We start from the raw sequence: 55,980 nt of genomic DNA, 5'->3' as shown, positions 1-55,980 counted from the left end.
ATGCAGAGAAAAACAAACTTCAAATTGTTAACTTATATGACAGTATAAAATAAAAGATGCAGATAGAATCTTGACATACATAGATGCTCTTGGTATGATTAACATACATAGATAATCAAGGTATAAGAGGAGTGATGTAATGAAAATTGATAAGGGTTTAATTGGTGGGAGTACTACGTTGCTTATACTATCCTTGCTCAAGGAAAAGGATCAATATGGGTATGAAATTATTAAAGAGCTTAAGGAGAGATCAGACAGTACTTTTGAGTTTAAAGAAGGCACTTTGTATCCTGTTCTTCATAAATTACAAAACAAAGCATATATCAAATCCTATTTAGCAAAAGGGGAGACAGGGAAAGAACGTAAATATTATAAAATAACAGATAAAGGGTTAAAGCAATTAGTTGAAGAAAAAGAAAAATGGAAAGTCTTTTCATTATCTGTGAATAAAGTAATAGGTGGTGAAAGCCATGCTTTTTCCTAAAAGAGATGCCTTTTTAGATAAAGTGATTACCTATATAAAATTTCCTTTTGATAGAAGTTCTATAAGGTTGGAACTAAAGAATCATATAGATGATAAAATCCAGGAGTATATGAAAGATGGGTACCATAGAGAAAAAGCAGAAGAAACTGCCATCAATGAAATGGGAGATCCAAAAGAAATTGGTGTTCTGTTAAACAAAGAACACAATCCGTTTATTGGTTGGATATGGAAAATTACTAGTATTGGCGTTATTATATTTGGTATTTTTAATTTGATCTATATTATATTTCCAGCTGTTATTGGTTTATTTAATAGTAATTTAATGAATCATATTCCAAAAGATCATATTGTGTATCGTATTAATGTAAATGAAAAAGTTACAATGGATGATAAGGTTATAGTCTTTAATAAAGTGGTATATGACATTAATGATAACTTAACTATTTTTTACAAGCATTATGATAAAATATGGAGTACGTCAGGAAATGTTCTTGGGCTTATTGACGAAATAAGTGATGATTTAGGGAATGTATATTTTTCAGGAGGAGGTACAGTGTATGGGGGCATTGTATCTAAAGGCGCTTTAATCTTTAGAAATTTTTCAAGTGAGGCTAAGATTTTATATTTAAAATATGATAGGTTTAATAGAAAGTATGAGATAGAGATACCGCTAAAAGTAGGTGATTACTATGAATAGAGTCAAAAAAATAGGTATTAACATTATTATATTGGTTTTTTTATCTTTTATTTTTTTAAAAGGGTTTGGACTTTACTTAAGTCCCTTATCTGCTCATAGAGATTTAGAAAGAACAAGAAATTATGGACCTTCAGAGGTAATACATGTGGAAGATTATAATGGGGGGAAGCATATACTAGGACAATATGACAAATGGTTTTCTTGTAATACTGTAAAGAGGTACTTATTTATTTTTTGGCGTTATGGAGGTAATTCTATTGGTATTGAAATGGATCCTACTAAAAAAATTAACTATTCTTATCGTGGTGGCACCAACGACCAGTTTGTGGTTTTTGGGATGGTAAATGATGAGAGAATCAAAAAAGTTGAAGTTATACTAGGCAATGGAGAAATTTTAACACAAACAGAGTTTTATGAGGATATGTTTTTGTTAGCTTGGGATACAACGGACAAAGAAAATGAAAAGTTCTTTCAAAACATTTATGGGTATGATGAAGAGAATGTATTGGTTTTTCAAGGAAGGTCAATGGATTAATGGAATTATGGAGCATTAGATAAAAAAATAACTAAGTTGACAGTGTTTTGCCTTAGGCGTATAATGAAGACAATTGAATATGGTAATTTTTAGCTAGGGGGGCCTGTTGGCTGAGAGAAGATTTTTTCTTCGACCCTTTGAACCTGATGTGGGTTATCCCACCGTAGGGAAGCATTAGATATTGAATGTTGATATTTTTAGCTTGCCTTTTGTGGTAAGCTTTTTTTGTTGGAATTTATAGTATATGTCAATAGGGACAACTACCAAGTATTATATTATCAATAGGGACGACTACCAAGTATTATATATAAGATTCATCGACCCGTTAGCCATCCGTGGCTAAAAGGGTCGAGCTACGCCATCCTTGGCTCCGCTGTTTAATCTTATATATAATACTTGCTAGTCTGCGAGTGGTTGTTTTAGGTGTGTTGAAGTAAAAAAATTAATACATAAAGCATAAAAAACAAATGATTTAAGATAAAGTATTAATAAAAATATATAGTGTATTGGAGGGAAAGTTTTGAAGATTAAGGTGAATGGGAAAGAAGAGATTATTGAAGGGTCAATGAGCCTTATGACCTTTGTTTTAGAAAAGGAATTGAACCCTGAGCGAATTGTTATTGAGTATAATCTTGATATTCTTTCTAAAGAGCAATGGGAGAGTACTGTTTTGAAGGATGAAGATAAGCTGGAAATTTTATGTTTTATGGGAGGCGGCTGTTAAGATGAGTGATATTTTTAGAATTGGTGATAAAGCGTTAAACAGTAGGTTGTTTATTGGAACGGGTAAGTTCCCTAGAAAGCCTATGATTCAAGAGGTTATTGAAAGTTCAAAGTCTGAGGTTGTTACTGTTGCTCTTAGACGTATTGATTTTGATGTTAAGGAAGAGAATGTTTTAACCTATATACCTGAAAGTTGTGTTTTAATGCCGAATACTTCAGGGGCACGTAATGCAGATGAGGCAGTTCGTATTGCTAAGCTGGCTAGAGCTGCTGGTTGTGGCAATTGGATTAAGATTGAGGTTATAGCAGATAACAAATATTTGCTACCAGATAATCTTGAAACGTTAAAGGCTACAGAGATATTGGTAAAAGAAGGTTTTGTGGTTCTGCCTTATATGAGTCCTGATCTTGCTATGGCTAAGAGAATGGAAGATGTGGGGGCAGCGGCAGTGATGCCTTTAGGAGCACCTATTGGTAGCAATCGTGGTATTAAAACAAAAGAGTTAGTAAGAATTTTAATTGATGAGATAAAAGTACCTATTATAGTAGATGCAGGTATTGGTAAACCATCAGAGGCAGCAGAAGCTATGGAAATGGGTTGTGACGCTGTACTGGTTAATACGGCAATTGCAACAGCAGCTAATCCAGTTCAAATGGGTAGGGCATTTGCTCTAGCAGTAGAGGCAGGAAGACAGGCATACTTAGCAGGAACTGCAGTAGAAACACAATATGCAAACGCATCGTCACCGTTAACAGGTTTTCTAGACTAATTAAAAGAAGGTTATAAAATGAGTTTTTATGAAGTGTATAATCAATATAAGAACATGGATTTTGAAGGGTACTTTAGTAAATTAACAGAAAATGATATTCATAGAATTATAAACAAAGATAAAATAAGTGCATTAGAGTTTTTGGCTCTATTATCCCCAGTTGCTAAAGGCTCGTTAGAACTTATGGCAAGGAAGGCCAATGTCCTTACAAAACAAAACTTTGGCAAAGCAATGATTTTATACACCCCTTTATATCTTGGGAATTATTGTGTCAATCAATGTGCTTATTGCGGCTTCAATGTGAATAACCCTATTCCAAGAAAAAAATTAGCATTAGATGAAGTTGAATTAGAAGCAAAGGCAATTGCAGATACAGGACTTCGCCATATTCTTATTCTAACGGGAGAATCAAGAAAAGGTACTTCAGTTGACTATATAGAAGAATGTGTAAAAGTCATTAACAAATATGCAACAGTATCTATTGAAATATATCCTTTAGAACAAGAGGAATATGAAAGATTAATAAAAGCAGGAGTAGATGGTCTTACATTGTATCAAGAAGTCTACAATGAACAAATCTATGATGAAATACATATCAGAGGCCCTAAAAAAGATTACCTTAATAGATTAAATGCACCAGAAAGAGCATGTAAAGCAAAAATGAGAAATGTGAATATTGGTGCATTACTAGGATTAGATGATTGGGAAAAAGAGGCTTTCTTTACTGGTTTACACGGACAATACTTACAAGACAAATATGCAGATACAGAGATAAGCGTCTCTTTACCAAGGATGCGTCCCCACGCAGGTGCATTTACACCAAAAGTAAATGTAGATGATAAAAGTTTTGTTCAAATTATGTTGGCTCTAAGACTCTTTATGCCAAGAGCAGGCATTACCATATCAACAAGGGAAGAGCCTGAGTTTAGAGAAAATGTATTGCCACTAGGGGTAACAAAAATGTCAGCAGGCACAACAACAGCAGTTGGTGGCAGAACTCAAAAAGAAGATACGGTTCAATTTGACACATCGGATAAAAGAACAGTAGATGAAATTAAGGAAATGCTATTATCAAAAGGCTATCAACCTGTATTTAAAGATTGGCAGTTGCTGTGAGGTGGACATATGAATGGCTTTGAAGAAAAGTTATGTGGGTATATTGGAAAAGATAACTTAAATAAAATACAAGAAGTGACCATAGGAATAGCAGGAGCAGGGGGATTAGGGTCTAATTGTGCCTTTAACCTTGTAAGAAGTGGGTTTAATAAATTGATCATTGTAGATTTTGATCATATAGAAGCATCCAACTTAAATAGACAATTTTATTTTTATGATCAATTAGGAAAACCAAAAGTAGAAGCACTTGAGAAGAACCTAAAAAGAATTAATCCAGATATAAACATAACAGCTATTCATACAAAACTAGAAAAAGAGAACATTAAGGACATTTTCAAGACTTGTGATATTGTGGTAGAAGCTTTTGATAAAGCAGAATACAAAGCCCTAATCATACAAGAGCTAATCAAAGAAAAAGAATTTATCGTAGCCGCATCAGGTCTAGCAGGATGGGGCAATAGTGATGAGATTAAAACCCATTATATAAGACAGAATCTAGTGATTATTGGAGATTTAAAAACAGAAGTGGGAGAAGATACACCACCCATATCACCAAAAGTTAATATAGCAGCAGCAAAACAAGCAGATGCGATTTTAGAATATGTTCTAGGGAGGTAAGAATAAATGACGAAAGCAGAAAAACTGAGACTATTTGATTCAGGCATCTATGGCATTACAGCAGAAGAACATTCAAAAGGCAGAGACAATATAGAAGTGGTACAGGAAATGTTAGAAGCGGGTATTAATATCATCCAATACAGAGAAAAAGACAAAGAAATTGGAGAAAAATATCAGCAATGCTTAAAAATCCGTGAGCTAACAAAAGAAGCAGGAGCCATATTTATTGTTAATGACCATATAGACATTGCTATAATGGTTGGGGCAGATGGTGTACATATCGGTCAAGATGATATACCAATAGAAGTGGTAAGAAAATTAGTTGGAGAAGATATGATTATTGGACTATCCACCCACTCACCAGCACAAGGTCAAGAAGCCATTGAAAGAGGTGCAGACTACATTGGTGTAGGCCCAATATTTAAAACATTTACTAAGAAAAATGTATGCGATCCTGTTGGCTTAGAGTATTTAGACTATGTGGTAAAAAACCTAGATATCCCTTATGTGGCTATTGGGGGCATCAAAGAACATAACATAAAAGACGTTCACGACCAAGGGGCAAAATGTATCTGTTTAGTAACAGAAATTGTAGGTGCAGACAATATCAAAGAAAAAGTACAAAGCATTAGAGAACTTTTAAAATAGAAAGGGAGATACAATATGACTTATAAAACTCAAATGGAAGCAGCAAGAAAAGGAATTGTAACACCACAAATGGAAATCGTAGCAAAAAAAGAACATATGCCAATAGAAACACTTATGGAAAGATTAGCAAAAGGAACAGTTATCATTCCAGCTAATATTAATCACAAATCATTAGACCCAGAAGGTGTAGGAGAAGGCACAAGAACAAAAATCAATGTAAACTTAGGAATCTCAAAAGACTGTAACAACTTTGATGTTGAGATGGAAAAAGTAAACAAAGCAATAGAAATGAAAGCAGAAGCTATCATGGACCTTAGTTCCTATGGTAAAACAAGAGAATTCCGTCAAACATTAGTAGAAAAATCTACAGCAATGATAGGAACAGTACCAATTTACGATGCTGTTGGATTCTATGATAAAGAATTAAAAGACATTACAAAAGACGAATTCTTAAAAGTGGTTAGAACGCACGCAGAAGACGGTGTAGACTTTATGACAATCCATGCAGGACTGAATAGAGCTACAGCAGAAAGATTTAAGAAAAACAGTAGATTAACAAACATCGTATCAAGAGGTGGCTCATTATTATATGCTTGGATGGAGCTTAACAACAAAGAAAATCCATTCTACGAATACTATGATGAATTATTAGACATCTGTAGAGAATATGATGTAACCCTAAGTTTAGGAGATGCTTGTCGTCCAGGTTCTATTGCAGACTCAACAGATGCAAGTCAAATTGAAGAATTAATCGTTCTTGGTGAATTAACAAAAAGAGCTTGGGAAAAAGACGTTCAAGTAATGATAGAAGGACCAGGCCACATGGCAATCAACGAAATTGCTGCCAATATGATTCTTGAAAAAAGACTTTGCCACGGTGCACCATTCTATGTGTTAGGGCCAATCGTAACAGACGTAGCACCAGGATACGACCACATAACAAGTGCAATCGGTGGCGCAATTGCAGCATCTAACGGTGCAGACTTCTTATGCTATGTAACACCAGCAGAACATTTAAGATTACCAAACTTAGACGATATGAAAGAAGGCATCATTGCATCTAAAATAGCAGCACACGCAGGAGATATCGCAAAAGGTATCCCTAATGCAAGAGACTGGGATAACAAAATGAGTAAAGCAAGACAAGAGTTAAACTGGGAAGGCATGTTCCAATTGGCAATGGACCCAGAAAAAGCAAGAAGATACAGAGCTGAATCTATGCCAGAAAATGAAGACAGTTGTACAATGTGTGGTAAAATGTGTTCTATGAGAAATATGAACAAGATTATGGAAGGTAAAGACTTAAACATATTAAGAGATTAACAAAAATAAAAGATATCATATTAAATCTGCTTAAGAGTAGAAGATATGGTATTTTTTTTTGTGTATTTTAGGATATATTTTTTACCATTAAAAGATGGGGTATCTCTTCTTCTATAAATGCTTCGGAGGATTTAAATATAACCTAATTTCTCATAAGTTCAGGCGGATTTGTAATAGGTTTTATAATTATTTTAATCAGTCCTTTAATTTATGTACAGATTTATAATAAAGATATTATTATAATTTGTAATTGCTAAAACAAGAAAAGATATAAATCATTTAAAATAAAAGTATAAACAAAAAGTTGAATAAAACTTTTGACTAAAGAGCTTTCAAAGGGTAAAATATTAATTAAATCGTTAAAAAAATAAAATTGTGATACAATTTTATAAAGTAGGAGAATAGTGTCTATAATAATTAGCGACTTGAGGGACATTTATTTGTATCTCAATAACAATTAATTCTGTTTTTAGTGGAGCAGGAATTTGCTAGAACAGTTGAGAACAACTAATAATGAGAGTATAAGGGGATAGGTAAAATGAACAATAAGAATTATAAAAAAACTTATAAACCATTGATTGCTTGGATAATTGCATTTCTAGTTATAACAATTATAATTGCCCTAACATTGTCTGATGTATCTAGAAAAGTGTCTGTATTAGGGTTTTTGATTAGTATGGTTATTAGTTTGTATATATTATTCTTTATAATATATAAGGGTGAATATGTATATTGGATTAATGGTGGTCCTGATTATGAAGAAGCAAAAGAAGCAACTAGTGAAAAAAGAAAAAAATATGCAAAAGCACATTTAGATAAATTTTTAAAAATGATGTTGATATCATTTTTATATAGCATTATAAGTTTATTATTCAATTTTTCAACATGGATTGATTTTTTGCTTATTATTATGTTAATTATCATAACAGGGATTTCAACAATCTCAATAAAATATGACAAATAAAATACACTGAGCAATACTATTAGGCCATATGAGAGAAGGAGAGAACTCATTGAAAATATATAAACATAAGGGCTTTCAATATATGTCTTTAATCACATTCTACATACTCGCAATAATTAACTATATTTACCCAGTAATTAGATTTGATAGTCGGCTATTAAATAACGTATTTGGGATGTTTGTTTTACTTATACCAATTATTCTGATAATAAAGGGTTTTGGATTTAGGAGTAGAGCTGCCAAGATAATAAACACACTCATATGGGTGATCCCCAGTTTGCTAGGAGTATTGATATCGATTATGATTATACCCTTATTATCAGCAAATTCCTTTGAGCCAATTAAGAGTTTGAGCTTGAATCATTCTAATATTGTTGCATATAGAACAAATGGAGGTGGGGCTACCAGCTTTGGGATTAAAGTAAGACAAGAAAAGAATATAATTCCTGGAATAAAGTTGGTGAAAACGGTATATTCACAATATCCTAAGGATAATGTCGATATGATAAAGACCGGTGAGAATTCCTTTGAGATAGAAGGAAACCACAAAACAGTCAAAAGGAATGTGTATTTCCATTAGTGATAGCCGTACGCGTCACATTACAATATTATTCCCGTTCGCTAACGCACATTATACTTCACTGGGTGCAAGCACCGCCTAAGGAGAAGGGCTCTGTTGGTCCAGTTCAGGAACGTCGGGAATAACAGAACGTTAGGCAACATTGAAACAATCATTTCGGAGCTAAAGCTTAGGTCATTTAAATAAGTTGTTGGATAATTGAAATAGGGGGCAACATTTTGATTGAAATAAGAAAACTAATGAAATACACTATGGAAAATGAAAAGTCTTTCGGCTTACATGGATTTACAACAAAAAAGATTTATGAAGTTGAAAAGAAAGAAAAGTATGACCAAATTGAATTTCTAGTAAGATTATTAGAGTTAGGAAAGCCATTGACTAAAATTTGGCCATACATTGAAGAAGATATTTCTTGGTATAACAAGATTATAAGTCAAGAGTTGTCCTTTGGTGCATATGATGAAAATAAATTAGTTGGAGTAATAATAGTTGACGAAGTAAAATGGAATAACTCATTCAGTATTGCAAACCTACTTGTTTCTGATAAATATAGAGGTAAAGGCGTAGGTTCTTTACTTATAGACAAAATAACTTGTATCGCAAAAAAGAAAGGAGTTAGAGTCTTATCCTTGGAAACACAGAGTACAAATGTACCTGCAATTACATTCTATATGAAGAATGGATTTGTATTAGATGCACTGGATCTTTCATTGTATACAAATGAAGATATAAAGAAGAATGAAATAGCTTTTTTTATGAAGAAGAAGTTATAAATAAAGAAAAAGATGTGATTGAGTCATCATCGCCTAACAAGATTATTCCCGTTCGCGTTGCACATTCCTTCACTGGGTGCAAGCATCGCCTACGAAGAAGGGTTTTGGGGGGGGGCCAGTTCAGGAACGTCGGCAACAACAGAACGTTAAACGAAATTATTAGTATAATCAAAGGAGGAAAATTATGTTTATATCTTTAACAGAATTATTTTTATTTCTATTAGCATTTGTAATGACACTATTCCTTATTTTTATTCTTCAAAAGAAAGCTGGTGTAAATGGACAAGTACTCCACTTTTCATTTGGCGAAAAAGAGCACCTTAGGAATCTGCAATCTAAAATATTTATCTTTGCGATCCCTTTATTTATAGGGTTCTTAACAGAAGCAATTTCAGAAGTTATGTCCGTAGATAGTAATATCTTTATTATTTCAGTAATTCCAACAGGGCTCGCGTTTATGTTTACAATTTCTACATTGTTCTTTGTTCCTCATTTACTAATAAAGCCATTACAAGAAAGATTACTTCAAACAAGAGTCTTATACTTATTTATTGTTATAATATATTCTATATTCAGTGGTGTTGGGGCATTAATTTTCAGCGCATTTTCTAAGAATAGCGTTTCGAATGATTTTGTGTATTCACTACTACAAAACTTACTCTTTGCTTTTATTTTATGGGTAATTGGTTTTACCGTGTTTCTAATATCTCAACGTACTTATCGTGGTATTAATGTTTCTTATGAGAAGAAAATGCAAGAAGAATTCAAGCAAAAAAACGATGATGCTGATAAGGAATATATTATCATGCAAGAACTCAGTAGGATATTAAAAGAAACTGTTATTAGTGCATATGCATCAATCCAAGAAGAAGTTGCAGCTACAAAAGTTGATTCTGAGGAGAAAAGATTACATATTCTAAATAGTTCATTAATGAAAAGAGTAAAAGATTTAGAATATATGTTGGAAATTGCCGAGAAAAATTCTGATATAAAGAAATTTAAAGAATCATTTAATTATATAGGGTATTTACCTAAACGTCTAAAAAGTTCAAGAGTAGATTTTTACAATAATGATTATGTAAAAAGGAGCGGTTATTTTGGATAAGTTTATTCAGCATATTGATATGATAGATTCTGAGTATAGAAAGCTTCTCATCAAAGGAATTTATATGATAGAAACACATTACAGACCTATGTGGTTCAGAATAGTTGAGTACTTTTGGTTTGCATTTAATGTAACTAGTCACGTACTATTCAAAAACCCAATAAAAAATTTGACAATAGGAAGATTCCAAGTTGGTATAATAAATATATTAAGATACCGTGGTAGAAAATTTACATATAATAATTCTGATTATATTGAATCTCTGAGTTTAAGCGAGTACTTTTATGTTTTAAGAGCATGCCATTCTGATTTATCTGTTAAGGTTATTGATTGGTTAATATGTGAGCTTTTGAAAGATAAAGAATTCTATAGTTTTAATACACAGGCTAGATTTATCGGATTAGCATATAATGGCTCATATGAGTATGCTATAGAATTGGAGGACTGGGTAATAAGGCACCAGGGTTTCCATAACTTCGCTTAACAAGCTTGTTCCCGTTCGCTAACGCACATTCCTTCACTGGGTGCAAGCACCGCCTAAGGAGGAGGGTTCTGAGGGTCCAGTTCAGGAACGTCAGCAACAACAGAACGTTAGATGACAAGAACATAAATTTTGATTAGACTTAGCAGGTCTTTGAAGTGTCGGGGAGGAAAGAAAATGAGATTAACTGAAATAGAGGAATTTATAGTAAATTTATTTGATAGCAAATATAATGAATTTTTTCATAAAGAAAGTGGCATTACTGTACGTGGGAAAGAGGATGTAAGAAAAATTGGATATTGCACTAACCTTACACTTGATACAATTGAAGAAGCAAGAAAGAACAATGTTGATTTAATTATAACTCACCATGATGCATGGGATTTTATCTTTGGATTGAAAGATGCTTGTCATAACAAATTGATGGAATACAACATGTCACATTATTTTAATCACTTACCATTAGATGACTGTCACTTTGGTACAAATGATTCATTAATTGAGAAACTAGGCTTACATATTATTGAGAGAACCCATATAGAAAATGGTTTCTATTGCGGAAGGATAGCTGAATTTAAAGAGGAAATAGAATTTGAAGAACTAGTAAAAAGGATAGAAGTTATTCTAGAAGAACCAGTAAAGGCTTGGAAGTTTAAAGTTGGAAAGGTTAAAAGAATCGGTTTAGTTTGTGGAGGTGGAGGTTTAACCTCAGATGTAAGAGAAGCATTTGAGAAGAACTGTGATGTCTATATTACAGGAGAAAAAACATTATACACCATTGAATATGCTAAATTTGTTGAAATAAGCTTAATAATAGGTAGTCATACTTTTACTGAATTATTTGGGATTGAGAGTCTAGCTAGACAAATAGCTGATAAGTATAAAGATATTGAAATTATTAGATTAGTTGAAGAACATCTTGAGGTATAAGGGGTATAAGAAAGGTTACTGTTATGTTCACATCATCTAACAATGCAATTGCATAAAGGTGCTTGAAGCACGTATCAAGAGCAGGGTCAGCACCACACCTTCTCACTGGGAGAGAAGCTCCGCTATGGGGGATTCCTGTGGGGTTCAGTTCGAAGGTGTCGCAAATGCGAGGACGTTATACGTAACTTTATAAAAAATTATATACGATGATGATATTTAATTATGAAACTGAGCAATTAATTTATGTGGATAGGGGGATTATTTTTTATGAGAAAAGTAGTTTTTACTGTGTTATTAATAGTAACTATATTAACGATATGTGCGTGTGCATCTAAAATGAAACCTACTTTAAAAGGTTTTTATCAGACTGAAAAAGATGTTAACGGATATTATATTCAAATTTCTATTAATCATCATGATAATAGTTTTATTCAATATATCGATAATAGAGAGGTAGACAGAGGAATCTATGAAAACCTTCAAAATAATGTATATAGAATAAAAAGTGATAAACAAAACTTTGAAATTAACTTGAATGAGGATAACTCCTTTGAGATATATATTTTAAAAATTAATAATGAAAATCCGATTCTGATGAAAAATATTTCTCATACTCCAACAACGTTTTTAACAGAATTTGATGATATTGAAGAATATAAAACCCTAGTAGATTGATTGTATGTAATACACAAGGAAACAAGTTTTGGGTCAAAAAAAAGATGACGATTAGCCATCTTAATGTTAAAGTAAATTCAAAAAATCATCTAATTCCAAATCAGCTTGTTGTAAAATACTTTTTAAAGTACCTCTTGCAATTTCTGAATGCATAGGTATAATAACAACTTTTTGTGGAGTGGTATCATTTTTATATTTAGAATGGCTTCCTCTTTGAGAAACTTTTACAAAACCTAGTTTACTTAATGCTTTAATAATTTCATTGGGTTTTAGAATTGGATATTTAGAACCCATTATAATTTAATATCCATTGTTGTAATAAAAGTTTGAGGAAATTCGTCACTAGGTTTTTCATCCTCGTAAAATAATTCAACAGCTTCTTTAAGATTAGCTAAAGCTTCTTCAATAGTTTTACCTTGAGATGCAATATTATTTTCAAGACATTTAGCAACATACCAATCATCTTCTTTTTGAACAAAGACAGTAAATTTAAAACTCATTATAATCACTCCCATCGAAAAATGTACTATATTTTATATTATATCATATATTTATTAAATTTAACTAGGGTCATTTTATTGGAACATCATATAACGAGATTATTTCCATTCACTACCGAAGTATTATTGATTCAGTTGTTATTGAAGATGATGAATTGAAAAAGATGAAGCAGATACTTATATCAGAAGTGAAGAAACTCTCTGAGAAATATAAAGTGAATGTTACATTAAGTATTTAGTCAGTTCACTTTCTTTAACTGGGAAGTATGTGAAAGTGAGTAGAATTTTAAGGCGCCACGTCTATGCGGCTCTAGCTTCGTGGAGCATGGGACTGCAACACAGCTACTCAGCGCAAGGGGCACAGCAGGCAGCAAGGCTAAAAAATGGAGGAGTAATAATGAGTTCATATCAATTTCTTGCAAGTAATAAACCTTTAAAAGAGGTAACAAATTCATTTGTTAAATTATTATCTATTAATGATATGATTGCAAATAATATGGAAATCCCAGATTTTTTACTAAAAACCACAAAAGATAGGGATGAAAAGATAGTTCTTCAATGTGATTCGGAGGAACATTTAGACGAAATTGAAATAATGAATGAAAATAGCATTCAAGTAGGATATCTCAAAAAGTATACTAATAAGAAATATATATCATCTTTGACATGGCGGTATACAGATAAGCGTGCAGAGGAGCTATTGCAATATATTAAAGATCAATTGAAGGATGTTGATGAAATAGAATTATGGGACACATGGATGGATGAGAAGATTGAAGAACCAATTATTAGAGAGTTGAATATTCAAGATTTGACTGTTCAATTGATAAAAGAATCAGTGGGCAAAGGATGTTACGGAAAACCCTCTTGTTTAAAAATTACTATTAAAAATCTGTTATATGATTTTCAAGAATAAACTCTTTAATTAAAATTAAAGGCACATAGTTATGTGTTGTTGCCACAACTCTTAACAAAATGTCTCCATTCGCTACGCACGCCTCTTCACTGGGTGCAAGCACCGTCAGGGAGAAGGGCTTCGAGGGTCCAGTTCAGAGGCATCGGAGACACGAACCGTTATACGTAACTTTATAAAAAATTATATACGATGGTGATATTTAATTATGAAACTAAGCAATTAATCTATGTTGATAGGGGGATTATTTTTTATGAGAAAAGTAGTTTTTACTGTGTTATTAATAGTAAAACCCGATTCTGATGAAAAATATTTCCGATACTCCAACAACTATTTTAACAGAATTTGATGATATTGAAGAATATAAAACTCTAGTAGATTAATTCTATGAATACTATAAAGTGTAATGATATGTTTAATTAACTGAAAGGAAGTTAATATAATGCTAATAAGAAAAGTAAAGAACCGTAGTAAAAAAAAAGTGTTGCTAATTTTACTAGGAGTTATTTTGTTAATGATTCTAATGGTTGGGTTAATATTCAGAAATGAGATTTTGACCTTAGCATCTCTTAACAAAATAAGCGATCGACCCGTTTATGAGATGACATACTATGGTGGTTATTCTTTCGATAAATATTTACAAACGGGTTCTAAAACACAAGAGGAATTTGAGAATTTTTTAAGAAAGAATCTTGCTCAAGGCATCTCTAGTATATTTAAGATTGGTGAGAATAGTCCAGCCTGTTCTTCATTTATTGCAACAACGCCAGATGGAGATGTTATCTTTGCAAGAAATCTTGATACAACAGTTGCAATCCCTTGCCTAATCAAAACAAATCCTAAAACAGGATATAAGTCATATGGGATGGTTAATTTGGCTCTTACAAATGGGCGTGCTTATTTAGAGGCTACTTCAAATGGAACAAATACATATGATTTAAATTTAGAATCTAAGTTTCTAGCACTTACAGCACCCTATTTGGTAACAGATGGCGTAAATGAAAAAGGGTTATCAGTAGCTCGTCATACACTGATTGGCTCCAGAGCGCCTATAGATGATGATAAAATTACACTTTCTGAGATGACAATACCTAAACTGCTATTAGATAAAGCAGGAACAGTTGAAGAAGCCTTAGAGATTTTAGATCAATACAACATAGCACTTAATAATCCATATCCCTCTCATTTTATGATAGTTGATGCTGAAGGTAATTCCGCAGTGGTTGAATTTCTTTATGGTCAAAAGCATGTTATACATAAAGAAGGAGATTATCAAATATTAGCTAATTTTAGACTTTACAACAATCCAAATCTACATGGATTCGGTTCTGATCGTTACTTGGCCTATGAAGAAGTATTATCAGAATCAAATGGAATCATTACAACAGAGGATGCACTAAAGCTACTTCAAGAGAATACCATTCCAGGGCAAGAGCATTGGTCTGTTGTATATAATCTAACTCAGAAAACAGTAACACTTACAATTTTTGATGATTATGAGACTACGTATACTTATGAAATCAAATAAATTGGATTAGTAAAGTAGTGGATAGGGGAATGTGAAATAGACTTTTTATCTAAAGGAGGCATCAAAATGAAAGAGAATATCAAAAGTGCTCGAATAGCACTAATTATTGCCGTATTTGCCCTTATTATTTCTTCAATAAACCTCATATATTCAAATGTTAACGGAAATTCAATTTGGAGTTCCATTACAATATTTTGTGCTACAATTGCTATTTTCTGTGCTAATATAGCAAACCATAAATCAAAGAAAAATAATGACGACAATTCTTCCAATCGCACATAATCCATCTTATTCCGGGGTAATGCTTTTGAGTATTTTATAGTAAGGGAGGGTTTTTGTTCCACAGCCTAAGCGCGTCTCGACAGTCTTCGCATTAGCCGTTCGCAGGCTCACAGGCATAAGCAAATACTTCTAAGGCTCTGTCGGAGATACAAAACGTTAGATACAATTCCATGCGGAATTATAGCCGCGACATCGTGTCGCTAAGAAAAGTTATTTGGGGTTGAATTAAGTTAAGTAATGAATTTAAGAATATTAATATATTTTTGTTTAGGAGATTTTAACGATGAGTAATGAATTTGTAAATTTAACCACAGACAATATTGCAAGTGAACACTTGTGTTGTGCTATTGCCGATAAAAAACATCAACGTGGTGTTGATGTTAAAAGGACATGGCTTATTGACAGGGTTGCAGATGGTCATGTATTTAGAAAGTTAAATGAAAAAGGCAAGGTTTTTATTGAATATGCACCACTTGAAAAAGCATGGGTGCCGATTGTTGGCGATAATTACATTTATATTTACTGTCTTTGGGTTTCAGGAAGCTTTAAAGGAAAGGGGTATGGTAAAGAGTTACTCGATTATTGCATAACAGATGCAAGGAAACAAAATAAGGCAGGTGTTTGCATAATCAGCTCAAAAAAGAAAAAACCTTTTCTTTCAGACAAAAAGTTTATGCAAAAATTCGGGTTTGAAACGGTCGCTATGATTGATGGTGAGTATGAACTTATGGCATTATCTTTTGATGGCTCAAAGCCGGGGTTTACATCCAATGCAAAAAAACAAAATATAGATAGTGAAGAGCTAACTATTTATTATAGTTTGCAATGCCCATATATTCCAAACTTTATAGAACAAATTGAAACCTACTGTAATGCAAACGATATTCCCGTTAAACTAATAAAAGTTGATACATTAGAAAAAGCGAAGGAACTTCCTTGCGTGTTCAATAACTGGGCTGTTTTTTATAGAGGTAAGTTTGAAACAGTACATTTGCTCAATGAGGGTTATTTAAAGAAAATGTTTGATAAATAAAGATATTATCATAAAGGCTTCGTCAATGCGGAACGTTAGTTGAAACTACAATATCGGGGCAAGGCTTTGGAGTCAATGTTCTTAATAAAAGTTTGAGGAGAATGAATGATGATTAACGGAATTAACCATATTACATTTGCTGTATCAGATTTAGAAAAGTCGTTGAATTTTTATGTAAATCTATTGGGTCTGAGGTTGGTTGGAAAATGGGATAAAGGTGCATATTTATTAGCAGGAAACCAATGGGTTGCACTAAATGTTGATAATGCGGTAGTTTTAGAGAAGAAATCAGATTATACGCATATATCGTTCAATGTTTTATCTATAGATTTTAAAAAAATGAAATGTAAACTTGAAGGAGCAGGGGTAAAGTCATTCAAAGAAAATTTATCAGAAGGAGAATCATTTTATTTTCTTGATCCAGATGGACACAAATTAGAATTACATTACAATAATATAGAAGATAGGTTGAAGTGGGCTATAGAAAATAATTGGTCAACATTTGAACTTTATTAGATAAGAAATCATGAGATGATTCACAATCTTTTAGTGTTAATTAAGTAAGTATGATAAGTTGCGGCATCAACTAACAATACATTACTGGCTCCGCTACGCTCCGACCCAAACCTTTTCGCTGGGAGCGAAGTCCGCTAAGAAGCATTTTCTAATTAACACTACTGAAAAAAAACCTGAAGAGATTGCGGATGTTTTTTGTAGTTGTATATTTAAAATTACTTCGGAGGAATGTTTAATATGAAAGGTTTTATTGATTTAAGTTGCACTATAGAGAATGGAATGCCGGTACATCCGTTTGATAGTGAGGTAAAGCTATATCAGGATAGATTTTTAGAAAAGAATAAATATAACAACTCAAGATTAGAAACTGGAATGCATGCAGGCACACATATTGATATTCCAAGACATTTGTTTGCATTTTGCAATAAGAATCGGTGAGATTGATTTAATCACTCCATTTAATCGATAGCTACTGGTAACTTCCATTGATTCCTTCACATAACACGACAATTCCCATCATGCCCCCGAACTTAATCGGAAGTTAAACATTTTGGGCACAACGGGAACTTCGGGAACGTTATGTGATAGATAGTGCTAGATTATTGATTAAAAAGCGTTACAAAAAATTGGAGAGATTTTAATGAAAAGTAAATTATTAAGTATTAAAGGAACATGGAGAGAAGTAGCTGATTCGGCTAGAACAACAATAAACAAAGAGGGTGGTACTGGGGAACCAACTTCAAATTGGAAAAGAAGAATGCTTTTATCAGAGCATTCGCCTATTAGACAACTTTTAATCAATGCTAAATGGTATGAACTTAAGTATTGGGTATCTGTTCATCTTGTGAGACATAAATACGGAATAGAACATTGGGTAAGGACACAAAGGACAGATAGAACAGGATTATGTAGAAATGAATTACCTCAAGGGAATACTGTGGAACACGAAATTTTGGCTTCGGCTCAAGCTATGATTAATATCTCCCGCAAGAGATTATGTATGCAAGCATCAAAAGAAACAAGAGAAGCATGGGAAATGTTATTGGAGACAGTGAAGGAAAGAGAACCAGAGTTATATGGAGCATGTGTTCCTGATTGCATATATCGTGGATGGTGCTATGAATATAATTCATGTGGATACCATAAAAGCAAGAAATATGAAAAAATATTGATGGAATATAGAGAAGGAATTAATCAATAAATTTTTAGGAAACTGGCTATTTCCGCAACGATCCATTACATAACAAGATCATTCACGTTTGCTCCGCCCATTCCTTCACTGTATGAAGGCATCGCCTACGAAGAAGGCCTCTGAGGGTCCAGTTCAGGAATGTCGGAAATAACAGTCAATCTTTTTGTATTATATGTACATTATCTAATTAGCTTTGCTTATGAACATGTTTATAAATTAAAATTTAGTGAAGGAGGTAGCAAATGCCCAAATTTGAAGAAACTCAGCGAATATGTAGCAATTTTAGAATAATATTGTTTATATTATTTGTCGTTTTCTTGACATTAACTATATTTTTAAATGTAGATTTTATTGTAGGAACTATTATGTGCCTTGTATTTTTAATAATATTTTATATTCTCAAGCTAAATCTCACTGTTTACGATGATAGAATTGAATATAAGCTATTTCCATTTCATAAATCCAATAGAGTAATAATGCTTAATTCGATAGTAAAAATTGATACTATACGCCCAAGTAAATTAGGTATATTTGGGTTTAAGATAAAGAATACACCGAGTGGTACATTTTATTATTTTGGAGGAAACACCATTATGCGTATAAGAACAATCGATGGTAAGGTTCTATTGATTGGAACCCGAAAAATAGAAAAAATGGAACATGCTTTAAAATAGTAAAGTGTTTTGAATAAGCAAGATTGACAAAATCATATAACACGCCAGTTTCCTACATTCCTTTCGATGTCACAAGTCTTGCAAGGCAAGCCTTGCGCCACTTTTTCCGCTAGGCGTTAAAAGGAAGGAACGTCGGAAATTGCGGGAACGTTATCTAACATTGCAAATATGAGAAAGGCTTGTGAAAAATTTTAGGTCTAGAATTGGTTGGTATAGTATAAGGAAGTGATATAAAGTGTTTAAGAAATTAGGCTTAACAATATTATGTATTGTATTTTTGTGTAGTTGTACACCAATAATTTCTATGAAATCAGATGATATTTTAAGTTATAAAGAAGATTTGATTTCCAGTAAAAAGGTTCTACATAATCTAGAAGTAGAACTAATTCGACCAAACTTGTATTGGAAATTATATGTCAATAAAGATAGTGAAGATAGTGATATAGCAGAACTTTTTAATAGTGTATTAGATTTTATGAAGTTGGACGATAGGCATAAAGAGTGGAGAAAGAATCATTATTTTATAGAAACTAATATCATATTTTACGATATTAATAATAATGAAATTATCAGAGAATATAAGGGGTCATATTATAAGAATGGTACTACTATATATCAAGATGATAAGAAAAATGAAATAGATGATTATACTACATGGCATGTTAATGATTATGAAACTGATGAAAGTAGAATTTACAATTATAGTAAATAAGTATTTTCTATAGTGGTATTGCAACGGCAGATAACAAGATTATTCCTGTTCGCTAACGCACATTCCTTCACTGGGTGCAAGCCCGCCTGCGAGGAAGGGCTCTGCGGGTCGACATCCCCCCTCTAGTAAAAAGAGCAGTATCACATATGGAACATTAATTGTTAATGTATAGAGAGCTACTAGGTCGAAGTAGTTTCTAAGTGTGAATTGGAAATTGTTTATATTAGGAGGTGTATCATGAAAACGTTAGAAACCGAAAGACTGACAATGAGAGATTGGAAAGTATCAGATATATTTGACTTTTATGAGTATGCCAGTGTTGAAGGTATTAGCGAAATGACTGGCTGGCCGCATCATGAGAATATTGAAGTTACTAAAACAATATTAAAAGACTTTATTGATAGTGGCATAGAGTATGCTTTGGTTTTAAAAGAAAAAAACAAAGTAATTGGTTCTTTAGGTTTTCATAATAGAACTGTTGACACAAGTTATAGAGCTGATATACAAAGAGAGATTGGGTATGTTTTAAGCAAAGCATACTGGGGCAGAGGTCTTATGACTGAAGCTGTACGAGAAGCAATCCAATATGCTTTTGATGAGATTAAAGTAGATGTTTTGTGGTGTGGCCATAAATCATTTAATCTACAATCGAAAAGAGTAATCGAAAAAAGCGGGTTTAGATATTATTGCGATGGTACATATGAATCCTTTGATAAAACTTATGATGTAAAAAAATATATTTTGACTAAAGATGACTATCATCTATTGTTCCCAAAATAAAGAATAATAAGAAGTTATCTTACTTCCCTTTATTTATTAAGGATGTATTATTCTAATGTCAAGAGATTAATATTATTTGATTACTGGCAACTTCCAAGGGGGGGACATCATCTAACAATGAACTCAAGTTCGCTTTGCCTATTTTGGGTCATCCCTTCGACCACCGGGTGGAAGTACTGCCTACGAAGAAGGACTACGGGGGTGCGGTTCAGAGGCGTCGGAGATAAGAAACGTCAGATGAAATTAACACTAGTTATTTGGAGAAAATATGATAAATAATAAAAATTATAAAATAGGTGAACTAAATAATAAGGTAGATAAAGAATGTAACTATTCGAATTTATGGTGTGTTGAAGAATACTTAATTCTAAATATAACGAATCATATTTAAAATATTTAAAGCAAGAAAATACTGGTGCAAGTAAATCAATTGTATTTAATTTTTCCGTCGATGATTTGAATGAAGAATATGAAAGAGTTAAAAATTTAGCTATTGGTAGCATATCCGAGATTATGTATGTAAATATAAGTATGCCATATTATTTCTTTGTAGTGAATGATCCTGATGGCAATGAAATAGAAATTACCGGAAAATATTGCTCAACTAATTAAGAAGAATTTTGACAAACTGATTGTTTTATGTATATATTTTCTATATAAATATTTTGGTTGGTAGAGAGTTGAAGTGAAGTGGAGACGGACTACGCCTACAAGATTATTTCCGTTCGTTGCAAGTGTAGCTCCAAATCCAATTGTTCGAAAACCCTAAATAAATTTTAAAGGATGTTATAGATGAAAAAGCTAAGTGATTATGTCAACGAATATAAGGAACAACTCAAAAAAGGAGACATTCAACAAGCATATGATGGACTTGTAAAGTATGTAATGAGATTAAGAACGAATTTATCTAAAAATTTGTCAGACAGCTATTCCTTTGGTAATCTTTTTCAAGGCTATATGGATTATACGTACTTCTATTATTCCAACGACTTTTTAAAAAAGCGAAAACTGAAATTAGCACTTGTATTAAACCACATAAATATGCAATTTGAAATATGGCTTTTAGGCCAAACAGCACCAATACAAGAAAAATATTGGCAGTCTTTTAAAACAACTAAATGGAATAAAGACAGAGACACTAAACCTAAATACTCAGTTCTTGAAACCGTGTTAATTGAAAATCCGAATTTTAATGATTTGGATTTTCTTTCCCAACGAATCGAGGAAAAGTTAATAATCGTTTCAAGCGAAATCATTGACGACATAAAAGAAATCAAATTGACATAACTAAAATATAAAACCTGCACCTAACAAGGTAATACCAAGATAGCGATTGAAATACTTATTTACATATTTGAGGTATGTGGAATTAAAGAACGTCATACAGTTTCGACTAACTCATCCAAAGATGCTACTATTGATATTAGATGTACTGCTTAGTAAGGGGGTATTTAAATGGAAAGTATCAAATTAACTGACAGGTTAAAAAGGGTTTTTTCTTTGGCAGAGGAAGATGTAGAAGATATACTTTATCCTATACATATATTAATTGGGGTATTAAAAGAAAAGACGGGGATATTAGGAGAGTTAAGTCTAAAGATTCCTGTGAAGATAGAAGATTTAAAGATCGTAGCAAGTAATATAGATATTGGTATTTCTGAAATTAAACATGATTTCTTTAATTCCCTAATTTCTAAGGAGCTATTGGAAGTAATTAAAAGAGCAGAAATTTTGATGAAGAAATATGGACAAATTTATTTGAATGAAGGACATGTTATTAAAGCAATATTTTCTTTAGATAATGAAGTTAATAGGTTTTTTAGTAAAGAAGTAAAAGATTTAGTTCAAGACATTACAACAACTGCTCGGGATCTAATAGTAAACTTAAGAGATTATGAAAAGCCAGATCAAAAATCCAATAAAGTTTGTATTCGAAGAGTTAAAGAAACTGATAAAGATTCACTTTATACATTAATTAGAGATAAATTTAGTGAGGAATGGGCTAGAAATATAATAAGTGGATTTCATTTAAATAAACCAACTGTTTTTATAGCTGAACTAAAAAATGAGATAGTTGGGTTTGGAGCATATGACGTAGTAAGAGGGAAAAAAGGACTGTTTGGTCCTATGGGAATAATAAGAAACAAAAGAGTTCACGGCATAGGATATGATATTTTACATTATTGTTTAATGGATATGAAAAAAACAGGATATGAATATGCTGTAATCAGTGAAGCAGGTCCAATAGAATTTTATGAAAAAGCCTGTGGAGCTGTTGTAATACATAAAAACTGAGTAGGACTACATCCTATAACAAGATTATTCCCATTCACTACGTACATTCCTTCACTGCTGCAAGCACCGCTTGCGAAGAAGGGATCTGAGGGTTCAGTTCAGGAAGGTTGGGAATAACAAAACGGCGATTTATGAAAATCTTCATTTAAAGATACAGATTAAAGGATAATATGCTTTTACTAGGGTTTTACCACACAGATACAAAGTTACTAAATGAAAGAAGGGATTATTTATGAAGGTTATAACATTATGTGGTTCTACAAAATTCAAGGAACAATTTGAACAAACAAATGCATATCTTACTCTTCAAGGAAATATTGTAATTAGTTTAGCTTTTTTTGAACAAAGCGAAGGATTTGAAATTACGCAAGATCAAGCTGAATTGCTAGGGAACATACATTTCAGAAAAATTGATATATCTGATGAAATATTCGTTATTAACGTTGATGGGTACATAGGTAGCAGCACAAGAAAAGAAATTGAATATGCAAAAGAGAAAGGAAAAGCAGTCAGTTATTATACTGATACAGAGATACCTTCTCAATTTTTGGTAGAAGAATATGAGAAGTATTAAAAACTAGTGGTTTGAAAGCCTGTTATTGAAGTATGGCTTGAAGAGCTAAGAAAAATGGGGAAGACATATGATAGAAGAAGTAAATAAAGAAGAAACATATAAACCAAATCAAAAAATGGAAACTCAACACTTTATAATTGTTTATAATGAAATAGATAATGCTTGCATAGGAAAGGTTTCAGATGTTCTTGAAGGTAGCTATAGTGAAATTACCAATAAATTAAAGCAACAACTCGAAGAGAAGCTAATAGTTGAGATTTACACAGATCTTAATCAATTACATACAGCTTTAGGTTTAACGGATGCACCTGATTGGATAAGAGGAGGACTAGCTGATGGTAAAATTATTATTGCTTCTCCGTTAAACCCCCCATTAGGATCAACATTTGACAATGTGGTTAAGACTGCTGTTCATGAATTTGTACATATTTTAACAAAGAAAATTAATTCTAATATTCCTAGGTGGTTAGATGAGGGAATTGCTTGCTATGAAGCAAAAGATAACAATGAAAAGTGGATAATAAGTACTCTAAGGAAAGGATTAGAAAATAATACAATACCGTTATTTGATGATTTAGACACTAGAGAAGACTTCCAAACATTTTTTGAGAAAGATGGATATCAATATTCATACACTATAGTGGAAACAATAGTTAACGTCTTTGGATATGATAAGTTGCATAGTCTAGTAAAGTCGCCTGGAAAATTTGTAGATGTTTTTGGTATAACAAAGCATGAATTGCAAAATGAATGGGTGGAATATATTAAGAACAACTATTTGTAGAATGTGCATGGATTTCTACTTAGATTTAGCAGTCACAACAGAGTAAAATAATAAAGTGTTGCCACGTCCTACAACAAAATGTTCAAGTTCGCTTTGCCTGAGAAGACTGCAAAGCACACCTGCCATTGATCCCATGGGATAAACACGACAATTCCTGTCATTCCCAGGATACTTGTCTCAATGTAAAATTTAATATTATACTTGGAGGTAAAAATGAAAAAAACAAAATTAAGATGGGTTGGTTCGTTTATAGTGGTATTGTTTATCGTAGTAGCTATAGGTGCAATCATACTATATAACCATTTCTTTCCCATGGCTGAGTCTATACAGTACCCTAGTATAGAAACAATTTCTGCAATAGAAATAACAAATAATAATTTGGAGAAAAAATATACTGATAATGAAACCATTGAAACCATTTCCCAATATTTTTTAAATGCCAAAGCAACAAGAACATTATCAATAAGTGATAATCCTACCAAAGAAGAATATTACATTGTTAATATCATAGCAGAAGATGACAGTAGGCTTTATAAATCGTATATTTATAAAGAAAACTCAAAGTGGTATATAGAACAACCATATTGGGGGGTGTATAGAATTGACAAAGATATGCTTCCTTTTTTAGAGAACGACAACTAATTATTATGAGAATCTTTAGGTCCCATCAGTATTAAATTGTATAAAGGCGCTGAAGCGAAGGGCCTATAAGAAGTATTCTACCTTTTGGTATTATTCATTGAATATTATATAGTCTAGAGGTGAAAGAATTAATGGATAAGAAATGTGAGAAGTGTGAAAGCAGTAGAATAATTAAGGGTAAACTTATTGGGTATTCTGGAGTAGTTTTCATCCCAGAAAATCAAAAGGGCATTATAAAAAAATCATCTGCTGTAATGGCTTATGCTTGTAAAGACTGTGGATCTGTATTTGATATAACATTAGAACATCCGGATAAAATTTAATCAGAAATATTAAGTGAGTAATTTTTTATATAATACTATTTATCCGGAGGCAACTAAGACTGATGTAAAAGGGGGGAATTCCTAGTGATGAAAATAAATAAATCTGCATTACCAAGTTTGATTTTTGCAGTTGTATTTCTTATGATTTGTGTCTTAAGGTTCAATGCTAATAATTGGATTGATACTGGATTTTATATTTTAGCAGTTATTGGCTTTATGATAATGTTCTTTAGTTCAAATAGAAAAATTAAATAGTATTCCTTTGGGATCTAGTTCGTAAAAAGTTATGACACTGTCATGAGATAATGTCATAACTTAACAATGGAGGTAAAAATGAAATATCATTGGATTGAAGAATACATATTGTCAAAGGTTGGAATAAACAAAGATTTTAAGAAAGAGTGGAATTGGAATAGATATTTATTAAAAGATAAGATGGTTGCAGCCATATGTAAGGATAAGGAAGGTAAGAATATAATAACTCTAAAGTGTGAGCCTATATTTGGAGAAGAACTAAGGACACGATATGAAGATATAGTAGAAGGCTACTATATGAATAAGGTTCATTGGAATTCTGTTAACTTAGATGGAGAAGTCCCTGATGAAATATTGAAAGTGATGATTGACCAATCCTATGAGTTGATATTTCGCAGCCTAAGTAAAAAAGTACAAAGAGAAATAGGAGAATACAAATGAAAAGCAAAAAGCTAATTACCATATTATTTTTAGCCATTGTAATTAGTATTGGTGGGTTCATTTGGTGGAATTTTTCAAGTTCAATTATCAATATTTCACCATCTCATATTTCAAAAATTGAAATTTTTAATGGTAATACAGGAAAAACAACTGTAATTACAGACGAAACGGATATTGAATATATTATTGAAAACTTAAATGCTGTGTCAATAAAAAAAGATAAAATTTCATTAGGATATATGGGATATTCTTTTAGAATAACAATCTATAAAACGAATGGTAATGTGTATAAGAAATTTACAATTAACTCAAGTAATACTATCAGAAAAGACCCTTTCTTTTATAGGGACAGTTCAGATAGTATTGATTATAATTATATTCAACAATTGGTTAAATAAAGCTAAATTAAATGAAGCAAAGAAAACTTATTAGTATTAAGTTAGGGACAGAATATAAGATTAGAATGGAATATTTTAAAATACAAGATATTGTAGGGTTATCTTTTTTTATTAAGATAACTCCTTTATCATTACAAGATGAGGTATCCCTTCTTCTAAAAATTCTTCCGATGCTTTAATATAGCCTAGTTTTTCATAAAAAGAAAGTGCATGTGTTTGACCATGTAGCTTTGATTTTTTTATACCTTTTTCTTTAGCAAGATTTTCAAGGCAATGAACAATAGTTCTGCCGATGCCATATTTTCGGTGAGATTCTAAAACACATATTCTTTCTAATTTAGCAATATCATCTATTGTTCTAAGTCTACCAGCCCCAACTGCCTCATTATTATAGTAGGCAAGTACGTGGGTAGTAGTAGCCTCATATTCATCAAATTCATTTTCAGCTGGCACGCCTTGCTCTTCAACAAAGACTTTTTTTCGAATTTTAAAAGCTATTTCAAGTTCATCTTGATTTGTAATTGGTTTTGCAATCATCTTAATCACCCTTTTATTTAAGTATAGGTATAGCACAACAAGTTAATTATATCAATTAGTAATTTCTTATTCAAGAAGAGTTATATGTTATGAAATACAATAATAACAATGGAGGGGGTAATACTAAGATGGAATATTTAACGCATTATTACAAGGCAGGAACTATACCTTTAAAAGTTTATCTTCGTTACCAGAACAGGAAGCAATCCAAGTCATGAAAGACTTATATGTTGAAAATGCAATATGGGGCCGTTTTAATAATCCAGAAGCGTACTTACAGTCAAGAAAAGAGACAGAAAAGTGGTTACGACAAGCATTTATAGCAAAAGGAGGGTGTCCTCAGGAAGAATACCCGTTATACATGGTTGCCGGAACATCTAATATGTTAAATAATACACCATATGAGGAACTTTCTAAAATTCAAGTACCAATTTCATATTTTAATGAAGAAGATATAAGCTTTACCTACATAGATAGTATGTTTTCATATCAACTAGGCAAGGATAAGTCTTCTAAGTATTATCAACCCAAATATCATAGAAAAGTATTTCTATTATCCGAAATACGCTCAATATTCAAAGAACAAGGCGAGCCAGTTGAAGGTTGGTGGGGAAAACTTCCAAGTGATTTTCTTCCTTATATTGAAGCTCAAGTTTGGAATCATAAGTTAATCAGAGGGTATTTAGAAAGGAATAGTTATGAGTGAAATATTTGATATCTTTATAGGAACAAAAGAAAATTATAATATACCTTTAATACAAAGGGAAGCTGTTAGAGGTATTATCCTTAATAACGATAAAATATTGATGATGGTCAGCAGTAAAAATGATCATAAATTACCAGGTGGTGGGATAGAAAGTGGAGAAACCCATTATGAAGCTTTAACACGTGAGATAAAAGAAGAAACAGGATTTGATTGTATTGGTATTAGTAAGCAAGTAGGAAAGGTATTTGAAAGAAAAATAGACTTTTTTGATAGTAACTATATGTTCGAGATGGTTTCTTATTATTATATTTGTAAATTAGATAAGAAGAAAGGTAAATTAGAATTAACAGAATCAGAAAAGGCCTTAGGATTTAAACCTGTATACATAGGGATAGAGGAGGCCATACAAGCTAATAATGAGTTCATTTTAAAATACCCAGAAGGGGTAATATGGACAAAGAGAGAAAACTTGGTATTGGAAAAAATATTACTGAATTTAGATGAAATAAAAAATATATCTGTTAGATTATAAGCCATTCTATTAAATAGGTGTTAAAATATGGTATTATAGATATATGCAAATAACACATCCTAATATCAAAGGTGAGTAAATGGGTAAAGATAGCGATACCACTAAAAAGAAATTAGCTAATGCTTTAAAAATTTTAATGGGTGAAAGACCATTTGAAAAAATAAAGATTCAAGATATTGTTGATTTATGTGATATGAATAGACGTACTTTCTATTATCATTTTCAAGACATTTATGAGTTATTAGAGTGGTTTTATCATGAGGAAGCATTAAAACAATTTGAAATCAATAGCACATATGAGTCTTGGCCAAAAGAAGTACTTTATTTATTTAATTACATAGAATCCAATAAAGAAATAACACTTTGTGCATTCAAATCTCTTGGTAGAGCGTATTTAGAAGATTTTATGTATAAGATAGTTTTTCGTGTAGTGAAAAATATAACTTACGAGATGGCAGAAGGATTAGATGTAAAAGAGATGCAAAAAGACTTTTTAGCACACTTCTATACAGTTACTTTAGTAGGATTGATAACCCATTGGATTCAAGCTGATTGTAAAGAAAATCCAGTTGAAATAACAAATATGACAAAGGTTATCGTTAAAGGGACAATGGTAAATGCACTGAACCAGTTTGCACAAAATGACTAATTTGTGTATATACTTATGAAATCAATAGATGATATAATACCCTTGAAATCAATTACGGGGGTATTCATTATGCAAAATTATATAATTGCAACAGATGCAACTTGCGATTTACCACTAGAAATAATTCAAAAGTTAGGCATTGTCGTTATGCCTATGGAATTTATAATAGAAGAGAATACATATAACCATTACCCTGATGAAAGAGAAATGCGTATAAAAGATTTTTACAATCAATTGGCACTGGGTAAAATATCAACAACAACTCAGATCAATTTGTATGCTTATGATTCTGTCTTTAGTGAGATTCTAGATCAAGGGAAAGACATATTATATATTTCATTTTCATCTGGTTTAAGTGGGACATTTAATGCGTCATTACTTGCTGTGAATGAGTTAAAAGAGAATTATAGTGATAGAAAAATAATAAGTGTAGACTCCTTATGTGCTTCGATAGGAGAAGGCTTATTGGTTTATTTAGCAGCATTAAAGAAAGAAGAGGGTTATTCTATTGAACAATTAAAAGAATGGATAGAAAACAATCGATCTAATATAAATCATTGGTTTGTCGTTAATGATCTAGAAAATTTAAAACGTGGTGGTAGAATTAATGCTATTCAAGCGTCTGTTGGAAATGTGTTAAATTTAAAACCTATTTTAAGTGTTGATGAAGAAGGAAAGCTTATATCTGTTGCAAAAGTTAGAGGCAAGAAAAAAAGTTACCAATATCTTTTAGAAAAACTAGAGGAAGGTAACAATGATAAAGAAAATCACACTGTTTTAGTTGGACATGCGGATAATGAAGAAGATGCAAATTATGTAAAAGCGAGTATTTTAGAAAAAAAACTGGCAAAAGAAGTTATAGAATGTAATATTGGACCTATTATTGGTTCTCATACAGGAAGAGGAATGATCGCATTGACTTTCTTAAACCAATAATGTTCATATTGACTAAATTGAAGAAGATACTATTTGTATCTTCTTTTTTTGTTATAAACATATAATAGTATAAATGTTTTGACTTTTATTGTATGGAATATTAGAATAGTATATAGATTGAGAACAATTGGTTTAAAAGTCTTATAAAAAATGGGAGTACAAATATAATTATAATAAGCTCCTAATGTATTAAAGAGGTAATGAATCTTGAAAAGACAAATGACATTTAATGAAGATGTAAAGAATTATGATCGATTTAGACCGACATATACCAAAGAATTATTTGATAACATAATCCATTATTCAAGTCTTGATAAAACAAAAGAGGCACTTGAAATCGGAATAGGTACAGGGCAAGCTACAACACCTATCTTACAAACAGGTTGTTCTCTTACAGCAATAGAGCTGGGGGATAATTTAGCTAGCTATTGTGAGAATAAATTTAGGGAATATGATAACTTTACAATACATAACACTTCTTTCGAAGACTATCATTATGCACCTAACAGTGTGGGTTTGATATATTCAGGAACTGCGTTTCATTGGATACCTGAAGAAATAGGGTATACAAAAGTTTTTGATATGCTTAAAAGGGGTGGCACTTTAGCTTTGTTTTGGAATAGACCATCAATAAAGAAAGATAGTACCATCTATAATGAAATTCAGTTAATTTATAAAAAATATAGCCCTACATATGAGCCGCCAGTTGAAGACAAACAAGATAAATACAATAGGATAATGGAGTCCATTAGAAAATACGGATTTGTTGACTTACAGTTTAAACTTATCCATCAAACAAGGTCTTTTAATGCAGAGGATTATATCTCACTACTAAATACATATTCAGATCATAGGGTAATGCCAAAAGATATAAGATTGGCATTTGAAGAAGAAATGAGAGCTACAATTAATAAGCATGGAGGAGTTTTAACAATATACGATACTATGGATTTGTATTTAGCTAAAAAACCTTAAGTATTATTTGTTCGGAGAGAACAAAAGGTTAAGCAATGAAGTGAGTCCTTTATAAAATATATATTTATGGAATAGTGATAAGAGGAGAGTAGTAATGAAAAATAAAATAATCCTTGTGTTCATTGCAGTATTAATATTTACATTCACAGCTTGTACAATAGACAGTGAGGAAAAGGATAATGCTGAAAACAAAATAGAACAAAATCAACCTATAGATAGTCAAGTTAAAGTAGATAACTCAGCAACAAAAATAGAAGGAAGAAGAAAAGAATTTCTAGATTTATTAACAATATACAAATAGAACTTGATGCCTTGCCAGTGAGAAAAGACTCAGATGCTGGCATTACAAATGCTATGCGAAGCTATTATGGAATATCATATGATATGTATGACGAAGCATTAAATGAAATTTATAGCTTGCTTAAAAATCAGTTATCAGAAGAGACAATGAAAGAATTGCAAAAGGAACAAATTAAATGGATAGAAGAAAAAGAAACACGAGCATATAATGAAGCTGCTCAATATAAGGGGGGCACATTTGAATTTGTTGCATATAATGTATCTTTGTATGAATCAACAAAAGGAAGATGTTATCAATTGGTCAATGAGTATATGACAGATTAAGTAGAAAACCACTTTTGTGAAAGGGAAAATTTTTCAATAAAGGGAATGAGTGATGATAATATGAGGGGATTACTTAAATTAATAGTATTAAGTATATGTATAGTCATTACCCTATATTTATTTGTAGGGTGTACAGAAGAAAATGTGTTATTTAGTGGGGAAGAAAATCTAACCGTTTCAACTAATGAAAGTAAAGAAAAACGATATAATCAAGCAATAGAGTACATATTTAAGAACCAATACCCTCAAGCGATGGGTGTTTTAATGGACTTAGGAAGTTATAAAAACTCAGATCATCTGTTAGAACAAATACGTTATTTAATAGAAGGCACATATATTGGTAATGGAATTTGGGCAGTGGGCGCTATCACCGATGAGGGTAAAGTGAAGGTAGCTTACGATGGGGAATATGCAAATAATTATTATATTACCGAGTCATGGGCAAATATAAAATCTTTATCTTTTAGAAGTGGAGATTCTATTGAAGGGCTAACAATAGACGGTCGTATTGTTACTACCAATACGGTTACAAAAGAGGAGTTACTGAATTCTAAGAATGTCTGGACATATGCAATGGCAGATGTTGTAGAAGCCGTATCGAAGTGGAGTGATATAAAGGCTTTTCAAGGGTCATATCCTCTATCAGTAGTAGGCGTTACTAATGAAGGATTTGTATATGCAGCTTATGCTTATGAAGATGGCTCAGTAAAACTTGAGGGATGGGAAAATATTGTATCAGTTGCCGATGGAAGAAGCTATGTCATTGGATTAAAGGTAGATGGCACAGTAAAAAGTAAAGTATATGATTATCTAGGAGAAATAGATACGTCAGAGTGGACGGATATTGTAGCAATATCGGCGGGCAACTCTATTATTGGGTTGAAAAAAGATGGCACAGTCCTTTCAACTGGTGCAAACAAATTTGGGGAAGGAAATGTATCTGAATGGACAGATATCATTGCAATATCTACTCGTGGAAGTTGTACATTAGGTTTGAAAAGTGATGGTACGGTTATTGCTACAGGACGAAATACTTTTGGACAAATGGATGTAGAAGACTGGACTGATATTGTGGCTATTGCAGCAGGAGAATATTTTTCTATAGGTTTAAAATCAGACGGTTCATTAGTATTATCAGGGGACTCTAGTTTAAGTGGGGCTAAAACACCTGATGTATCTAAAATGACAGGGTTGTATGTACCAAAAGTTATTATTGATACTGTAGAAACTAGCGAACTTGAAGGCGTATGGATAGAAACAGAATATGAAATATACCCAACGGGGACAATGAGTGTTAAAGCTAAGTGGTTTAATACAACAGACGATGAAATGATGTTTGGTGAACCTTTTACATTAGAAAAGAAAGTAAATGATGATTGGGAGAAAGTAACTAAAGAGACCGTAAACATGTACTTTTTTCATATGATAGGCTACCCTTTACAATCCAATCAATCCAGATGGCATACTTACAATTTGCATTTTTATACAGAGGGACTAACAGAAGGGGAATATCGAATCAATACTGATTTTTCACGAATGACTTTAGATGGAGTAGATTATGGTTCAGGTAATTATCCAAGGTATCCAATATATGGTTATTTTAGTGTAAGGGATGATAGACACAATAGTAAAGAATAAAGGATAAAGAATAATATGAGTGAAAGGGGTAAAGTCACAAAATACTGGATTAAATGGGAAAAGGGGAATGATATGACTTTAAAAGAAGTTGAAAAACTAACTGGAGTTAAGGGAGCTAACATACGATTTTATGAAAGAGAGGGGGTTATTACACCAAGACGAATGGATAATGGAGATAGACATTATTCAGAGGATGATTTGCAGAATTTACTTCGTATTAAATTGCTATGGAGACTAGGGGTTTCATTGGATGAAATTAAGGAACTTAAAAACGGAAGCAAGGAGTTAGCAGATGTTCTCTCTAAGAAAATCGAGATACTTGAAAAGCAAGGCAATTCGTATACCCAAAATCTTTGTCGTGCAATGCAGGAAGATAGGGTGACTTTTACACAGTTAGATGCCTATAGATATCTTGATAATATCAACTTAACAAAAGAAAAAGAAGGTAGTGAATATAGTTCAGGCAATAATAAAGAACGTATAAAGGCATCTCATCCTTGGCGCAGATTCTTAGCCAGAATGCTAGACATCTTGATATACAACATACTATGGTCAGGGGTTATTGCATTTGTATTTCAGCTAAATTTGTTAAGAAGGGGCAATATAGGCAACTTATTTGATACTTATATGGCAATTACTATTATGTTGTTTTTGGAGCCACTGTGGCTTTATTTGCTCAAGACTACGCCAGGGAAGGCAATCTTTGGACTTAGGATAGAAAATATTGATGGAAGGCGTCTTTCCTATGGCGAGGGATTAGAACGAACGTGGGGCGTTATAGGTGCAGGGATGGGGTACAATCTTCCCATCTACAACCTTATTCGTCTTTGGAAAAGTTATAGTAAGTCTAGTGAGAAAAAAAGCCAGCCATGGGATGAATCAATAGCTTACACCCTTAAGGACAGGAAAATATACCGAGTTGCCCTTTATATTGGTGCACATATAGCTGTATTTGCTATCTTTTTTACAATGGTGTCCGCACAGCAACTTCCTCCAAACAAAGGCAATCTGACTGTAGCAGAATTTGTTGAGAACTACAATTATTATGCGAATTTTTTAGGTGTTGACTTTGGAAATGAATACTTGGACGAAAACGGGGAAATGGGTAGAGAAGGAATTTGGCGGAACCGTATATATTAATTTGGGTAACACTAAAAAACCAACCTATCATTTTACAACAGAAAATGGATATGTGACAGAGGTTTACATGGCTATAGAAATCAAGAATAATAAAGACTGGCTCCATTCATATAACTCCCATTTGATCCTAGGGTCCCTTGCATTTGCTGGTGCACAGGATGAAATGAGTTTGTTTTCAAAGCTGCCAAGTCGAATAATTGAGCAAATTCATAATAATACTTTTAAGAGTTTTCATTTTAGAGAGGCTGGTATCACATTTTCTTGTGAAATTGAGTATTCTGGATATAGAGATATGCAATCTTTTTTATTGATACCAATGGAAAATGCAGTGGAAACCTATTTCAGTTTGAATTTTTCTATGAACAAGCAAAAATAATTAAAAGGCTAATGATGTAAAAGGAGGAGAAAAGTGGAGAATATATTTTATTTCTTATTAGGAAGTTTGTATTTGTTTGCAATAGTATATTTGGCAGTTCGATTTGCAATAAAACCAACAACTCCAGATATAGAGTCATCTATAGAAGAAAAAACGATTATAGGTTTAAGAGATTTAGGTTTATTTGATACGGATGAAACATATGAAATATTAAAGATATTTGAATTAAAGAGTGTTAAGAAAAAGGAAGATGTAAAGTTTGAAAGTTATCTTAATGTATTAACTGAATTAAAAAACCTTGAATATATAGATAGTGAGCAGCTTCAAGAAAAAATCAAGCATCTTAAAGGTGCGTTGGGAAACTAAAAAATATTAGGAGAGTTATTATGAAAAAATTTATTGTTGGAATAACATTTTTAAGTTTGTCAGTTATATTGTACTGTACAATACATGTAATAGCTGTAATGCATATGCCTAGAATTACGAGTTGGTCAGGAAGTAGATATTATCTTGCTATAAAAGCAACAAATGGTACATTGCCATTTTATATAAGTATAATAATGGGGATTGTAGGACTATTATTAATTAGTTCTGAAATCTACAATGAATATGCAATAAAGAATAGAATATAGAAAGGAAAATACAAATGATTATTTCCCATATAGTAGCTATAGCAAAAAACTATGTAATCGGTAAAGATAACGATATCCCATGGAGAGTACCTGGGGAACAATTAAGATTTAAAGAATTAACTATGGGAAAAACAGTAATAATGGGGAGAAAAACATATGAGTCATTAGGAAACAAGTTAAAAGGAAGAAATATAATAGTTGTTTCTAATACAATGGATGACAATAGTGATTTGTATAAGGTTGTAAAGTCAATACATGAAGCATTAGAAATGGTTGACGGAGAAGAAGTATTCATTGCAGGTGGGGGGCAATTGTACAAGGATACCATTGATATAGCGGATAGGATATACATAACAATATTAGATGAAGAGATAGATGGAACAATTTTTTATCCTAAGTTGGATAGCAACAAATATCATACCACTTACAAGAAACACGTACCAGAAGGAATTATACCTTATACCTATTATACATATGAAAGAAAATAGTAATTCCTGCATTCCATCACAGCACATCAATTTTATATAAGAAAGGGATATAACTATAAAGATAATATAAAAAAATCAGATAATGAAGGACTTTATCGTTTAGAGAAAATTAAAGGGGTTACAGATTTATTCTAATTAAAAAGAGGAGTGTAATATGAGAGGGAAATTAGGGATTGTATTAATATTTTCCATTTATTTAATCAGTGGTTGTACTAAAGTAGAAAAAGATGCCCTTCCTTTAAAGTTTGAAGATGTGAGTAAAATTATCATTAATGAGTTACAATCAAATAGTATTAAAGAGGTTATTTTAGAAAGACAGATTGACGAGGATACTAGGGTATTTCTTTATAGGCATCAAGAGGGTGAGCATATTAACGGTGGTATTAGCGTAAATAACAATTATTATGATTTTGGAGAAGTATCAATGGATGGTACACCAGAAGAATTATTAAGAATAGAAGAAATTCAGGTATTGGGAAAAAAGGCAGTAAAGATTAAAGGAATTCTAGGTGGAAATTATGCGCAGTCATTTTATTGGTTTTTTGAAGAGGAGTTACAAAATTCACTTATACAAGTGGATGGAAATGCTACTGAGGTAGACTTAGATAATGATGGTAAATCAGAGATTATTGCTAGTTGGGGTACAATTCCCGAAACTAGAATATATAAGCTAGAGCAAGAGGAAATAGTTGTTTCTGATATTAATAAATCCATAGGTGCACAAGCAGTACTTATGATAGATAATAAAAATTTATTTGAAGTATATTTTGAGCCAAATCAACCAGAGCAATATGAATACTATAAAGATTCATTCAAAAAATCAAATCACTAAACTAATTGTTTTAACTATATTTCCCTTAGGTAAATATTATATTGAGGCATAAAGCATAGGGATGAAGAAGAGCTTTAATAATGAAAAATAAATCAATAGCACCAATACCAATGATGTTAGCTATTTTGTAGGTTAAGCTCAAATAAAACCCATCGTGTAAGAATATATCATTAAATTATAAGATAATCGATAGGAAGTATACAGCCTATGAAGAATAGTAAGGGAGCTTTTTATATGAAGAAGATAGATTACATATGTTTTCTAATAGTTATATTAACATTAGTCATTGCAGGTATAGGTATTTTTTATTCAACAGGGGGAGAACGCTTTATTGTTGAAAATATCTACGGAGAGAGTGTTGAGATATTTGGAGATGGTATTTATAAGTATAATTCTGTTCTAGCAGCTGGAGCCAATAAAGGAACTGATTTTATAATGATTATAGTAGCACTTCTATTTGCTTTTGTTACTATCATAAGAAAAAAGGCTGCTAAATATAGATATTTACATGTGGGATTATTGTCAGGATTGCTTTATTACTCTCTATGCTTAGTTTTTGGCGTGACTTTTAACGAATTATTCTTGATATATGTACTGCTTTTCTCCTGTGCTTTGTTTGCAATGATCTTCTTATTAAGTGAGTTGATTAATGAAGATAATTTATCCGAAGAATTAAAGAAAGAAAGCTTAATAGGCACTGCAATATTTATCATTATATGTGCTTTTTCAGTTCTAGTATGGTTACCTTATATTATACCAGCTCTTATTGCGGGGCAGTCTTTTGAGATATATACCACAGAGCCAACATTTGTAATAGATTTTGGCATTATACTTCCAGTGTTTTTAGGTTGCGGCATTGGCATCTTAAGAAAAGAAAGCCTTGGTTACAAATTAGCACCGATCCCATTAACGCTAATGCCCATAATTGGTTTCGTTGTGATTGGTCAATCTATATTTCAAACTGCAATGGGAATTGATATTCCAATTAAAGAATTAATTGGCTTGGTTATTTCGTTTATTGTATTAGGTGCTGTAGCTATATATTTAAATAGGAGATTTCTAAAACATGTTAAATAGTTAAACAGGTAAACTTGACTAGCTATTACATATACAAAGAATTAAATACTTAAGATACAAGTTGTAAGTGTAGCCATATTATAATAGTTATTAAAAAAGCAAATTCAAATGAAATTGATAGTATAATGGTCAAATTAATTTTAAAGATAATATATCATTTAAGGAGGAAAAGTTTATGTGGATTGGTTGGTTATTTGTAATTTTATTTGCAGTTATATCGATTGCTTTACTTATGGGAAAAGGTAGTTTTCTTATAGCTGGGTACAATACAGCTAGTAAAAAAGAAAAAGAAAAATATAATGTTAGACGTTTATGTCGTGTGGTCGGAGGCGGTTTTAGCATCATAACCATTATACTAGCTATTTTTACTTATTATGAGGGGGAAATGCCAGAGTATCTACAATGGGTTATGCCTTGGGGATTTTTAATTACGATAGCTTTAATACTAATTTTATCAAACACCATCTGTAAGAAAAAATGAATCAAGAAGCAGTCTATAAATAGGTTGATTATTGTTAGGAGTATATAAAAATATGAAATATGCAAAATTAAAAACTCTATTGTTAATAGGAATTTTTATTATTATAAGTATCGGTTGTGAAAACAAAAGCTCTGAATCCAGTATTGTAATACAAAATTACCATGAAAGAATCGGAAAAGGAACAGATTCTCAATTTTATAAAAATGGATTTGAGTACAGCTACTACTATTATATAGATAAAGACCATGAAGTGACGTTAGAAATGGTTATTAAACACGAAGGTAAAGAGTTTGATAACATAGTATTAACAGATATAAAAAGGAACATAGGAGATATTGATGGTGCTTTTGGGTTATCAGCTAAAATAGATGAAAAAAATGACAGCATTATCTGGGCATTAAGACTTGATGAGAATGTGGAATATATTATATCTCCAGATTTCTTAAAAAATTCTAATGGTTCTCATGGTTCTCTATCTGATTATGGGAGTATAGAAGGAAGTACTGTATTTTCTAGTGGATATAATCAAAAAAACAGTAATTATACAGAATATGAATGAGAAGTACAGGTGCTTATTAAGGGTAATGAGCTGTAATGATAAAAGCTGAAAGGGGTATCATATGGTCAATATTAAAAAAAGATACGTAAGTATTCTGCTAATAAGTATTTTAGTAATAGCATTTTTTTATCATAATTATATTTCAAGTGAATTTACCATGGTATCTACTGCTGCTTTTAAAAAAGATAGTATTAAATTAAATGAAGAATACTACTTGGGGTATAGTTTAAAGTGGGAAGGAATTGTAAAGCCCACGATAAATTATATTGAACTACGAATGAGTGATGGAACTATTCTATCAGATAATGATAAGTATTTAAGTGTGAATGTTTTTATTGATGAATCCAATAATACAGGAGCATTAAAATCTGAATCTGTTGCTAAATATTTACCCAAATACTCAAATCCTGAGAATTTTAGAGTGAAAAATAATCGAATAACAATTGTATTAAATATCAATAGAAAAAAGGAAGATTATATGGATGTAAGAAAAATCATGATATCCTATAATTTATTTGGCTTAGAAAAGAAGCAAACATTTGACATATATACAATAGTGCCATAATATTGCTGCAAGATAAATAAAAAATGAAAAGACGAAGAGGATTTTCTAAATGAAAAATACCAAATTAATGAACATGTGTATGATTATTGATAAAGAAAAGAATAGAGTTATTGTTCAAGATAAAGTGAATTGTGACTGGGGAGGTATTACTTTCCCAGGAGGAAAAGTTGAGAATGGTGAGAGTATTATTGAATCAACTATTCGAGAGGTAAAAGAAGAAACAAATCTTGATATAAAAGATTTAAAGTTTAGTGGTTTAATAGATTGGTATAACAATATTACTCATGAGCGATGGTTGATCTTTCTTTTTAAGACAGATACATATTCTGGAGAACTTATAGATGAAACGAATGAAGGTAAAGTGTTTTGGACGGATAGAGATAAATTATTAAGTATGAACTTAGCAAGTGGAATGGAAGATTATTTGAAACTGTATAATAACGACAGTTTGAATGAAGCCTTTGCTATATGGAATGATAAGGTAACAGGAGAGTTTAAGTTGTTATAGTCTAAGTCTTGGAGGGTGAGGAATGAAATGAAAAATAAGGCTTTAAAAATGATTGCAATGATTCTTATATTGGCTACATTAAATACCCTATTAGTCCTTGGGTGTTGGCCATATTTTTCAAGTGAAGAACTTATTGAAAAATCAGAGGTTATTCTTATAGGGCGACTAAATGGGAATATTTCAGAAGAACAAGTAAAGTATGAATCAACAATAGAAATATGGATCACTAAATGGGAAATAGAAGTAGAACAAGTAATTAAAGGGAATGTAGAGGAAAGTTCAATTAATATTGTTACAACAGGTGCTGAAAATAAAGGCATTACATTATCAACAAGTTATAGGTTAGACACAACTCAAGAGTATGTGCTTCTTTTTCTAATAAGTTATGGAGAAGATTATCAACCTATTACCCCTCAAGGCGTAAAGTATATAACAGTAGGTGATAAAGACAATAGGGAAGACTTATATAAAAGATATAATATATTTCCAGAGGAACTTCAAGAGGAATTAGAAGATTATATTCTTGAAAATGAGATCGCTTTTGATCTTGATAAAGAAGAGGAAGATAAGGAAGATAATAAATTATTGTATGGAGTAACAAGTGTGTCATTAATTGGTAGCTACTTACTAATAAAAAAGAGGAAAAAATAATGTCAAAAACCAAAACGAAATTCCTTCAATTAGAAGATATCAATATAGCATATAAACAAGAAGGTACAGGACCAGCTCTAATTTTACTCCATGGAAATTCCCAAGACAAAAGGATATTCAAACAGTTTCAAAAAAAATATTTTACATCCTTTACAACCTATGCAATAGATAGTAGAGGCCATGGTAAAAGTAAGTCTTATGATAATACATATACAATCAAACAATTAAGTGATGATATCATTCATTTTTGTAAAGCGAAAAAAATTGATCAAGCTTATGTTGTTGGATATAGTGACGGTGGTAATATAGCTTTATTTCTAGCTAAGAATGCACCAAACATATTTAATAAAATTGTAGCAATATCTCCAAATTACCTTGTTGGTGGAATAGGCAATAAAACTTTAAAATTATTTATAATTATGTTACAAATAATGAAAGTCTTTAAAAGAGTAGGCATTAGAACGGATAAAAGCATAATGAAATTGAATTTAATGCTTAGGGACATAGGCATAACAGAGGAAGAATTAAGCACTATCAATTGTAATATCAAAATATTATACGCAGAGAAGGACATTATTAAGGAAGATCATATTAAAAAATTAGCAGGATTACTTCCTAATGCAAAGATAGAAAAAATCTGTAAATCAAATCATTTTAATATTATTTATAAAAAACAGATGATAAAAGGTATTGATGAATTTTTTAAGAGTACTTCTTAAGGGGGAAAAAACTTTGGAATGCCCGAAATGTAATGAAAAACTAAGTATGAATTCAAGAAACTGCAAATATTGCGGAGAGTTTATTGCAAAAACCAATACGGAGTATAAATATCAGAGTGATGAGAAATTTGAAGTTAAAAATACAAGTGCTCGATTAGATGGTTCAATTAAGATATGTTATGACTGTGGAGAAGTAAATAAAAAGACGGATTATAGATGTTATAACTGTAACAGTAATTTAGAAGAAACCTATAAAAGGTATATGAATGAAGTGAAGGAAAAAACAAAGAGAGAAGAGCAACGAAAGCACATATTTATTAAGTTCGTCGTAATTAGCCAAATTATTTTATACCTTGCATCACTAATATTATCAACAATTAAACCAAGTAACGAGATACCTTTTGAGATAATATTTATTACGATGATTATTGCAACGGTCATTTCAGGTTTAGGAATCGTGGCTATGTTATATCCTGATATGTTAATATTAGCTAAGTCTTCAAGAAGATGGTATTTAAGAGAAATGTTAATACCTACAGAGGACGCAATGAAAAGAGAAGTGTTTTCTGGGGTACTAATGGGGTCTTTATGTGTGGGATATAGTTTTTTCGTGTTTATTAGTTTGTTAATGATGAGTTTTAGGTAGAAAATTTTGACTTTTATTATGGATAAGATTAAGATGGTTATAGGTATTAAAAATGGAGGGATTTTGTATGTTAAATGATTTATTAGAATTTGGCAAGATGGATTTAAAAAGGATAATAAAAAACTATTTTTTGTTGGGGTGTATTCTTAATCTGTTTATCTCTATTGTATTGGGGGTAGTTGTAATTAGAATTCTTGGTAATACAATGATGAAAGAGGATTATATCACTTTAGCATTGTTTGTAGGGATAATATTTTTCATTGTTATGTCATTGATATGGAAGGTAGTTTGTGAATTGCTTTATATTATTTTTAATAGGATACAGATGAAACAAGAGGAAATAAAATAAGTTGGTGAGTGGGACAAAAGATAAGTATTAAAGTATAAATAAACTGGTTAAAAGAAAGGAAAATTTGCAAATGGATATATTTTTTACAATCTTTAATATAATACTACTAGCAATAATTATATCAACACTTTTATCAAAAAAAGTGTCTGTACAAAATGTTGTTTTTGAAACAAAAACCACTTTAATGTATAAGCTTATGGTGGTTTTAGGTGTTTTAGCTATTATTACACTAATTGTTTTTGGTATTAGAATTATTCAAGGTACTGAGCAGTTTGGGTCTTACTATATAACATTGGTGGCAATTGTATTATTACAATGTCTAACATACCCTAGAAAAATAGTTGCTAATGAAGAAGGGTTTTATTATATGACTACTTTCGGTGGATCAAGACCAATAGGCACATTTAAAGAAGTAACAGATTATAATATTTCTATAAAAGGCCGTCTTAGTTTTAGTATTAAAAATGCTCAAGAGAAGGTTTCCCAAGTATGGGTGATTGGAAAGTTAAATGAGGATGAAATAAAGGCAGTAAAAAAATTAATGAAAGAAAAGATTAAGACTAATAAAAAATAAAGAAAGATAGCATAAAAGGTGACAGTTTATGAGCTGGATTAAAGGGATTGAAGGGTTTAGACCATATAATGAACAAGAGAAAAAAGACAAAGAACTCATACTTCAGTATATTCATCAATTTAATGATATTCTGACGAGAGATAATCAATTGGTACATATAACCAGTTCTGGTTTTGTGTTAAATAAAGAAAAAGACAAAGTATTAATGGTTCATCATAATATATTCAATGCTTGGTCATTGCCAGGTGGACATGCAGATGGGGAAGAAGATTTATTGAATGTCGCCATTAAGGAAGTACAGGAAGAAACAGGGGTAATGAATGTAGCACCTATTACTATAGATATAATAGCTTTGGATATTTTACCTGTTTTAGGACATATGAAAAAAGGACAGTATAATTCTGCTCATTTACATTTGTCAGTAGTATATCTTTTAGAAGTAGATGAAGATGAGCCTCTTACAGTAAAAAAGGATGAAAATAGCGATGTGAAATGGATTCCAATAGATGAGGTAGTTAAATGCTCTAATGAACCTCATATGCAGAAGGTATATAATAAAATAATATCAAAAATAAACTTCCAGTTATAGTAATAAGCACTATACAATCAATTATAATGTGAAGGTATAGGATAGGACTTAAGTAAATTCAATTGTGTAGGGGGATTTCTGATCTATGAAAAAAGCAATTGTAATTGGCGCTTCGTCAGGTATAGGAAAAGAACTTTCAATAATATTGGATCAAAACAATTATCGGGTAGGTCTTGTTGGAAGAAGAAAAGAATTATTAATTAATCTTCAGAAAGAATTAAAAAACACATCATATATAAAATGTCTTGATGTTTCTTCCACAGAGGAATCCATTTGTAAATTACAAGAGTTAATTCAAGAAATGGAAGGTGTAGATTTAATTATTATTAGTGCAGGTTGTGGTTACATTAATCCAAAACTTGATTTTGAATTTGAGAAGAAAACAATTGAAGTTAATGTATTAGGTTTTACAGCTATGATTAATGCTGCCTATAATTATTTTAATGTTAAAGGAAAAGGTCATATTGTGGGTATTTCATCTATTGCAGCATTTAGAGGTAGTTACGGTGAACCTGCTTATAATGCCTCAAAAGCTTATGTATCTAATTATATGGAAGGTCTAAGTATAAAAGCAAAAAAAGATAAATTGCCAATCATTGTTACAGATATAAAGCCAGGATTTGTAGATACGGATATGGCTCAAGGAGAAGGCCTTTTTTGGGTAGCGCCTCCAAGGAAAGCTGCATTGCAGATATATAAAGCTATAAAAAAAGAGAAAGAACATCTTTATGTAACAAAAAGATGGCGATTGGTTGCCTGGTTACTTAAAATATTACCAAAGAAAATTTATAGTAAACTTTAGAATTGTTTAATAATAGGGGGATTAGAAGATGAAGGATTTTTGTAAGGCTTTAGCGTTGGTAGTAGCAATAGTTGGCGTATTAAGTTGTTTATATACTTTGCTAAACTATATATCTTTTTTAGCAGTTGGGTTACAGCTTTTAAGTACAATTACATTAGCTACCATATTATATTGTATTGGAGAAATACTAGATTTATTAGAAGTTAATAATAGTCGAGTTTATAAAATAGAAGGACAATTAGACTCTAAAAATAGTATACTATTAAATTCATCCAATACAAAAGCAAATTTAGCTGTACCTAATAGCGATACAGTTTGGTGTGTGGTAAATGTGGTGTGCAAAAGGATTAGGGTAATATAAGTGGTAAAGTTTGTGGGGAATACAAATAAATTATTATTTTAGGGGAGGATATTGAAATGAATCAAAAAGTAAGTAGAATTACTGGAATAATTGCAGGGATTATTGCTATTACCACAGGTGCTTTAACTATATTTGGTAAAATTATGATACCTGGATTAGGGCCATTTTCTTTAGCAGTTACAATGGTTACATTAGTATATTCTATAAGATATCAATATAAAGAAGGAAAAGAAAAAAGAGTATTCCTTGGAATTGCAATAGTAGCTGTTATATTAAATATTATGGCAGGGATAGCTCAGATTGTGGCTAGTAGATAATGAATTGAGCCATATAAACTAGCACTTTTTTAAAGCTGTAGAGCTGGTGCTTTTGAATATGCAGTAGAAAAGATACCTATTAGAGAGCATTGTAGAGGTGAGAAAATTAATGACAAGGAAAAAGAAAATATTACTTGGCGTAATAGCATTTTTTATATTGATCATAACCTATAACTTTATTCCTAAAAGCTTAACTTGGATTATATATTCAAATCAAGCAAATATAAAAAACATTATTGTAAAGGATGGTTCTTCAGGATATGAATTCACCTTAGATGATGATGCCAAGGAACAGGTGTTAAATTATTTGTATAGTGTACGTTATAGAAGAAAGATAGATCTTAAAGCTAGTGGAGGTTGGTCCTATAGGTTAGAGTTAAGTTCTTTTTTTGGAAAAAGAACAATTACATTAGAAGGGGATGATGCCCTTAGAATAGGAAGAAAAGCTTTTATAACATTAGATGCAGAAGCTATTAAAAATTTAAGAGATTATTTAGATGAAATTAATGAATTTATACCCTTTTAATGTAACTGAAATGGCGTTAACTTATTAGTATTATAAAATTATTTTGAGGAGTGGCCATTATGTCAAAATCAAAAGTTATGCCTTTTTTAATGTTTCAAGGAAATGCAGAAGAAGCTATGAATTATTACACGTCATTAGTAGCAGAGTCAAAAATCATTAATATTGCTCGATATGGCCCAAATGAATTAGGTAGAGAAAATAGTGTGAAGCAAGGCGTGTTTTCTTTAAAGGGTCAAGAATTTATGTGCGTTGACAGTAATGGACAACAAGAGATCTTTAAACCATCTTTCTCATTATATTTAGAGTGTGAGTCTGAAGAAGAAATTGATCGGCTATATGATCAATTAATTATTGGTGGAGAAATCATTATGCCACTAGGGAATTATAATTCTAGCAAAATGTTTACTTGGGTAATTGATAAATTCGGCATCTCATGGCAACTTAATTTACAAAATGATATTTATAATATTGTATAAGTAGGTGATAAATTTGAAATTTATTATTGAAAGTGAAAGACTTGGGTTAAGAGAAATAACATACGATGACTTTAGAGAAATTAGGAAAATACTTCAAGATGGAGAAGTTATGTATGCTTGGGAAGAAGGTTTTTCTGATGAAGAAATTGTAAAGTGGATCAATGAAAATATTAGACGATATGAAAAAGATGGTTTTAGTTATTACGCTGCCATTGAGAAGAACACAGGTCAATTGATTGGTGTAATGGGACCTTTAATTGAAAATATAAAAGGTAAAAAGCATATTGGTGTTGCTTATATATTGCATAAAGATTATTGGAATAAAGGTTATGCCAGTGAGGGTGTAAAAGAGAGTATTAACTATGCCTTTAGCACTCTTAATGCACAAAAAGTTATAGCCCAAATAAGACCTAATAATTTAAGTTCAAGAAAAGTTGTTGAAAAGTTAGGTATGAATATTGAAGGGGAATATATAAAGGTATACAAAGGAAAAGAAATGCCCCATTTGATTTATAGTATTGAAAAGTAGCGTTGTTAAAAAGAGTATAGCACTTTGTTTTGCTAATATTATTGGTTAGTCCGTACGGTTATTAAGAAAGTTGACAGATTCAAGAAAATAAAAGGGGTTAAATATGAGAAATAAAATTATTTTATTATTAGTTATAGTGTTATTAACAGGATGTAATAGAATTGAAGGGACTTCTTCGTATATAAGAGGAGCAAATCTAACAGAAGATCAAAAAGAAATAGTAAAATTAATAGGTGAGCAAATTTATATATTTGAGTACCAACTTAAAGAAGAGTATGCAAGATTAGATACTTGGTGGGAACTTTATAAAAAAGGTGAATATATAGGTAAGCAATTGGATATGTCATCAATAATAAATGGAAAAAAGGGGTATATTGCTGAAGTAAGAAACAATAAAAGTTGGCAAATCTCACATAAAACTGGTGATTCAGTTGCAAGAATGATTGCTGATAATTTAGATGTAATTGATGGTCACGAAACTTCTGGTAAAGCAACTAGCACATTAAATGATTCTGTAACAATAAGCAAGGATCAAGAAATTGTATTAATGGTATTAATGATGAGTGAAGATGGAAGAATGTCTGTGTATGATCCACACTATTATGTAGAAAATCCAGAAGTTATAGAAGAGTATGATTATATATATTTGTTAAAATGTGCATTTAGTAATAAAGGAATGAGAGAAGATTAAAAGGCGGATAATATCCGCCTTAAATTATTAATTATCAATACAACATTTTTTGAATTTTTTCCCACTGCCACAAGGACAAGGGTCATTTCTATTGATTTTAGTATCTTTTACTACAGTTTGTGTTTTGTTGTATTCTTTTTTGATTTCTTTTCTTTTTTCTTCAGTAAGTATAGTGTCCCAAGACTCTAGATTAAATAACCAGCTTGCTTTAGCATCAAGCATATTAAAGTACAGCTTTTCAAAATCAATAGTAAGGTTTAAAGCACTATCTTCTGTTAATGAATCTAAATCTACAGCCTCTGTAAGACTTGTGTTAATACCATCTAAGAAACCAATAAAAGTAATATGATCCATATCATATTTTTTTGCTAATTCTGCCAATGTTCCCTCTAATGTAGAAATATTGTTTTGTAATAAATTGTCATAAACTGCTTGCTCCTGAGAAAAATATGCTTCCCAAAACTCATTATATTCTTCTTCCGAACGTTCAGCACCAGCATAATCTTGCCATTCTGTATACAAACTCATAATCGTATATCCTTTCTCATAAGTAATTCATATTTTTATCAAAGGTATTATAGCATAGTTTGCCATTAATGCAAAGATTCTATTACATAAAAATTATAATAGAGCAGTATAAACCACTAAATCCAGTAGCAAATTCCAATTCATTTTATATCCTTGTAATAATCCGTCTTTATAAGTTGTATACTTAATAGGAGCTATTGGTATTTTGAGGATTTTTCCTCTTAGGAAAGGTATAGATATTTGCTTTTAATTATATTCACATAGAGTTGTGTTTCATAAATGGTTTTTAAAATAAATTAAATGGTTATTATTTCCTGTTTTTAAAAAGGAATTTTATAATTTGTGTCGTATAATAAGTATATGTGTATTATTGGAAAAAGGAGGATAGATAAAGTATGAATCTTAGACAACAAAGAGAAGATATAGAAGAGCAAATTCTTAGTCCCTATGCCTGTTTAAATAAAAATTCAAAGGGAAGAACTATACAGGAAGAACCTTGCGATATTAGAACGAACTTTCAGAGAGACAGAGACAGGGTTATACATTCTAAAGCATTTCGTCGATTAAAACATAAAACCCAAGTTTTTATCTCACCAGAAGGAGATCACTATAGAACAAGACTTACCCATACCTTAGAAGTCGCTCAAATAGCAAGGACTATAGCTAGAGCGTTAAGACTTAATGAAGATTTAACAGAGGCCATAGCATTAGCCCATGATTTAGGCCATACGCCCTTTGGTCATGCAGGTGAACATGCCCTAGAGAAAGTTTGTCCATTAGGATTTAAACATTATGAGCAAAGTTTACGTGTTGTAGAAAAACTAGAAAATAAAGGCAAAGGTCTTAATCTTTCTTGGGAAGTAAAAGATGGCATACTGAATCATCCAACGGCTGGTCAACCAATAACCTTAGAAGGTAAGATTGTTAGATTATCAGATAAGATCGCTTATATAAATCATGATATTGACGATGCCATAAGAGGGAAAATTTTAAAAAGTGAAGAATTACCTGATGAATATACCAAAGTATTAGGAAAAACTTCAGGAGAAAGAATTGATAATATTATACATAATATTGTTAATAATAGTATAAATAACAATGATATTACTATGAGTCCAGATTTTGAAGAAGCGACTAAAAACATTAGAAAATATATGTTTATGAACGTTTATGTAGGATCCACTGCAAAAAAACACGAAAGAAAAGCGCAAAATATAATCATAGAATTATACAATCATTTTGTAAAAAACTATCAAGAACTTCCTATCGAATACCAACAGCTAATTGAGAGAAATGAAGAGCCTGTAGAGCGAATAGTATGTGATTATATTGCAGGAATGACAGATAGATTTGCCATCAAAAAATTTGCAGAAATATTTGTTCCAACATCTTGGGATATCTATTAACCATATAAAACAAACAAGCAAGAATGTGATTTTAACTACAAAATTAGTCAAATCTTACAAACTTTTATAAAATTAAAGGAAAATATGTATTTCTGTCGAAACTGTAAAAGGGAAATTTATAAATACAATCTTTGAAGTGTAAGTAGATATTTTCTTAGAAGGAGCTTTCTAATGTATTATCCAGAAGAATTAATAGAAGAGATTCGTATGAATAATGATATTGTTGATATTGTTTCTAGTTATGTGAATCTTAAAAAAAAGGGTAATTCTTTTTTTGGATTATGTCCTTTTCATAACGAAAGAACACCTTCTTTTTCAGTATCTCCTGAAAGGCAAATGTACCATTGTTTTGGTTGTGGTGTAGGAGGCAATGTATACACTTTTGTTATGGAATACGAGAATTTCTCGTTTTTAGAAGCAGTTAAACAATTAGCTGATAGAGCCAATATAAGACTTCCATCACCAGAAATTACAGAGGAAGCTAAAAAGCAATTAGATGAAAAGCAGCAATTCCTTGATATTAATAAAGCAGCAGCAAGATATTTTTATTATCAATTAAAAGGTGAAAGAGGAAAAAAGGCCTTAGAATATTTTAATAATAGAGAAATTACAAATGATATTATTAAAAAGTTTGGTTTAGGGTATTCTAATTTCTATGGAGATGACTTATACAAATACCTAAAAAAAATGGGTTACTCTGATTCAGCATTAGTAGATGTTGGATTAGTGGTAAAAGATAAAAACAATGCTTATACAGATCGTTTTTGGAATCGTGTTATGTTTCCTATCTTTGATGTTCATAATAGAGTTATTGCTTTTGGTGGAAGAGTATTAGGTGATGGAAATCCTAAATATTTAAATTCTCCAGAAACAAAGCTTTTTGATAAAAGTAAGAACCTTTATGGTCTAAATCTTGCAAGAATGGCACGAAAAGACCACCTTTTAATAGTAGAAGGCTATATGGATGTTATATCTTTACACCAAGCTGGGTATAATCAAACAGTAGCGTCATTAGGTACAGCATTTACCAGTGGTCAAGCACGCTTATTAAAACGTTATACAGATGATGTGTATATCGCTTATGACAATGACGACGCAGGTACCAATGCAACCCTTCGAGCAATTCCAATTTTAAAAGATGCTGGACTAACTGTCAAGGTTCTAAATTTAAATCCTTACAAAGATCCAGATGAATTTATAAAAAAACTTGGACCAGAAGCCTTTGAAGACCGCATAGATACAGCAAAAAACGGATTTTTATATGAATTAGAAATTACCGAAAAAAGTTATAATCTAAAAGATCCAGATGCAAAAACAAAATTCATTAATAAAATAGCTGAGAAAATATTAGAAATTGAAAATCCTATTGAAAAAGAAAATTATATTGAAGCCATTGCAACAAATTATAAAATGAACAAAGAAAACTTAGTTAATCTTGTGAATCAACTTGGTTCAAAAGTTGGTTTGGTTGAGAAGAGACCTTCTTCAGTGTTTTTTAATAATAAAAAAGAAAAAAAGGAAGAAGGAATCGTACAAGCTCAAAAATTACTATTAGTGTATTTGATAAAAGAAAAAAAATTATATGATAAGATCTCAAAATACATTTCGCCAATGGATTTTAAAGATGAAATATATCATAAAATAGCTAAAAATATTTATGAATTATATGAAGAAGAAAAAGAAATTCAAGCCGCTAAAATAATCAACCAATTTACAACGGTAGAAGAACAAAAGACAGTTGCTAACTTATTTAATATGCAAGTTAGTGATTTAAATATAAAAGATAAAGAAAAGTTAATTAATGAAACAGCTTATAAATTAAAACGATTTAGTTTAGATTATGCAAGTAGAAACGCTAAAGATGTTCAAGAGTTACAACAAATAATATTAGAGCAAAGTCAATTGCAAAAAATGCATATTTTACTTTCGGATTAAAAATCCTTAACGATAGATTGAACTTAAAAGACATGGAAGGATGAAAACTTATGAAGGCAAATGAAGAGAATATCTTAAGGTTTAATGAAAAACTTAAAGAGCTCCTAATAATAGCTAAAAAGAAAAAAAATGTATTGGAATACAAAGAAATAATGGAGTATTTTAGTGAGTTTGAATTAGAACCTGATCAAATAGAAAAAATCTATGAATACTTAGAAGCTAATAATGTAGATGTATTAGGTATGATAGAAGAAGAAGAAGAAGAGGAAGAAGAACTAGACTTATCTTTACCAGAAGGTTTAAGTATTGATGACCCTGTTCGAATGTACCTTAAAGAAATTGGTAAAGTACCTCTTTTATCAGCAGAAGAAGAAATTGACTTAGCTCAAAGAATGGAAACAGGAGATCAAGAAGCAAAACGAAGATTGGCAGAAGCAAACTTAAGACTAGTTGTTAGTATTGCAAAAAGATATGTGGGTAGAGGGATGTTATTCTTAGACCTTATTCAAGAAGGTAATCTAGGACTTATAAAAGCTGTTGAGAAATTTGATTATAGAAAAGGGTACAAGTTCAGTACTTATGCTACTTGGTGGATTAGACAAGCTATTACAAGAGCTATAGCAGATCAAGCAAGAACCATAAGAATACCTGTTCATATGGTAGAAACCATTAACAAGCTTATAAGAGTATCAAGACAATTATTACAAGAACTTGGCAGAGAGCCATCTCCAGAAGAAATTGCAGAAGAATTGGATATGCAAGTAGAAAAAGTAAGGGAGATATTAAAAATATCTCAAGAGCCTGTGTCTTTAGAAACACCAATCGGTGAAGAAGAGGACAGTCATTTAGGAGACTTTATTCAAGATGAAAATGTACCTGTTCCTGCGGATGCAGCTGCCTTTACATTGTTAAAAGAACAATTAGTGGAGGTATTAGAAACTCTAACAGATAGAGAACAAAAAGTATTAAGATTACGTTTTGGTCTAGATGATGGAAGAGCTAGAACACTTGAAGAAGTAGGAAAAGAATTTAATGTAACAAGAGAAAGAATTAGACAGATAGAAGCGAAGGCATTAAGAAAACTAAGACATCCAAGTAGAAGTAGAAAATTAAAAGATTACCTAGAGTAATACTTATTGAAGTTGAGCAATCAACTTCATTTTTATAGGAAGAAGTGGAAAATATGAATTTATCTAAAAGAATGACAGCAGTTGCTAATAGTGTAATCAAAGGCTCCAGTATAGCAGATATTGGAACAGACCACGGGTATATTCCTATTGAATTGGCTAAAAACAATATGATTACAAAAGCAATTGCCATGGATATAAACAAAGGGCCATTAGAAAAAGCAAGAAAAAATATTGAGAGCAATAACTTATTAGGTGTTATTGAAACAAGATTGTCTAATGGACTAGAGAAATTAGAAGAAAATGAAGTTGATATAGTGATCATTGCTGGCATGGGTGGAGAATTAATCAATCAAATTCTTCAAGAGGGTGAGAAAAAAATTACCCATCTAAAAAGATTGATTGTACAACCTCAAACGGAAATCTATAAAGTAAGAAAAAGACTGCATCACATAGGATATCAAATCATTGATGAAATCATGGTGGAAGAAGAAGGAAAGTATTATTTTATTATCCTATCAGAAAAAGGCAATGAAATTTATGAAAATCCAACATATTATTATTATGGAAAACATTTAATAGAAAAAAAGGATCCTATATTTAAAGAGTACGTAGAAAAAGGTCTAGAGAAAAACAATCAGCTTTTACATAGGCTAATAGATCAATCCCCTAGTGCAGTAGACAGAATCGAAGCAATAAAAGAAGAAATAAAAGTAATGAAGGAGGTATTAATTTGCCTTTAAAGACAAAAAAAATTATTGATTTTATTGAAGAATTAACACCACCCAAATACGCTTATGAATGGGATAATGTTGGCTTACTCATTGGAGAAAAAGACCAAGAAGTTAAAAAAATAATGGTAGCATTGGATGCCACTGAAAATGTTGTGGATGAAGCAGTGAAAAACAAAGTAGATTTATTGATAACCCATCATCCAATGGTTTTTAAAGGGGTAAAAAGAATTACCACTGATGACTTTTTAGGCAGAAAAATTCTTAAGCTCATTAGACATAACATTTCTTTGTATGCAGCACATACCAATTTAGATGCAGTGGGCAGTTTAAGTGATTTATTATCAAAAAAATTAAAATTGCAAAATATAGAGTTACTAGATACTAAAGAAACAGAAAAACTTTATAAGCTGGTTGTATTTACACCTATTACACATGGCGATAATGTAAGAGAGGCTATTTGTAACGTAGGGGCTGGACATATTGGAAACTATTCTCATTGTACTTATAATATACAAGGAGAAGGGACATTTAAACCGTTAGAAGGCACTAACCCTTATATAGGTGAACAAGGTCAGTTAGAAAAAGTGGAAGAAATTAGAATAGAAACAATTGTAAAAGAAAAAGATATGCCTAAGGTTATAAAATCTTTGTTAGAGGCTCATCCCTATGAAGAAGTTGCTTATGACATATATCCTCTAGAAAACAGAGGTGAGGCAATAGGTATTGGCAGATTAGGTTCATTGCCTACAAATATGACCATAGAAGAGTTTGGAAGACTCATTAAAAAACAGTTAGGCATTGGTTCTGTTAGAATATATGGTGATTTGAATCAATCCATTGAAAAAGTAGCAGTTTGCCCAGGTAAAGGAGCATCTTATATTAAAAATGCAATGAGAAAAAATGCAGATATCATTGTAACTGGAGACATTGATTATCATACAGCCATTGACACCCTACAAGAAGGGTTGCCATTAATAGATGCAGGACATTTTGGAACTGAACATATTATTGTGGATTTCCTAATAGACTTATTAAGAGATGCCTTTTTAAATGACAATAAAGACCTTGAAATAATTAGATCACAAGAAAAAAATCCTTATATTACAATATAATAAACAGGAGGGGTTCCAATGGATAGTAAACTAAAAGTTATCATTGATGGAGATATTAAAGAAGTAAAAAGTGGTATATCCTTAAAAGAGCTTAGCAAAGAATATGCTGAAAAATACAAAGGGATTATCGTACTTGCTATAGTAGATAATAAATTATCTGAGTTAACAAAAGAAATTGATAAAGAATGTATTATTGATTTTGTTAGTACTTCAGACCAAGACGGATCAAGAACTTATAAAAGAAGTGCATCATTTGTACTAATTAAGGCTATTTTTGATGTGCTTGGCAAAGACAAAGTAAGAAAAGTGATCATTCACTATTCTATAAGTAAAGGGTACTATTGTGAGATTGATTATGATGAGACCTTAGGCGAAGATAAATTAAAACAAATCAAGGGAAGAATGGATGAAATAGTAAAATTAGATTTACCTATAGAAAAAAGAACTGTTAAAGTAGATGAAGCCATAGATATCTTTGAGAAAAATAAAATGTACGATAAAGTAAAATTATTCAATTATCGCCGTGTATCCAATGTTAATCTGTATAAAATAGATGATATCGAAGATTATTTTTATGGTTATATGGTGCCTAGTACAGGATGTCTTGATAAATTTGAATTGCATTCGTATGATAGAGGATTTGTAATACAATTCCCTTCTTTAGAAAATCCAGGGAAAGTTGCAAAATTTGAGCCACAAAACAAACTTTTCTCTGTGTTGCAAGAAGCAACCAATTGGGGACAGCAATTAAATGTCGATACTGTTGGTGCGTTAAACGATACCATCGCATCAGGGAAAATGAATGAATTAATTTTAATTGCTGAAGCATTACAAGAGAAAAAAATCGCAGAAATTGCTGATAATATAGCAAAACAAAGAGGAAAAAGAATCATACTTATAGCAGGACCATCATCATCAGGTAAAACGACTTTTTCCCATAGGCTTTCTATACAATTAAAAGTGCAGGGGTTAACGCCACATCCAATTCCTGTAGACGATTACTTTGTAAATAGGGATGATACACCACTAGATGAATATGGTAATTATGACTTTGAAAGTCTTCACGCCATTGATTTGAAACAATTTAATGAAGATATGAATAAGTTATTAGATGGAGAAGAAGTCAATCTTCCAACATATAACTTTAAAACAGGTAAAAGAGAATATAAGGGGAAAAAATTACAATTGCAAAAAAGCGATATTTTAGTTATTGAAGGAATACATGGCCTAAATAGTCAATTAACTCATTCATTGCCAGAAGAAAGTAAATACAAGATATATATTAGTGCATTAACTCAGTTAAACATAGATGAACACAATCGTGTATCAACGACAGATGGTAGACTCATTAGAAGAATGGTTAGAGATTATGAGTATAGAGGTATGAGTGCAAAAGACACAATTGCAATGTGGCCATCTGTAAGACGGGGCGAAGAAAGAAATATATTCCCATTCCAAGAAGAAGCAGACATTATGTTTAATTCTGCTTTGGTTTATGAATTAGCCATATTAAAACAATACGCAGAGCCAATGTTATTTAGCATTCCTAAGGACAGTCCGGAGCATGTAGAAGCCAAAAGATTAATTAAGTTCCTTGACTATTTCTTAGGGGTTAGTAGTGAGGCTGTGCCAAAGAACTCCATAATCAGAGAGTTTATTGGCGGAAGTTGCTTTAAAACCCATTAATGAAAAAAACTTCCTTTTGACAAATAAGCAAGTAGATGGTATTATAACTATCGAATATAAAACTAAATAAAAATGAGTAAATTAAATGATCGCGTGTGCGAATTCCGAAAGGATGTACATGAGGAAAGTCCGAGCTCCATAGGGCAGAGTGCTGGATAACGTCCAGTGGAGGCGACTCTAAGGAAAGTGCAACAGAAATAAACCGCCTATCTTTTGATAGGTAAGGATGGAAAGGTGAGGTAAGAGCTCACCGCCCCTTTGGTGACAAAGGGGGCACATGTAAACCCCACTCGGAGCAAAACCGAATAGCAGAGCATTATGGCGGCCCGCCATGCTCTCGGGTAGGTTGCTAGAGCTTACTGGTGACAGTAAGTCGAGATAGATGATCATTCACGACAGAACTCGGCTTAACGATTTGCTCATTTTAAAAGATAAATAACACTGACTCTTGGTTGGTGTTTTTTTGCATGTTAAAATAATTTTTAACATGATAATCTGTGAATTACAATTATTATACTCCTTTCCGTAATTGATTGGTTGTATTAATGCTATTTGGCCTGTTGTTGTTGATGAAAGTAAGCAATAATGGTAAAATATTCTAAGTAGCAAAAATTAATACATAAGTTATAAAAATATTTAAGAGGATATTTTGCATCTTGCTACAAAAGAGAGTGATGAAAACAATAATCGCAAGCGATTATTG

At 31.4% G+C, this 55,980-nt stretch carries 79 protein-coding genes, 1 other RNA gene and 1 riboswitch (1 of these 81 only partly in view); of the genes, 76 read left to right on the top strand and 4 right to left on the bottom strand.

Going from position 1 to position 55,980, the window contains the following annotated elements; all coding sequences use genetic code 11:
- The 17 genes from EDC18_RS06600 to EDC18_RS06520 all read left to right on the top strand — a co-directional run.
- Positions 1–53: the end of an SLOG family protein gene (locus EDC18_RS06600; RefSeq protein WP_165878499.1), read on the top strand. The gene continues 457 nt to the left of window position 1, outside the view; 53 of the gene's 510 nt are visible here — the last part of the coding sequence; its start codon lies beyond the left edge, outside the window; the stop codon is at positions 51–53.
- A gap of 86 nt (positions 54–139) precedes the next feature.
- Positions 140–484 carry a PadR family transcriptional regulator gene (locus EDC18_RS06595; RefSeq protein WP_132251518.1) on the top strand — a complete coding sequence of 115 codons (345 nt, stop codon included), beginning with the start codon at positions 140–142 and terminating at the stop codon, positions 482–484.
- Positions 471–1,181 (top strand): permease prefix domain 1-containing protein, encoded by a 711-nt coding sequence (locus tag EDC18_RS06590; RefSeq protein ID WP_132251516.1) that lies wholly within the window; start codon positions 471–473, stop codon positions 1,179–1,181. Before EDC18_RS06595 ends, EDC18_RS06590 begins: the two co-directional genes overlap by 14 nt.
- The gene (locus tag EDC18_RS06585; protein WP_243115077.1) at positions 1,174–1,716 is read left to right on the top strand and encodes a hypothetical protein; all 543 of its coding nucleotides are present in this window, start codon (positions 1,174–1,176) and stop codon (positions 1,714–1,716) included. Before EDC18_RS06590 ends, EDC18_RS06585 begins: the two co-directional genes overlap by 8 nt.
- A gap of 85 nt (positions 1,717–1,801) precedes the next feature.
- A riboswitch (TPP riboswitch) is annotated at positions 1,802–1,903 on the top strand.
- 333 nt (positions 1,904–2,236) lie between these two features.
- A complete protein-coding gene (gene thiS / locus EDC18_RS06580) occupies positions 2,237–2,440 on the top strand; it encodes a sulfur carrier protein ThiS (RefSeq protein WP_132251514.1) in 204 nt (67 codons plus the stop codon).
- Position 2,441: 1 nt separating this feature from the next.
- A complete protein-coding gene (locus EDC18_RS06575) occupies positions 2,442–3,209 on the top strand; it encodes a thiazole synthase (protein ID WP_132251512.1) in 768 nt (255 codons plus the stop codon).
- Positions 3,210–3,227: 18 nt separating this feature from the next.
- Complete coding sequence (gene thiH, locus EDC18_RS06570; protein WP_132251510.1) at positions 3,228–4,325, top strand: 2-iminoacetate synthase ThiH; 1,098 nt, start codon at positions 3,228–3,230, stop codon at positions 4,323–4,325.
- Between the two features lie 9 nt (positions 4,326–4,334).
- Positions 4,335–4,943, top strand: coding sequence for a sulfur carrier protein ThiS adenylyltransferase ThiF (thiF, locus tag EDC18_RS06565; protein WP_132251509.1), 609 nt, complete (start codon positions 4,335–4,337; stop codon positions 4,941–4,943).
- Between the two features lie 6 nt (positions 4,944–4,949).
- Complete coding sequence (gene thiE, locus EDC18_RS06560; RefSeq protein WP_132251507.1) at positions 4,950–5,591, top strand: thiamine phosphate synthase; 642 nt, start codon at positions 4,950–4,952, stop codon at positions 5,589–5,591.
- Between the two features lie 15 nt (positions 5,592–5,606).
- Positions 5,607–6,914: a phosphomethylpyrimidine synthase ThiC gene (gene thiC / locus EDC18_RS06555; RefSeq protein ID WP_132251505.1), complete on the top strand. Its 1,308-nt coding sequence runs from the start codon at positions 5,607–5,609 to the stop codon at positions 6,912–6,914.
- A gap of 538 nt (positions 6,915–7,452) precedes the next feature.
- Complete coding sequence (locus tag EDC18_RS06550) at positions 7,453–7,878, top strand: hypothetical protein (protein ID WP_132251503.1); 426 nt, start codon at positions 7,453–7,455, stop codon at positions 7,876–7,878.
- 49 nt (positions 7,879–7,927) lie between these two features.
- Positions 7,928–8,458, top strand: a complete 531-nt coding sequence (locus EDC18_RS06545) for a hypothetical protein (protein WP_132251501.1) — start codon at positions 7,928–7,930, stop codon at positions 8,456–8,458.
- Between the two features lie 218 nt (positions 8,459–8,676).
- On the top strand, positions 8,677–9,231 hold the full coding sequence (locus EDC18_RS06540; protein ID WP_132251499.1) for a GNAT family N-acetyltransferase: 555 nt from the start codon (positions 8,677–8,679) through the stop codon (positions 9,229–9,231).
- Positions 9,232–9,415: 184 nt separating this feature from the next.
- On the top strand, positions 9,416–10,336 hold the full coding sequence (locus EDC18_RS06535; RefSeq protein WP_132251497.1) for a hypothetical protein: 921 nt from the start codon (positions 9,416–9,418) through the stop codon (positions 10,334–10,336).
- A complete protein-coding gene (locus tag EDC18_RS06530; protein ID WP_132251495.1) occupies positions 10,329–10,820 on the top strand; it encodes a hypothetical protein in 492 nt (163 codons plus the stop codon). Before EDC18_RS06535 ends, EDC18_RS06530 begins: the two co-directional genes overlap by 8 nt.
- Before the next feature lie 174 nt (positions 10,821–10,994).
- On the top strand, positions 10,995–11,747 hold the full coding sequence (locus tag EDC18_RS06525) for a Nif3-like dinuclear metal center hexameric protein (RefSeq protein WP_132251493.1): 753 nt from the start codon (positions 10,995–10,997) through the stop codon (positions 11,745–11,747).
- Between the two features lie 267 nt (positions 11,748–12,014).
- A complete protein-coding gene (locus tag EDC18_RS06520; RefSeq protein ID WP_132251491.1) occupies positions 12,015–12,422 on the top strand; it encodes a hypothetical protein in 408 nt (135 codons plus the stop codon).
- A 66-nt stretch (positions 12,423–12,488) separates the two neighbouring features.
- Here EDC18_RS06520 and EDC18_RS06515 read toward each other — a convergent pair whose 3' ends face one another.
- Both EDC18_RS06515 and EDC18_RS06510 read right to left on the bottom strand, forming a co-directional pair.
- Positions 12,489–12,716, bottom strand: a complete 228-nt coding sequence (locus EDC18_RS06515; protein ID WP_132251489.1) for a type II toxin-antitoxin system HicA family toxin — start codon at positions 12,714–12,716, stop codon at positions 12,489–12,491.
- Positions 12,716–12,922: a type II toxin-antitoxin system HicB family antitoxin gene (locus tag EDC18_RS06510; protein WP_132251487.1), complete on the bottom strand. Its 207-nt coding sequence runs from the start codon at positions 12,920–12,922 to the stop codon at positions 12,716–12,718. Before EDC18_RS06510 ends, EDC18_RS06515 begins: the two co-directional genes overlap by 1 nt.
- 397 nt (positions 12,923–13,319) lie before the next feature.
- Here EDC18_RS06510 and EDC18_RS06505 point away from each other — a divergent pair, with 397 nt between their 5' ends.
- From EDC18_RS06505 to EDC18_RS06420, 20 genes are all read left to right on the top strand, one after another.
- Positions 13,320–13,838, top strand: coding sequence for a hypothetical protein (locus tag EDC18_RS06505; protein ID WP_132251485.1), 519 nt, complete (start codon positions 13,320–13,322; stop codon positions 13,836–13,838).
- 439 nt (positions 13,839–14,277) lie between these two features.
- The gene (locus EDC18_RS06500; RefSeq protein ID WP_132251483.1) at positions 14,278–15,363 is read left to right on the top strand and encodes a linear amide C-N hydrolase; all 1,086 of its coding nucleotides are present in this window, start codon (positions 14,278–14,280) and stop codon (positions 15,361–15,363) included.
- Positions 15,364–15,429: 66 nt separating this feature from the next.
- A complete protein-coding gene (locus EDC18_RS06495; RefSeq protein ID WP_132251481.1) occupies positions 15,430–15,645 on the top strand; it encodes a hypothetical protein in 216 nt (71 codons plus the stop codon).
- Between the two features lie 283 nt (positions 15,646–15,928).
- Complete coding sequence (locus EDC18_RS06490; protein ID WP_132251480.1) at positions 15,929–16,678, top strand: GNAT family N-acetyltransferase; 750 nt, start codon at positions 15,929–15,931, stop codon at positions 16,676–16,678.
- Between the two features lie 108 nt (positions 16,679–16,786).
- Positions 16,787–17,194 carry a VOC family protein gene (locus EDC18_RS06485; RefSeq protein ID WP_132251660.1) on the top strand — a complete coding sequence of 136 codons (408 nt, stop codon included), beginning with the start codon at positions 16,787–16,789 and terminating at the stop codon, positions 17,192–17,194.
- A 237-nt stretch (positions 17,195–17,431) separates the two neighbouring features.
- A complete protein-coding gene (locus EDC18_RS06480) occupies positions 17,432–17,632 on the top strand; it encodes a cyclase family protein (protein WP_132251478.1) in 201 nt (66 codons plus the stop codon).
- 202 nt (positions 17,633–17,834) lie between these two features.
- Positions 17,835–18,395, top strand: coding sequence for a thymidylate synthase ThyX (locus EDC18_RS06475; protein ID WP_132251476.1), 561 nt, complete (start codon positions 17,835–17,837; stop codon positions 18,393–18,395).
- Positions 18,396–18,628: 233 nt separating this feature from the next.
- Positions 18,629–19,060 (top strand): hypothetical protein, encoded by a 432-nt coding sequence (locus EDC18_RS06470; protein WP_132251474.1) that lies wholly within the window; start codon positions 18,629–18,631, stop codon positions 19,058–19,060.
- Between the two features lie 235 nt (positions 19,061–19,295).
- Positions 19,296–19,772, top strand: coding sequence for a hypothetical protein (locus tag EDC18_RS06465; protein ID WP_132251473.1), 477 nt, complete (start codon positions 19,296–19,298; stop codon positions 19,770–19,772).
- 237 nt (positions 19,773–20,009) lie between these two features.
- On the top strand, positions 20,010–20,552 hold the full coding sequence (locus tag EDC18_RS06460) for a GNAT family N-acetyltransferase (RefSeq protein ID WP_132251471.1): 543 nt from the start codon (positions 20,010–20,012) through the stop codon (positions 20,550–20,552).
- Between the two features lie 268 nt (positions 20,553–20,820).
- Entirely contained in the window at positions 20,821–20,943 is a 123-nt protein-coding gene (locus tag EDC18_RS14855; RefSeq protein ID WP_279230909.1) for a hypothetical protein, read from the top strand.
- A 401-nt stretch (positions 20,944–21,344) separates the two neighbouring features.
- Entirely contained in the window at positions 21,345–21,839 is a 495-nt protein-coding gene (locus tag EDC18_RS06455; protein ID WP_132251469.1) for a DUF7000 family protein, read from the top strand.
- Between the two features lie 168 nt (positions 21,840–22,007).
- Positions 22,008–22,847 (top strand): GNAT family N-acetyltransferase, encoded by an 840-nt coding sequence (locus tag EDC18_RS06450; protein ID WP_132251467.1) that lies wholly within the window; start codon positions 22,008–22,010, stop codon positions 22,845–22,847.
- Between the two features lie 232 nt (positions 22,848–23,079).
- Positions 23,080–23,421 (top strand): hypothetical protein, encoded by a 342-nt coding sequence (locus EDC18_RS06445; protein ID WP_132251466.1) that lies wholly within the window; start codon positions 23,080–23,082, stop codon positions 23,419–23,421.
- A 67-nt stretch (positions 23,422–23,488) separates the two neighbouring features.
- On the top strand, positions 23,489–24,205 hold the full coding sequence (locus EDC18_RS06440) for a peptidase MA family metallohydrolase (protein ID WP_132251464.1): 717 nt from the start codon (positions 23,489–23,491) through the stop codon (positions 24,203–24,205).
- Positions 24,206–24,418: 213 nt separating this feature from the next.
- Entirely contained in the window at positions 24,419–24,847 is a 429-nt protein-coding gene (locus EDC18_RS06435; protein ID WP_132251462.1) for a DUF5301 domain-containing protein, read from the top strand.
- Positions 24,848–24,978: 131 nt separating this feature from the next.
- Entirely contained in the window at positions 24,979–25,170 is a 192-nt protein-coding gene (locus EDC18_RS06430) for a hypothetical protein (RefSeq protein WP_132251461.1), read from the top strand.
- An 84-nt stretch (positions 25,171–25,254) separates the two neighbouring features.
- Positions 25,255–25,425 carry a hypothetical protein gene (locus EDC18_RS14535; protein ID WP_165878498.1) on the top strand — a complete coding sequence of 57 codons (171 nt, stop codon included), beginning with the start codon at positions 25,255–25,257 and terminating at the stop codon, positions 25,423–25,425.
- Positions 25,426–25,503: 78 nt separating this feature from the next.
- Positions 25,504–25,866: an MmcQ/YjbR family DNA-binding protein gene (locus EDC18_RS06425; protein WP_132251459.1), complete on the top strand. Its 363-nt coding sequence runs from the start codon at positions 25,504–25,506 to the stop codon at positions 25,864–25,866.
- Complete coding sequence (locus tag EDC18_RS06420; protein ID WP_132251457.1) at positions 25,863–26,264, top strand: hypothetical protein; 402 nt, start codon at positions 25,863–25,865, stop codon at positions 26,262–26,264. Before EDC18_RS06425 ends, EDC18_RS06420 begins: the two co-directional genes overlap by 4 nt.
- Before the next feature lie 111 nt (positions 26,265–26,375).
- Here the strand turns inward: EDC18_RS06420 and EDC18_RS06415 are convergent, their stop codons facing one another.
- A complete protein-coding gene (locus tag EDC18_RS06415) occupies positions 26,376–26,801 on the bottom strand; it encodes a GNAT family N-acetyltransferase (RefSeq protein WP_132251456.1) in 426 nt (141 codons plus the stop codon).
- Positions 26,802–27,015: 214 nt separating this feature from the next.
- Here EDC18_RS06415 and EDC18_RS06410 point away from each other — a divergent pair, with 214 nt between their 5' ends.
- From EDC18_RS06410 to EDC18_RS06260, 32 genes are all read left to right on the top strand, one after another.
- Entirely contained in the window at positions 27,016–27,507 is a 492-nt protein-coding gene (locus EDC18_RS06410) for a hypothetical protein (RefSeq protein ID WP_207669173.1), read from the top strand.
- A complete protein-coding gene (locus tag EDC18_RS06405; RefSeq protein WP_132251454.1) occupies positions 27,500–28,039 on the top strand; it encodes an NUDIX hydrolase in 540 nt (179 codons plus the stop codon). The genes EDC18_RS06410 and EDC18_RS06405 overlap by 8 nt, the downstream gene beginning before the upstream one ends.
- Positions 28,040–28,118: 79 nt before the next feature.
- Positions 28,119–28,688 carry a TetR/AcrR family transcriptional regulator C-terminal domain-containing protein gene (locus EDC18_RS06400; RefSeq protein WP_132251452.1) on the top strand — a complete coding sequence of 190 codons (570 nt, stop codon included), beginning with the start codon at positions 28,119–28,121 and terminating at the stop codon, positions 28,686–28,688.
- Between the two features lie 69 nt (positions 28,689–28,757).
- Positions 28,758–29,624, top strand: coding sequence for a DegV family protein (locus EDC18_RS06395; protein WP_132251450.1), 867 nt, complete (start codon positions 28,758–28,760; stop codon positions 29,622–29,624).
- A gap of 207 nt (positions 29,625–29,831) precedes the next feature.
- Entirely contained in the window at positions 29,832–30,599 is a 768-nt protein-coding gene (locus tag EDC18_RS06390; protein ID WP_132251448.1) for a class I SAM-dependent methyltransferase, read from the top strand.
- A 94-nt stretch (positions 30,600–30,693) separates the two neighbouring features.
- The gene (locus EDC18_RS14755; RefSeq protein WP_243115076.1) at positions 30,694–30,900 is read left to right on the top strand and encodes a hypothetical protein; all 207 of its coding nucleotides are present in this window, start codon (positions 30,694–30,696) and stop codon (positions 30,898–30,900) included.
- Between the two features lie 17 nt (positions 30,901–30,917).
- A complete protein-coding gene (locus tag EDC18_RS14750) occupies positions 30,918–31,223 on the top strand; it encodes a lysozyme inhibitor LprI family protein (protein ID WP_243115075.1) in 306 nt (101 codons plus the stop codon).
- 60 nt (positions 31,224–31,283) lie between these two features.
- On the top strand, positions 31,284–32,861 hold the full coding sequence (locus EDC18_RS06380) for an immunoglobulin-like domain-containing protein (protein WP_165878497.1): 1,578 nt from the start codon (positions 31,284–31,286) through the stop codon (positions 32,859–32,861).
- A gap of 15 nt (positions 32,862–32,876) precedes the next feature.
- Positions 32,877–34,001 (top strand): MerR family transcriptional regulator, encoded by a 1,125-nt coding sequence (locus EDC18_RS06375; RefSeq protein ID WP_132251444.1) that lies wholly within the window; start codon positions 32,877–32,879, stop codon positions 33,999–34,001.
- A complete protein-coding gene (locus tag EDC18_RS06370) occupies positions 33,937–34,377 on the top strand; it encodes a hypothetical protein (RefSeq protein WP_132251442.1) in 441 nt (146 codons plus the stop codon). Before EDC18_RS06375 ends, EDC18_RS06370 begins: the two co-directional genes overlap by 65 nt.
- 33 nt (positions 34,378–34,410) lie before the next feature.
- On the top strand, positions 34,411–34,743 hold the full coding sequence (locus tag EDC18_RS06365) for a hypothetical protein (RefSeq protein ID WP_132251440.1): 333 nt from the start codon (positions 34,411–34,413) through the stop codon (positions 34,741–34,743).
- A 20-nt stretch (positions 34,744–34,763) separates the two neighbouring features.
- Entirely contained in the window at positions 34,764–35,009 is a 246-nt protein-coding gene (locus EDC18_RS06360; RefSeq protein ID WP_132251438.1) for a hypothetical protein, read from the top strand.
- A gap of 14 nt (positions 35,010–35,023) precedes the next feature.
- A complete protein-coding gene (locus EDC18_RS06355) occupies positions 35,024–35,497 on the top strand; it encodes a dihydrofolate reductase (protein ID WP_243115074.1) in 474 nt (157 codons plus the stop codon).
- Between the two features lie 154 nt (positions 35,498–35,651).
- Positions 35,652–36,329: a hypothetical protein gene (locus EDC18_RS06350; RefSeq protein WP_132251436.1), complete on the top strand. Its 678-nt coding sequence runs from the start codon at positions 35,652–35,654 to the stop codon at positions 36,327–36,329.
- A gap of 234 nt (positions 36,330–36,563) precedes the next feature.
- The gene (locus tag EDC18_RS06345) at positions 36,564–37,406 is read left to right on the top strand and encodes a hypothetical protein (protein ID WP_132251434.1); all 843 of its coding nucleotides are present in this window, start codon (positions 36,564–36,566) and stop codon (positions 37,404–37,406) included.
- Positions 37,407–37,581: 175 nt separating this feature from the next.
- The gene (locus tag EDC18_RS06340) at positions 37,582–37,887 is read left to right on the top strand and encodes a DUF3784 domain-containing protein (protein WP_132251432.1); all 306 of its coding nucleotides are present in this window, start codon (positions 37,582–37,584) and stop codon (positions 37,885–37,887) included.
- A gap of 52 nt (positions 37,888–37,939) precedes the next feature.
- Entirely contained in the window at positions 37,940–38,446 is a 507-nt protein-coding gene (locus EDC18_RS06335; RefSeq protein ID WP_132251430.1) for a hypothetical protein, read from the top strand.
- 61 nt (positions 38,447–38,507) lie between these two features.
- Positions 38,508–39,011 (top strand): hypothetical protein, encoded by a 504-nt coding sequence (locus EDC18_RS06330; RefSeq protein WP_132251428.1) that lies wholly within the window; start codon positions 38,508–38,510, stop codon positions 39,009–39,011.
- 49 nt (positions 39,012–39,060) lie between these two features.
- Positions 39,061–39,519, top strand: a complete 459-nt coding sequence (locus EDC18_RS06325; protein WP_132251426.1) for an 8-oxo-dGTP diphosphatase — start codon at positions 39,061–39,063, stop codon at positions 39,517–39,519.
- Between the two features lie 27 nt (positions 39,520–39,546).
- Positions 39,547–40,170 carry a hypothetical protein gene (locus EDC18_RS06320; protein ID WP_132251424.1) on the top strand — a complete coding sequence of 208 codons (624 nt, stop codon included), beginning with the start codon at positions 39,547–39,549 and terminating at the stop codon, positions 40,168–40,170.
- Positions 40,170–40,889, top strand: a complete 720-nt coding sequence (locus EDC18_RS06315; protein ID WP_132251422.1) for an alpha/beta fold hydrolase — start codon at positions 40,170–40,172, stop codon at positions 40,887–40,889. The genes EDC18_RS06320 and EDC18_RS06315 overlap by 1 nt, the downstream gene beginning before the upstream one ends.
- Positions 40,890–40,902: 13 nt before the next feature.
- Positions 40,903–41,535, top strand: coding sequence for a zinc ribbon domain-containing protein (locus tag EDC18_RS06310; RefSeq protein WP_132251420.1), 633 nt, complete (start codon positions 40,903–40,905; stop codon positions 41,533–41,535).
- Between the two features lie 67 nt (positions 41,536–41,602).
- Entirely contained in the window at positions 41,603–41,884 is a 282-nt protein-coding gene (locus EDC18_RS06305; protein ID WP_132251418.1) for a hypothetical protein, read from the top strand.
- Between the two features lie 70 nt (positions 41,885–41,954).
- The gene (locus tag EDC18_RS06300; RefSeq protein WP_132251416.1) at positions 41,955–42,458 is read left to right on the top strand and encodes a hypothetical protein; all 504 of its coding nucleotides are present in this window, start codon (positions 41,955–41,957) and stop codon (positions 42,456–42,458) included.
- A gap of 28 nt (positions 42,459–42,486) precedes the next feature.
- Entirely contained in the window at positions 42,487–43,047 is a 561-nt protein-coding gene (locus EDC18_RS06295; protein ID WP_132251414.1) for an NUDIX hydrolase, read from the top strand.
- Between the two features lie 85 nt (positions 43,048–43,132).
- Positions 43,133–43,849, top strand: coding sequence for an SDR family NAD(P)-dependent oxidoreductase (locus EDC18_RS06290; RefSeq protein WP_132251412.1), 717 nt, complete (start codon positions 43,133–43,135; stop codon positions 43,847–43,849).
- 28 nt (positions 43,850–43,877) lie between these two features.
- Positions 43,878–44,210, top strand: coding sequence for a hypothetical protein (locus EDC18_RS06285; RefSeq protein ID WP_132251410.1), 333 nt, complete (start codon positions 43,878–43,880; stop codon positions 44,208–44,210).
- Between the two features lie 56 nt (positions 44,211–44,266).
- Entirely contained in the window at positions 44,267–44,527 is a 261-nt protein-coding gene (locus EDC18_RS06280) for a hypothetical protein (RefSeq protein ID WP_132251408.1), read from the top strand.
- 109 nt (positions 44,528–44,636) lie between these two features.
- Positions 44,637–45,053, top strand: a complete 417-nt coding sequence (locus EDC18_RS06275; RefSeq protein ID WP_132251406.1) for a hypothetical protein — start codon at positions 44,637–44,639, stop codon at positions 45,051–45,053.
- Positions 45,054–45,112: 59 nt separating this feature from the next.
- Positions 45,113–45,529, top strand: a complete 417-nt coding sequence (locus tag EDC18_RS06270; protein WP_132251404.1) for a VOC family protein — start codon at positions 45,113–45,115, stop codon at positions 45,527–45,529.
- A gap of 13 nt (positions 45,530–45,542) precedes the next feature.
- Positions 45,543–46,058 (top strand): GNAT family N-acetyltransferase, encoded by a 516-nt coding sequence (locus EDC18_RS06265; RefSeq protein ID WP_132251402.1) that lies wholly within the window; start codon positions 45,543–45,545, stop codon positions 46,056–46,058.
- Between the two features lie 103 nt (positions 46,059–46,161).
- The gene (locus EDC18_RS06260; RefSeq protein WP_132251400.1) at positions 46,162–46,749 is read left to right on the top strand and encodes a YgaN family protein; all 588 of its coding nucleotides are present in this window, start codon (positions 46,162–46,164) and stop codon (positions 46,747–46,749) included.
- Between the two features lie 27 nt (positions 46,750–46,776).
- On the opposite strand, the gene EDC18_RS06255 is transcribed toward EDC18_RS06260, so the two are convergent.
- Complete coding sequence (locus tag EDC18_RS06255) at positions 46,777–47,277, bottom strand: SEC-C metal-binding domain-containing protein (protein ID WP_132251398.1); 501 nt, start codon at positions 47,275–47,277, stop codon at positions 46,777–46,779.
- A 395-nt stretch (positions 47,278–47,672) separates the two neighbouring features.
- Between EDC18_RS06255 and EDC18_RS06250 the strand changes: the two genes are divergently transcribed.
- The 7 genes from EDC18_RS06250 to rnpB all read left to right on the top strand — a co-directional run bounded on the left by EDC18_RS06250 (position 47,673) and on the right by rnpB (position 55,703).
- Positions 47,673–48,683 carry a deoxyguanosinetriphosphate triphosphohydrolase gene (locus EDC18_RS06250; protein ID WP_132251397.1) on the top strand — a complete coding sequence of 337 codons (1,011 nt, stop codon included), beginning with the start codon at positions 47,673–47,675 and terminating at the stop codon, positions 48,681–48,683.
- Positions 48,684–48,854: 171 nt separating this feature from the next.
- The gene (gene dnaG / locus EDC18_RS06245; protein ID WP_132251395.1) at positions 48,855–50,618 is read left to right on the top strand and encodes a DNA primase; all 1,764 of its coding nucleotides are present in this window, start codon (positions 48,855–48,857) and stop codon (positions 50,616–50,618) included.
- 50 nt (positions 50,619–50,668) lie between these two features.
- Positions 50,669–51,748: an RNA polymerase sigma factor RpoD gene (rpoD, locus tag EDC18_RS06240; RefSeq protein ID WP_132251393.1), complete on the top strand. Its 1,080-nt coding sequence runs from the start codon at positions 50,669–50,671 to the stop codon at positions 51,746–51,748.
- 53 nt (positions 51,749–51,801) lie between these two features.
- The gene (locus EDC18_RS06235) at positions 51,802–52,488 is read left to right on the top strand and encodes a tRNA (adenine(22)-N(1))-methyltransferase (protein WP_132251391.1); all 687 of its coding nucleotides are present in this window, start codon (positions 51,802–51,804) and stop codon (positions 52,486–52,488) included.
- Positions 52,479–53,591 (top strand): Nif3-like dinuclear metal center hexameric protein, encoded by a 1,113-nt coding sequence (locus EDC18_RS06230; RefSeq protein ID WP_132251390.1) that lies wholly within the window; start codon positions 52,479–52,481, stop codon positions 53,589–53,591. The genes EDC18_RS06235 and EDC18_RS06230 overlap by 10 nt, the downstream gene beginning before the upstream one ends.
- A gap of 18 nt (positions 53,592–53,609) precedes the next feature.
- Positions 53,610–55,277: a nucleoside kinase gene (locus tag EDC18_RS06225; RefSeq protein ID WP_132251388.1), complete on the top strand. Its 1,668-nt coding sequence runs from the start codon at positions 53,610–53,612 to the stop codon at positions 55,275–55,277.
- 73 nt (positions 55,278–55,350) lie between these two features.
- Positions 55,351–55,703: RNase P RNA component class A (rnpB, locus tag EDC18_RS06220), an RNA gene on the top strand.
- Positions 55,704–55,980: the final 277 nt, after the last annotated feature.

The sequence above is a fragment of the Natranaerovirga pectinivora genome (genome assembly GCF_004342165.1).
In the GTDB taxonomy this organism is placed as follows: Bacteria; Bacillota; Clostridia; order Lachnospirales; family DSM-24629; genus Natranaerovirga; species Natranaerovirga pectinivora.
This window is presented reverse-complemented; position numbering and strand designations above follow the sequence as displayed.

Coding starts and splice junctions, on each gene's coding strand:
- EDC18_RS06335 (WP_132251430.1), top strand. CDS start 37,940: ATGAAATATGCAAAATTAAAAACTCTATTGTTAATAGGAATTTTTATT.
- EDC18_RS06260 (WP_132251400.1), top strand. CDS start 46,162: ATGAGAAATAAAATTATTTTATTATTAGTTATAGTGTTATTAACAGGA.
- EDC18_RS06510 (WP_132251487.1), bottom strand. CDS start 12,922: ATGAGTTTTAAATTTACTGTCTTTGTTCAAAAAGAAGATGATTGGTAT.
- EDC18_RS06550 (WP_132251503.1), top strand. CDS start 7,453: ATGAACAATAAGAATTATAAAAAAACTTATAAACCATTGATTGCTTGG.
- EDC18_RS06300 (WP_132251416.1), top strand. CDS start 41,955: ATGGATATATTTTTTACAATCTTTAATATAATACTACTAGCAATAATT.
- EDC18_RS06340 (WP_132251432.1), top strand. CDS start 37,582: ATGTGGATTGGTTGGTTATTTGTAATTTTATTTGCAGTTATATCGATT.
- thiH (WP_132251510.1), top strand. CDS start 3,228: ATGAGTTTTTATGAAGTGTATAATCAATATAAGAACATGGATTTTGAA.
- EDC18_RS06325 (WP_132251426.1), top strand. CDS start 39,061: ATGAAAAATACCAAATTAATGAACATGTGTATGATTATTGATAAAGAA.
- EDC18_RS06515 (WP_132251489.1), bottom strand. CDS start 12,716: ATGGGTTCTAAATATCCAATTCTAAAACCCAATGAAATTATTAAAGCA.
- EDC18_RS06370 (WP_132251442.1), top strand. CDS start 33,937: ATGAATACTTGGACGAAAACGGGGAAATGGGTAGAGAAGGAATTTGGC.
- EDC18_RS06475 (WP_132251476.1), top strand. CDS start 17,835: ATGAAAAGTAAATTATTAAGTATTAAAGGAACATGGAGAGAAGTAGCT.
- EDC18_RS06505 (WP_132251485.1), top strand. CDS start 13,320: ATGAGTTCATATCAATTTCTTGCAAGTAATAAACCTTTAAAAGAGGTA.
- EDC18_RS06225 (WP_132251388.1), top strand. CDS start 53,610: ATGGATAGTAAACTAAAAGTTATCATTGATGGAGATATTAAAGAAGTA.
- EDC18_RS06305 (WP_132251418.1), top strand. CDS start 41,603: ATGTTAAATGATTTATTAGAATTTGGCAAGATGGATTTAAAAAGGATA.
- EDC18_RS06455 (WP_132251469.1), top strand. CDS start 21,345: ATGAAAAAGCTAAGTGATTATGTCAACGAATATAAGGAACAACTCAAA.
- EDC18_RS14855 (WP_279230909.1), top strand. CDS start 20,821: ATGATAAATAATAAAAATTATAAAATAGGTGAACTAAATAATAAGGTA.
- EDC18_RS06460 (WP_132251471.1), top strand. CDS start 20,010: ATGAAAACGTTAGAAACCGAAAGACTGACAATGAGAGATTGGAAAGTA.
- EDC18_RS06380 (WP_165878497.1), top strand. CDS start 31,284: ATGAGGGGATTACTTAAATTAATAGTATTAAGTATATGTATAGTCATT.
- EDC18_RS06255 (WP_132251398.1), bottom strand. CDS start 47,277: ATGAGTTTGTATACAGAATGGCAAGATTATGCTGGTGCTGAACGTTCG.
- EDC18_RS06585 (WP_243115077.1), top strand. CDS start 1,174: ATGAATAGAGTCAAAAAAATAGGTATTAACATTATTATATTGGTTTTT.
- EDC18_RS06270 (WP_132251404.1), top strand. CDS start 45,113: ATGTCAAAATCAAAAGTTATGCCTTTTTTAATGTTTCAAGGAAATGCA.
- EDC18_RS06345 (WP_132251434.1), top strand. CDS start 36,564: ATGAAGAAGATAGATTACATATGTTTTCTAATAGTTATATTAACATTA.
- EDC18_RS06275 (WP_132251406.1), top strand. CDS start 44,637: ATGACAAGGAAAAAGAAAATATTACTTGGCGTAATAGCATTTTTTATA.
- EDC18_RS06375 (WP_132251444.1), top strand. CDS start 32,877: ATGAGTGAAAGGGGTAAAGTCACAAAATACTGGATTAAATGGGAAAAG.
- EDC18_RS06450 (WP_132251467.1), top strand. CDS start 22,008: ATGGAAAGTATCAAATTAACTGACAGGTTAAAAAGGGTTTTTTCTTTG.
- dnaG (WP_132251395.1), top strand. CDS start 48,855: ATGTATTATCCAGAAGAATTAATAGAAGAGATTCGTATGAATAATGAT.
- EDC18_RS06405 (WP_132251454.1), top strand. CDS start 27,500: ATGAGTGAAATATTTGATATCTTTATAGGAACAAAAGAAAATTATAAT.
- EDC18_RS06350 (WP_132251436.1), top strand. CDS start 35,652: ATGAGAGGGAAATTAGGGATTGTATTAATATTTTCCATTTATTTAATC.
- EDC18_RS06355 (WP_243115074.1), top strand. CDS start 35,024: ATGATTATTTCCCATATAGTAGCTATAGCAAAAAACTATGTAATCGGT.
- EDC18_RS06330 (WP_132251428.1), top strand. CDS start 38,508: ATGGTCAATATTAAAAAAAGATACGTAAGTATTCTGCTAATAAGTATT.
- EDC18_RS06360 (WP_132251438.1), top strand. CDS start 34,764: ATGAAAAAATTTATTGTTGGAATAACATTTTTAAGTTTGTCAGTTATA.
- EDC18_RS06415 (WP_132251456.1), bottom strand. CDS start 26,801: ATGATTGCAAAACCAATTACAAATCAAGATGAACTTGAAATAGCTTTT.
- EDC18_RS06440 (WP_132251464.1), top strand. CDS start 23,489: ATGATAGAAGAAGTAAATAAAGAAGAAACATATAAACCAAATCAAAAA.
- EDC18_RS06490 (WP_132251480.1), top strand. CDS start 15,929: ATGAGTAATGAATTTGTAAATTTAACCACAGACAATATTGCAAGTGAA.
- EDC18_RS06480 (WP_132251478.1), top strand. CDS start 17,432: ATGAAAGGTTTTATTGATTTAAGTTGCACTATAGAGAATGGAATGCCG.
- EDC18_RS06285 (WP_132251410.1), top strand. CDS start 43,878: ATGAAGGATTTTTGTAAGGCTTTAGCGTTGGTAGTAGCAATAGTTGGC.
- EDC18_RS06525 (WP_132251493.1), top strand. CDS start 10,995: ATGAGATTAACTGAAATAGAGGAATTTATAGTAAATTTATTTGATAGC.
- EDC18_RS06435 (WP_132251462.1), top strand. CDS start 24,419: ATGAAAAAAACAAAATTAAGATGGGTTGGTTCGTTTATAGTGGTATTG.
- rpoD (WP_132251393.1), top strand. CDS start 50,669: ATGAAGGCAAATGAAGAGAATATCTTAAGGTTTAATGAAAAACTTAAA.
- EDC18_RS06575 (WP_132251512.1), top strand. CDS start 2,442: ATGAGTGATATTTTTAGAATTGGTGATAAAGCGTTAAACAGTAGGTTG.
- EDC18_RS14755 (WP_243115076.1), top strand. CDS start 30,694: ATGAAAAATAAAATAATCCTTGTGTTCATTGCAGTATTAATATTTACA.
- EDC18_RS06500 (WP_132251483.1), top strand. CDS start 14,278: ATGCTAATAAGAAAAGTAAAGAACCGTAGTAAAAAAAAAGTGTTGCTA.
- EDC18_RS06400 (WP_132251452.1), top strand. CDS start 28,119: ATGGGTAAAGATAGCGATACCACTAAAAAGAAATTAGCTAATGCTTTA.
- EDC18_RS06595 (WP_132251518.1), top strand. CDS start 140: ATGAAAATTGATAAGGGTTTAATTGGTGGGAGTACTACGTTGCTTATA.
- EDC18_RS06290 (WP_132251412.1), top strand. CDS start 43,133: ATGAAAAAAGCAATTGTAATTGGCGCTTCGTCAGGTATAGGAAAAGAA.
- thiE (WP_132251507.1), top strand. CDS start 4,950: ATGACGAAAGCAGAAAAACTGAGACTATTTGATTCAGGCATCTATGGC.
- EDC18_RS06295 (WP_132251414.1), top strand. CDS start 42,487: ATGAGCTGGATTAAAGGGATTGAAGGGTTTAGACCATATAATGAACAA.
- thiC (WP_132251505.1), top strand. CDS start 5,607: ATGACTTATAAAACTCAAATGGAAGCAGCAAGAAAAGGAATTGTAACA.
- EDC18_RS06430 (WP_132251461.1), top strand. CDS start 24,979: ATGGATAAGAAATGTGAGAAGTGTGAAAGCAGTAGAATAATTAAGGGT.
- EDC18_RS06420 (WP_132251457.1), top strand. CDS start 25,863: ATGAAAAGCAAAAAGCTAATTACCATATTATTTTTAGCCATTGTAATT.
- EDC18_RS06410 (WP_207669173.1), top strand. CDS start 27,016: ATGAAAGACTTATATGTTGAAAATGCAATATGGGGCCGTTTTAATAAT.
- EDC18_RS06280 (WP_132251408.1), top strand. CDS start 44,267: ATGAATCAAAAAGTAAGTAGAATTACTGGAATAATTGCAGGGATTATT.
- EDC18_RS06520 (WP_132251491.1), top strand. CDS start 12,015: ATGAGAAAAGTAGTTTTTACTGTGTTATTAATAGTAACTATATTAACG.
- EDC18_RS06315 (WP_132251422.1), top strand. CDS start 40,170: ATGTCAAAAACCAAAACGAAATTCCTTCAATTAGAAGATATCAATATA.
- EDC18_RS06320 (WP_132251424.1), top strand. CDS start 39,547: ATGAAAAATAAGGCTTTAAAAATGATTGCAATGATTCTTATATTGGCT.
- thiF (WP_132251509.1), top strand. CDS start 4,335: ATGAATGGCTTTGAAGAAAAGTTATGTGGGTATATTGGAAAAGATAAC.
- EDC18_RS06445 (WP_132251466.1), top strand. CDS start 23,080: ATGAAGGTTATAACATTATGTGGTTCTACAAAATTCAAGGAACAATTT.
- EDC18_RS06470 (WP_132251474.1), top strand. CDS start 18,629: ATGCCCAAATTTGAAGAAACTCAGCGAATATGTAGCAATTTTAGAATA.
- EDC18_RS06495 (WP_132251481.1), top strand. CDS start 15,430: ATGAAAGAGAATATCAAAAGTGCTCGAATAGCACTAATTATTGCCGTA.
- EDC18_RS06235 (WP_132251391.1), top strand. CDS start 51,802: ATGAATTTATCTAAAAGAATGACAGCAGTTGCTAATAGTGTAATCAAA.
- EDC18_RS06535 (WP_132251497.1), top strand. CDS start 9,416: ATGTTTATATCTTTAACAGAATTATTTTTATTTCTATTAGCATTTGTA.
- EDC18_RS06395 (WP_132251450.1), top strand. CDS start 28,758: ATGCAAAATTATATAATTGCAACAGATGCAACTTGCGATTTACCACTA.
- EDC18_RS06425 (WP_132251459.1), top strand. CDS start 25,504: ATGAAATATCATTGGATTGAAGAATACATATTGTCAAAGGTTGGAATA.
- EDC18_RS06485 (WP_132251660.1), top strand. CDS start 16,787: ATGATTAACGGAATTAACCATATTACATTTGCTGTATCAGATTTAGAA.
- EDC18_RS06590 (WP_132251516.1), top strand. CDS start 471: ATGCTTTTTCCTAAAAGAGATGCCTTTTTAGATAAAGTGATTACCTAT.
- EDC18_RS06250 (WP_132251397.1), top strand. CDS start 47,673: ATGAATCTTAGACAACAAAGAGAAGATATAGAAGAGCAAATTCTTAGT.